Source organism: uncultured Cardiobacterium sp. (assembly GCF_938028825.1).
GTDB lineage: Bacteria > Pseudomonadota > Gammaproteobacteria > Cardiobacteriales > Cardiobacteriaceae > Cardiobacterium.
Genome location: NZ_CALIZP010000044.1, coordinates 1 through 47,028 on the forward strand (window position 1 = coordinate 1; position 47,028 = coordinate 47,028).

Genomic DNA, 47,028 nt, shown 5'->3' on the forward strand with positions numbered 1-47,028 from the left:
AATTGTCGCGCAGCGGGTCAATGCTGATGAACACGGGCTGGATGACGTCCGGCTCTTTCACTTTTTTCAGCATTTCGCCGAATTCGTACAAGGTCGTCGGGCAGACGTCCGGGCAGGAGGTGAAGCCGAAAGCGACTAGCAGGTATTTGTCGGCAAAAGGCGCGTCGGCATCGGTCACGGGTTTGTCTTCCGGACCGGTCAGGGCGAAGTGGTAGGTGTCGCCGATGACGGGCGGCGCAGTAGCGACGGCAGTACCGCTTGGCACGGCGTCGGTGCTATTCGCGGCGGCAGGGGCGGCGGTTGCCGTGGCAGCGGGCGCAGCGGTTTCTGTGGCGGCAGTCTCTTCCGCCAGTGCGGGCGGGGCGGCCAGGGCGGCGAGGAGGGCGGTGGCAAGCAGGGAACGAAGCGGGTGGGTCATGGCTGTCTCCGGTTGAAAAACTGCCTACATTATAGCCAGTAATCCCGCGTGGTTGCCCCATCCGGCGGCTGTTAACAGGCATAAATCCTAACCAAGCGTAAAGAATGCGCCGCCGCGAATCCGCTAAGATGCGCCGCCTCACCCCAAACCCCGCTAAGGAGACAGCCATGAGAAAGACCCTGCTCACCACCCTCGCCGCCGCGTTTGCCGCCGGTGCCTTCGCCGAAGTGCCGCTGAAAGCGCTGCAAGACCTGCCGCAAGACGCCTACATCCCCGCCGGTGTAACCTTCATCGAAGGCGCGGATGATGAAACCGGCGGCGTCGATTTCACCGTGCAAAGCAGCGGCAAACTCGCCGACATCGCCGCCGATATTCAGGCCAAAGCCCAGGAACGCGGCTGGACCGAAGCCGCCAGCGAAGTCGGCGAAGACAGCGCCAAGTTTGAATACAAGAAAATGAACGGCGACGAACTGGAATACAGCGTCAATTACGTCCTCCTGCCGGAAGGCGGCAAGACGCAGATTGAAGTCGTCTTTCTCGATGAGCGGAAATAACTGCTTGCGAAAGAAAACCCCGCCGCAGCGGGGTTTTCTTTTATGAACGGGCAGCCGCTTATTTGAACGGCAGTTTGCCCATCGGCAGTGCGCCTTTGCTGGCGCCGAGCATGCGCAGCATTTTGCTGCTGCGGAATTTTTTCATCTGGTTCTGCATTTCCTTGAACTGTTTGAGCAGGCGGTTCACTTCCGGCACATCCACCCCGGCACCGGCGGCGATGCGGCGTTTGCGCGAGCCTTTGATGATGTCCGGGTTGCGGCGTTCCTGCATGGTCATCGACTGGATGATGGCTTCCTGGCGGCGGATTTTTTTCGGCGAGAGGTGCTGGTCTTTCACCGCCTGCGGGATGTTGCCCATGCCGGGGATTTTTTCGAGGATTTTGTCCATGTCGATAAGCTGCATCTGGTGCAGTTGTTCGCGGAAATCGTCGAGGTCGAAGGTTTTGCCTTTTGCCATTTTCGTGGCGAGTTTGCGCGCTTTTTCTTCGTCCACCTGGTGTTCGAGGTCTTCGATGAGGCCGAGCACGTCGCCCATGCCGAGGATGCGCGAGGCGATGCGGTCGGGGTGGAAGGGTTCGAGCGCATCGGTTTTTTCGCCGGCGCCGAGGAACTTGATCGGTTTGCCGGTGATGTGGCGGATGGAGAGCGCCGCACCGCCGCGTGCGTCGCCGTCGATTTTCGCGAGGATGATGCCGGTCAGCGGCAGGATGTCGTTGAAGGCTTTGGCGGTGTTGGCGGCGTCCTGGCCGGTCATGCTGTCCACGACGAAGAGGGTTTCGACGGGGTCAAGGCGCTCGTGCAGGTCGCGGATTTCCGCCATCAGCGCGTCGTCGATGTGCAGGCGGCCGGCGGTATCGACGATGAGGACATCGAAGTGTTGCCGCCTGGCGGTATCGAGCGCGCGGGTGGCGATGTCGGCCGGTTTTTCGCTGGTTTCCGAGGGGATGAAGACGGCGCCGACCTGTCCGGCCAGGGTTTTCAACTGCTCGATGGCTGCCGGGCGGTACACGTCGGCGGAGACGACGGCGACTTTTTTCTTGTCGCCGATGAGCTTTTTCGCGAGTTTCGCGGTCGAGGTGGTCTTGCCGGAGCCCTGCAATCCCGCCATGAGGATGACGGCGGGCGGGCGGGCGGCGAGGTTGAGGGCGCTGTTTTCTTCGCCCATGATGCGCACCAGCTCGCTTTTCACGGTTTTGATGAAGGCCTGGTCGGGCGAGAGTCTCAGGCTGACTTCCTGCCCGATGGCGGCGTTTTTGATGGTTTCGATGACTTCCTTGACGACCGGCAGGGCAACGTCGGCCTCGATCAGCGCCATGCGCACGTCGCGCAGGGCCTGGCTGATGTTGTCTTCGGTGATGCGGGCCTGGCCGCGCAGTTTTTTGAGGGTGCCCTGCAAGCGTTCGCTGAGATTGTCAAACATGGTGGGTAGTTCCTTGTTGGTGAAGGTTAAATTTTGTTCGTGTATTATAACGACTTCCCTTTTTTGCAGGATTTTTTATGCAGCTTTGGCTGCCATTGTTCGCTATTGCCGCCTATCTTGCCGCCGCTGCCGGGTTCGTCCGCGTCTCTCGCCACCCGCCGCGCCGCGTCAACCCGCTCTGGGTGCTGGGTATTCTCGTTTGTGCCTGTCAGGGGCACGCCCTGTCGCTGATTGTCTCGATGCAGGGGCGTGATTCGCTCAATCTTTCCATCTTCAATATGGTGTCGGTGAACGCCTGGTTCGTCGCCTGCATCTCCGTGTTCTGGCTGTGGCGCGCTTCGATGGCGCTGGGCGGTGTCATCATCTGCTGCGTCAATGCCGTCGTGGTCGCGCTGCCCTTCCTTTTCGTCAGCGAAAAACCCTTTGCCCAACACCTCTCGCCCGGCATGTGGTGGCACATCCTCACCTCCATCGCCGCCTGGACGTTCATTTCCCTCGCCTTCCTCCATGCCCTGCTTTACGGCTGGCTGTTCCGCCGCCTGAAGCGCAAGCAGCTGAAAGACATCAGCATCACCTCGCTCGTCAGCCTGGAACGGGTGATGATGCTGCAAGCGGTAACGGGCTTCGTCCTCCTCACCTGCGCCCTTCTGACCGGCTGGATGTTCGTCGATGACCTCTTCGCGCAGCACCTCGTCCACAAGACCGTGCTGACAATCCTCGCCTGGATTGCCCTCGGCTGGATGCTCTTTTCTTACTACATCCGCGAACAGCGCGGCATGACGCTGGTCATCGAACTGTGCGCGGTGTTCGTTCTCCTGCTGATGGGCTACGTCCTCAGCAATATCGTTTTGCAATTCATCATTCAACACTAACCATACCAAGGAGCCACCGTGGAAAGCATTCCGCTAGGACTGTTAATCCTCCTGTTACTACTCTGCCTCGCCTTCTCTGCCTTCTTTTCTGCCTCGGAAACCGCGATGATGTCGCTCAACCGCTACAAGCTCAAACACCAGGCAGAAGAGGGCAACAAACGCGCCAAACGCGCCCATCATTTGCTAAAACGCCCTGACCGCCTCATCGGCACCATCCTGCTCGGCAACAACTTCGTCAACATCGCCGCCACCTCGCTCGGCACCGTCATCGGCATCCGCCTCTACGGCGATCTCGGCGTCCTCTACGCCACCGTCATCCTCACCGTCGTCATCCTCATCTTCTCCGAAGTCGCGCCGAAAACCTATGCTGCGCTGCATGCAGCGCGCATCGCCCTGCCGGTCGCGGGCATCCTCACCGGCCTGGTGCGCCTCTTCTCGCCACTGGTTGCCCTTTTGAACGCTGTCGTCCGCCTCATCCTGCGCCCGCTTGGCATCAAAACCGACAACGCCGTCGAAGAAGCACTGAGCAACGAAGAACTGAAAAGCATCGTCCAGTCCGGCGGGGATGATGCCGAAAACAGCGAACAGCAGGAAATGCTGCTCGGCGTGCTCGAACTCGAAGACGTTACCGTCAGCGAAGCGATGGTGCCGCGCAACGAACTCGAAGGCGTGGATCTCAACGACGACTGGGACGACCTCATGCGGCAAATCACCACCAGCCGCCACGGCCGCCTCGTCGCCTACCGCGACCACCTCGACCAGGTCGAAGGCATGCTGCACATCCGCGACATCGTCCTGCAACTACGCGACAACACCTTCGACCGCGCCGCCCTGCAAAAAGCCCTGCGCCCCTGCATCTTCGTACCGGAAAACACCCCGCTGCGCCAGCAACTCCTGCAATTCCGCCGTGCCAAAGCGCGCAGCGGCCTCGTTGTGGACGAATACGGCGACATTCAGGGCCTCATCACCCTGCAAGACATCCTCACCCACATCGTCGGCGACATCGGCGACGAAGACACCGGCGACGAACCGCCGGAAATCGTCGAAAAACAGGAAAACCTCTACACCGTCGAAGGCGGCATCCCGCTGCGCCAGCTGAACCGCGAACTCGGCCTGAAACTGCCGCTGGACGGGCCGAACACCCTGAGCGGCCTTATCATCGAAACCCTCGGCAACTTCCCCGAAGCGGGGACCGAACTCGACTTCCCCGGCTGCCGCGTGCGCGTGCTGGATTTTGCCGACGGCATCGTCGGCCGCGCCGAAATCACCCGCCTGCCGGAAGATGCGGAAGAAGACGGCGACTGACCCATCAACAACACAAGGAGTACCCATGAAAAAACTGCCATTACTGCTCGCCCTCGCCCTTGCCGGCAACATTCAGGCGCAAACCCTCGAAGACGCGGTTGCCGCCTACCGGCAAGGCGACCTTGAAACCGCCGCGCAACAATTCACCGCACTCGCCGAAGCGGGCGATGCCAAAGCGCAATTCAACCTCGCCGTGCTCTACGAAAAAGGTGAAGGCGTCGCGCAGGACAGCGACAAGGCACTGGCGTGGTATCAAAAAGCGGCCGAAGCGGGCAACGTCAACGCCCAGTACAACCTCGGCCTCGCCTACGAAACCGGCGAAGGCGTGCAGCAAGACTACGGCAAGGCACGCGCCTACTACGAAAAAGCCGCAGAACAGGGCGATGCCGACGCGCAGAACAACCTCGGCGGCCTCTATGCGCGCGGCGACGGCGTGAAAAAAGACCTGAAAAAAGCGCGGGCATGGCTGGAAAAAGCCGCCGCGCAGGGCAACGAAAACGCCCGCCTCAGCCTGCTTGATCTCGACGCGCAGTAGCCACCCCTCCGTACGCGGCACCAAAAACCATAAATTCAAGCGCCTGCGGCGCAGGCAAATGCACGGCCAAGCCCCCTCCCCCGCAAGCGGGGGGAGGGGCTTTTTCTTTGATGATTAAAGATTTTTCCGCCTGCCGGGATAGGCGGACAGCCATGTCCCGCTTGCGGGGGCCGCAGGGCGGAAGGAGGGATATAGTCGTTTCAAACAGGATTGAGACAAGGCGGCGAGGCGAGCCAACACCGTATCAGTCCTGTTTGAAACGACTATAAAACGCCGCCCGGTAACGTCTTTTCTTCTATCCGCAGCGGGCGGTCAATCCGCCAGCGCCGCTTCCTCAATCCCGCGTAAAGCCGGGTGGGCGCTTTTGTCGCGGCACCAGGCGGCGTCGCGGGCGGGGAAGGGGTCATCCAGGTGGATGTCGGCGAAGCATTGCGTCGGTTTGCCGCGCAGGCAGTAGATGTGGCGGGCGAGGCGCACCGCTTCCTGCGCGTCGTGGGTGACGAGGCAGACGGCGGTGCCTGCGTCAATGAGGCGGATGACGCGTTGTTGCAGTTCGTCGCGCAGGCGGGCGTCGAGCGCGCTGAACGGTTCATCCATCAGCAGCAGGTCGGGTTCGGTAATCAGCGCGCGGGCGAGTGCGACGCGCTGTTGCATGCCGCCGGAGAGTTCGTGCGGGTATTTGCGCATATCTTTGTCGTCCAGCCACAGTTCGCGGAAAAGCGTCTTGATGCGCGCTGTATCCGCTTTGGGAGCAACAAGGCGGACGTTTTCGTCGGCGCGCAGCCACGGCAGCAGGCGCGGTTCCTGGAAGAGATAGGCGAGACGGCGGGCGTGGCAACGGATGCTGCCATCTTCCAGCTCAACGAGTCCGGCGATGGCGCGCAGGATGGTGGTTTTGCCGCAGCCGGAGGCACCGGAAAGGGCGAGGCATTCGCCAGCGGCGAGGTGCAGGCTGAAGTTTTCGACGATGGTCTGTCCGCCGAGGTCGATTTGGATGTTATCTAGCGTCAGCATGTTCAGGAGCGGCGTTCGGTGATGAAGAGGCGGCGCAGCGGTTCGAGTGCGCCGTATTCGATGGCCATGATGATGGCGACGATGAGGATGATGTAGGCCATCACATCCACGGTGTCGAGCATGGCACGGGCGCCCGCGATGGCGCTGCCCATGCCGTCGTTGCTGCCGAGCAGCTCCGCCATGACGGTGATTTTCAGCCCGCTGCCGACGGCGACAATCAGCGCGGGCAGGAGTTGGCGCAACACGTGCGGCAGGTAGAGGGCGCGCAGGCGGCGCAACCACGGCACGCGGTAGCTTTCGAGCATTTCGGCGAGCGGCGCGGGGATGGTGATGATGCTCATCTGCGCGGCGGCGAACACCAGCGGCAGCACGGTAATCCACACGGTGAAGACGACGCTGGTACTGCCCATGTTGAACCAGAAAATGGCCAGCACCACCCAGATGATGGGCGGCGTGCCGAGCAGCACGGTATTGATGGGGCGCAGCAGCAGGACGAGGGTGCGGCTCAAGCCGGCGATGAAGCCCGCGCCGATGCCGCAGGCCAGCGCCAGGGCGATGCCGAAGCCGCCGCGTTCGAGGGTGAGCAGCACCTCGCCGCGCCCGGCGGTCGCGAGGATGTCGCGGGCGCGGGCGAGGACGGTCAGCGGCGCGGGAATCAGCATGTCGCCCAGGCGGTCATGCCCGAACTGCCACAGCGCGGTGAAGGCGAAAAGCGAGGCGAGCGCGGGGAAAATGCCCCAGCAATAATCGCTGATGCGCCAGGCCAGCGGGCGATCCAGCGGCTTGCCGTCTTCCAGAATCATGACGCTTCCCCGGCAGCGGCGACGGCGGCGCGGGCGAGCGCGTCGGTGGCATCCACCAGCGGACGGCCGTCCCGCCAGTACGGCAGAAAGAGCGGCAACTCGGTGCAGGCGAGAATCAGGCTGTCGGCGGCAATCGCGGCGGCGGTTTCCGCCAGCAGCGGCGCATAAGCGGCGGTATTGCCCGCCTTCGCCCCATCATAAATACAGCGCATCAGCGCGTCGGTCTGCGCGTCGTCGGGTTCGACCGCCTGATAACCCGCCTGTTGCAGGGCGTCGCGGTAAATCCCCGCCTGACGGATGCCGCGTGTGGACAAGACGGCGACGCGGCTGCCGCGCGGCGTCGTCCCGGCAAGCGCGGCTACCGCACATGCGGCAATATGCAAAAACGGCAGGGCGGTGCGCGCGCGCAGGGCGGGATAATAAAAATGCGCGGCATTGCAGGCCATCAGCAGCAGCTCCGCCCCCGCCGCTTCGAGGCGGCGCAGACTGCGTTCGAGATACGGCAGCGGATCCTCGCCCGCGCCGCAAATGTGCGCGGTGCGGTCGGGAATCTGCGGATAACTGTCAATCACGATGTGCAAATGCTCCTGGTCGCGGCCCGCCGCGCAGTGATTGGTGATTTTCTGATACAAATCGATCGTCGCTTGCGGACCCATGCCGCCGATGATGCCGAGGGTTTTCATGATGCGTGCCCCGTGGAAATAAGCGGCGATTGTAGCGCAGACGCGGCGGATTGGCCTTGACGCGGCGCGGGCATGACGGGAAACGACTATGACCTGCCGCAGAGCGGGCCCAAGCCCGCCGTACCTTCCTTCACGCCCGCAATGGCGGGCCAACATGCGCCCCGCCCGGCGGCCCCACGGGGTGGGGAATGTTCATGCCTCCGCCGGGGTTTGCAGAAAAGCGTCGTCAGTGAGGATACGCAGCGGGCGGATGTCGCTGGCGCCGGTGATGATGCGCGTCGGGTCGCTTCTCAGGCAGCAGCCGCCGTAGTGCCCGCCGACGGTGAAGGTGCAGATTTGCACATAGTCGCCGCCGACTTTGGGCAGGCACCACAGTTGCTGGTAGATGTGTTCTTGCGCGCCGAATTTGCCGGCGGTGGCCTCCGGTCCGTCCGTGCCAATCAGGGTAACGTTGTCGCCGCAGCGGCCGCCGATGGGTTTTTTTGCGTAGCCTTCGGCGGCAAGCGCCGGGGTGAGGCGGTAGTCGGCATCGAGCAGGTAGCGGTGGCCGGGGAAGAGTTCCCACAGCACGGGCAGGATGGCCTTGTTGCTGGGGATGACCGTCCACAGTGGTTCGTACACCAGCACTTCCGGGCGCAGCAGCACGTCGATGAGGCGCACGCTGTCGCCGGGGTAGCCGGTACGGATGGGCGGGGCGACTTCGCGCCCGTCCGCGTCTTCGCGCAGTTGTTCGAGCACGGTTTCCCAGGCCCAGGTTTTCCACACGGAGAGGATTTGCCGGCCGTCTTCGTCGAGCAGGCGGCCACGGTTGTCCCAGTGCAGGCCCTCGGTGCCATAGACAGTTTTGGTCGCGATGCCCGCGCTTGCAAGTGCCGACTGCATGAAGCGGGCGTGGTAGGTTTCTTCGCTGTCGTGGTCTTGCAGGATGTGCACCAGCGGCGCGTGGCGGCGGTGTTTCCAGCAGTCGGTAAGGGCGTTTTTGAGCCCCGCGCCGGGGTCTGTCCCCGCGCGCAGGCCGCCCGCTGCCGCCCAGCGCGCAAGGATGGCGCCGGTTTCGGCGTGGCAGGAGGCGGAATCGGCGTTGTATTCGTAGGATTTGAGGCCGCGCGCGTCGAGGCAGAAGTCCAGCCGTCCGGTGATGGTCTGGTGGCGGCGGTTCTGCCACGACAGGCGCAGGCGCGGCCAGAGCAGGCGCGGGATGTCGAAGTTTTGCAGCAGGCGGTCGTCTTTGAGGACGCGGTCGGTGGCGTGCAGGTACATCAGGTGCACTTCGTTGGTGGCGCGGATGAGTTCGTGTTTGGCGCTTTCCGAGAGGGTGTAGTAGCGGTAGGGGTCGCTGTCGGCAAGGCGCTGCCCGCCCATCGCCGCAATGAAGGCGCTTTCCAGCGGTTCGGCTTCGTTCAGCCACTGCCCCGCCAGACGGCCGGGGGCGGGCAGGTGCGCGCTGTGGATAGTGAGCAGTTCGGGCGGCGGCACGGGTTGCGCCAGGCTGTATGCGGGGTCGTCGGTCTGGATCATCCAGCCGAGGATGGTGGTGTCGGTGAAGGTGTCGTGCAGGGTGTGGCCGCCCGAGGCGTCCACGCTCATCGGCAGTTCGCGCGTCCACTGCTGCCCGCTGGGCAGGCGCGAGTGGATGACGTTCTGCTCGACGATGCGGATGCGGTCGGGCAGGACATCGGTGATGATGGCGACGTGCCCGGTGCGCTCGAATTCGCCGCCTTCGTCCCAGATGAGCAGCGCCCCCGCCTCAGGCCGTTTGCGGCTGCCGTTGGCGTAGGCTTGCAGCGGCAGCAGCGCGTCGTTGACGACCTGGCGCAGGAAGCGCAGCGAGAAGATTTCGTAGGCCATGCCGACATCGGTGAAGACCATGCCGTGATTGAGGTAGAGATAGCGGCGGGCGAACTCGACGCACTGCCATTTGTAGCCCATGTATTCGCCGCCGAGGTAACTGCGGTAGGCGGCGTCGTCGGGAAATTCGCGCTCGTCGGCGCTGTCGTAATCGGAAGAATAGATGGCGATGCCACCCGGCGCGTAACCGAGCAGGCTGCCGAAGGGGTCGTTGGTATGGATATTGGCGGATTTTTCGGGGGTGGTTTCGGACATGATGATGGGCCGTGGCTGGAAAAGCGCGCGATTGTACGCCTCTGCGCAAAGGGTGGCGCAGGAGCTGAGAACACCGTGCATGGCAGCGCTATACTGGCCGCCTCTCTTCCATCACGACAAGGAGCCAACATGAACAGATACCGCCACACCCTGTCTGCCCTGTTGATATTCGTCGGAATGACCGCTCACGCCAATCAGGATTGCTATGAAATGGATATGGTCTTGAAGGCGCAATTACAGGCGCTTGCAGAAGTCGCCTTCCCCTACGCTGGCGATGGTGTAAAAAATAACAGGCTGAATGCCGAGATAAAAAATTTCCTTAAAGCCAATGCCAACAGCGATACTTGGAAATGCACATTTCCGCTGGCTAGGCGTGAATTGAATATTGTTACCTCTAAGGATGAGAAACTCCGCGCGTATGCTTGGGATAATCAGCAAGGAGGTACCATGCGTTTCTCTTATGGCTTATGGCAATATCGCGATAAGGCAGGAAAGACTCATATCATGGATGCCCATCCCGAAGCCGAAGAGCCGGAACGCTGGGGCAATAGCGGCTTTGTGCGGGCGATCTATACGGCCCGTTTGGGGAAAAAAGGAACAGCCTATTGGCTGATAGAAGTACACCAAGGATCTACCCTGCTCACCGGGTACAATGCTACCTTGCTTCATGTCGTGAAGGACAAGTTGGCATACGCTGACTTAATTGCCCTGAATGGCGGCTATGGGCACGAATTAAGGTTTGAAATTGATGATTCCGGCATGAGGAAAGATTCCGCTTTCGACAATCGGATTCCAGAGTTTATCTATGATGATAAGCGTAAAGAAATGCGGATTTCCTTCATTGACTATGAAGATTCCAAATACCCTGATGGGAAAGTAGTTGAGGACGCAGCTATCTGGCGCTTTAATGGTCAATACTTCGTGCCACACAAAATGAAAAGCCCCACTAGGCGGGGCTTCTCGATTATTCCTGTTCCTGGTGCTGCGGCCAGCGGGTGGTGATGAGGTAGTAGGGCAGGGCGACGAGCAAACCGGTGGCGAGGCCGGCGGCGTGTACCCAGTCCGCCATGCCGCCGATGAGGTGGACGAAACCCGCCAGCATGAAGACCACGCTGGCGTAGAACAGGGGCGGTTTGACGACAGCGCGGTAGGCGGGAATCTGGTAGCCACGCAGCCAGACGTAGCCGATGAGCGCGAAGCAGACGCCGGAGAGGCCGCCGAAGTAGCTGCCGTAGAAGTAGCCGCCGGTGGTGTTGCCGATGACGGCGGCGAGGAGGAAGAGCAGGATGAGGCGCAGCGGGCCCTCGCGCGTTTCGATCAGGCCGCCGAGGGTCAGCCACCACAAGGCATTGAAAAGGAGGTGGGTGACGAGCGAATTGAAGGATTTGAAATGCAGGAAGGCGGGGGTGATGGTGCGCCACCATTGACCGGCGGCGATGTCGTGCGCCGACCAGCGCAACCAGCCGGTGAGGCTGTTGGTACCGACCCAGGTGGAGAGGGTCACGACGAGGCTCAGGATAAGCACCGTCCAGGTGACCCAGCCGGCCTGCATCAGCACCGGGGAATGTTCTTCGGGGTAGTGGCGTCTGTACACGTATATCGTCCTTACAGTTGCTTGGCACTATTTATAGGGGTTTTCCGCTATCGTAACAGATCCATTACCAAAACGACACAGAGAACGTATCAAAAAAGCGACAACCATGCGGTTTTGTTGTACGTTTGCCACTTCCCCGCCTCGCCTGCGGATCAACCCAACTTGCGGATGCCGACGGCGTCGCGGATTTCGTCCAGGAACGGACGCGCGTGTTTGCGGGCTTTCGCCGCGCCGGCCTGCAAGATGTCTTCGATGCGTGCCGGATGGGCGGTGAGTTCGCGGAAGCGTTCGCGCGGCTCGCTGAGTTCGGCGTTGATGCGCTCAAACAAGGCCTGTTTCGCTTCGCCCCAGCCGATACCGGCGGCATAGCGCGCGCGCATTTCTGCCTGTTCGGCTTCACCGGCAAAGGCGCGGTAGATTTCAAAGATGGTGGATTCGTCGGGGTTTTTCGGCTCGCCCGGCTCCTGCGAGTTGGTGACGATTTTCATGATTTGCTTGCGCAGTGCCTTTTCTTCTTCAAAAAGGGCGATGGTGTTGCCGTAGCTTTTGCTCATCTTGCGCCCGTCGAGGCCGGTGAGGAGCGCGACGTCGTCGTCCACCACCGCTTCCGGCAGGACGAACAGCTCGCGGTAGCGGTGGTTGAAGCGCCCGGCGATGTCGCGCGCCATTTCGACGTGCTGAATCTGGTCGCGCCCGACCGGGATATGGGTCGCGTTGAACATCAGGATATCCGCCGCCATCAGCACCGGGTAGGAAAACAGCCCCATCGAGATGCCGTGGTCGGGGTCGGTGTTGCCCTCGGCGACGTTGGCGTCCACCGCCGCTTTGTAGGCGTGGGCGCGGTTCATCAGGCCCTTGGCGCAGACGCAGTTGAAGATCCAGGTGAGTTCGGGGATTTCCGGGATGTCAGACTGGCGGTAGAAGGTGATGCGTTCCGGATCAAGACCGCAGGCGAGCCAGGTAGCAGCGACGGCGAGGGTGGAACGGTGGATTTGTTCGGGGTCGTGGCATTTGATGATGCCGTGGTAATCGGCGAGAAAGAGGAAGGATTCTTCGCCGCTTGCCTGACTGGCGGCGATGGCGGGACGGACGGCGCCGACGTAGTTGCCGAGGTGCGGGATACCGGTGGTGGTGATGCCGGTGAGAACGCGGGTGTGGCTCATGCGAGATTCCTTAAATGATCTGAAAAACGGGGCGGGATTATATCGCCGGACGGCAAAATAACGCCGCCTTTATCGCCATTTGGCACGTTTTTCGCTATGATTTTCACGATAAATAAATGTTCATTTTAGGGAACCACCATGTGGAAAAAATTGAAAAAATGGTTTCGCCGTGCGCCGCAGCCGGTAGTCGCGCAAGTGCCGGTGGCGGGGCTGGCCTACTACCGCGCCGAAGACCTGGCGACGCTGATGCACCGGGGCGACCTGCTTGATTTGCGCCACGAACCGGATAACGAACACGATGATCACGCCATCATGATCTTCTGGCATAACAACAAAATCGGCTACGTCCCCGGCGAATACGCGCGCGAACTAAACGACCTGCTTGGCGATTGTGACCGCCTCTGCGGCAAAATCGTCACCATCGATCCGGAAAGCGAAGAGCGCCGCTGGGTCAAATTCAACATCTACCCGCAACGCAAGCGGCGCTGGCGCTGATGCAGCAGCTTTTCCCCGCCCGTATCGCCGCTGACTGCGCCGCCTGGCTTGATCTCTTGCAACGCGAAGGCATCCGGGGCGAGGCTAATCTTGATGCCGTGTACGGCATTTATGACGACGGCGGCGCGCTGATCGCCACCGGCGCGCGCTACCGCAACATCCTAAAATGCATCGCCATCTGCCGCGCCCACCAGGGCGGCACCCTCTTCAACGAACTGATGAGCGGCCTGATGGCGGATGTCTTCACGCGCGGCTACGGTGCCTGCTACGTCTATACCAAAGCCGACGCCTGCGCCGCCTTCCGCCACCTCGGTTTCCGCGACATCGCCCATGTGGACGACACCCTCTACTTCCTCGAAAACGCCGTGCGCGGCCTGCCGCACTATTTGCAGGCGCTGCGTGCGCACTATGTGGCGGGCAGCCGCATCGCCGCCATCGTCATGAACGCCAATCCCTTCACCAACGGTCACCGCTACCTCGTGGAAAAAGCGGCGCGGGAAAACGACGTGGTGCACCTTTTCGTGCTGAGTGAAGACCTGTCGCAATTTCCCGGCGCGGTACGCCTCGCGCTGGTCAAGGCGGGTACGGCGGATCTCGCCAACGTCCACGTCCACCCGACCGGCGACTACATCATCTCGGCGGCGACCTTCCCCGCCTATTTCCTGCGCGAAGACGCGAACATCACGGAAATCCAGGCGCGGCTGGATGCCCGCATTTTCAAAGAGCACATCGCCCCCGCGCTTGGCATCACGAAACGCTACGTCGGCAGCGAGCCGCTCAGTCCCGCGACTGCCATCTACAACGCCGCGCTGCAACGTGAATTTGCCGGGCAGCCGGCGCTTGTCATCATCGAACGGCAGCAGGCGGACGGCGACGTCATCAGCGCCTCGCGTGTGCGTCGCCTGCTGGCCGCGGGCGACATGGAGGCTATCCGCCCGCTGGTACCGCCGACCACTTTTCGCTATCTGACAAGCGGCGAGCTGCCGTAACGCCCGCAGCAAACCGCCCCGGCGGTTTCTTCGTACGAGCGCCGCCCGTGATGTCTTGCCAACCCTTTCCGGAATCCGCTCATGACCCCTGCCGACTATCTCGCCCCCCACCTGCCGCCGCGCCTTGTTCCCGCCGGAACCGCCACCGCCTACGCCCCGGCCAACATCGCCCTCGCCAAATACTGGGGCAAGCGCGACCGCGTGCTGAACCTGCCGGTGAACGGCAGCCTCTCCATCTCGCTCGGCAGCCACGGCAGCCGCACCATCGTCGGCGCGGCAGAAGCCGACAGCATCACCCTGAACGGCGTGCGTGCCGCCGCCGACAGCGCCCTGCACCGCCGCACCTTCGCCTTCATCGAACACCTCCGCCGGGGCGCGCCGCAGCCGCTTGCCATCACAAGCGAAAACACCATCCCCACCGCCGCCGGTCTCGCATCCAGCGCCTCCGGTTTCGCCGCGCTCACCCTGGCGCTCAACGCCTACTGGCGGCTCAACCTGCCCGGCGCCGTCCTCTCCGCCCTCGCCCGTATCGGCAGCGGCAGCGCGGCGCGCTCGCTCTGGCACGGCTTCGTCAAATGGGACAAAGGCGAACAGCCCGACGGCAGCGACAGCATCGCCACGCCCATCGCCAGCGACTGGCAGGACCTGCGCGTCGCCCTCCTGCCCATTGACAGCGGCGCGAAGAAAACCGCAAGCGGCGACGGCATGAACCACACCACCGCCACCAGCCCGCTTTACACCGCCTGGCCGGCGACCGCCGCGCGCGACCTCGCCGCGATTGAGGCGGCGATTCATGCCCGCGATTTCACCGCGCTCGGCGCGACGGCGGAAGCCAACGCGCTCGCCATGCACGCCACCATGCTCGCCGCCCGCCCCGCCCTGAGTTATCTGCACGGCGCGAGCCTCGACGCCCTGCACCGCCTTTGGCGGCAACGCGCTGACGGCCTGGAAATCTACGCCACCATTGACGCCGGGCCGAACATCAAAATCCTCTATCACCGCCGCGACGGGGCAGCGGTGCGCGCCGCCTGGCCGCAGGCGGTGTACATCAACCCGTTTGCCGCAAGCGGCGCCTAACGCCCCCGCAGCCGCGCGACCAGCGCCGCGATGTGCGCATCCGCGTCTTCCACCCCGTGAAAGAGGCGGTCGAGAATATCGGGGTCCTGATATGCCAGCAGCGCGGCAAACGCCTGTTGCTCGGCAGGCGGTGCGTCCGCGTAGTCAGCCTGCAAATAGTCTTGCAGCACGATGTCCAGTTCCTTGATGCCGCGCCGCGACAGCCAGACCAGCCGTGGGTTCATGATGGTGTCCTCGTCAGGATAAAGAGAGTGTTTAAGTATATCGCCCGGGCTATAATACGGCTACATAAATCCACAAAAAACCACAGGAAAAACACCATGATTGACGATTCCCTCATCCTGAAAGTACACGGCCTCGCGGCGGGCAGCTTCCTGCAAGAACAACTCGAAGATGATTTGGGCGCGCTGGCACAAGGACACTGGACATTCGCCGCCTGCTGCGGCGAAGAAGGGAAAGTGCTGGCCTTTCTCTGGGTCTTTCCGTGGACGGACGGCATCCTGCTGCGCCTGCCGCGCTCCGCCGCCCCCGCCTTTCTTGCCCATATCGAAGCGCGTATCGGCGAGCGCGACGTGCAGTTCACCGCCACCGCCCTGCATTTCGGCGCCCTCGCCGACGACGGCAGCGACACCGAACCCGCCCTCTGCACCGACGCAAGCGGTATCACCCGAATCGGCGGCGTTCCCGGCGTTACCCCCTGCCTCAGCGAAGCCCCGCTGACGGAAGCACTGCCCACAGAAGCATGGTATGCCGCGCGCATCCGCGCCGGTATTCCCGAAATCTACGCCGACACCGCCAACCTTTTCCTGCCGTGCATGCTCAACGCCGGCCTCCCGCACCGGCACGATGCCCACCATTTCAGCAAATGCGCGCAGCACCGCCACCTTGCCTACGCCATCGTCTCCGTCTGCGCCAGCGGCTGCCGCGCCCTTTACCACAAACACACCCCGGCAGGCACCATTCTCGATTACGGCAGCGACGGCAACACCGGCATCATCCAGGCCGTCGTGGAAGACCGCTTCATCGGCAAAAAACTCGCCACGCGCGATGAAGAACAGCCCCTGATCTTTCAGCGGGTCGCCGCCAAATAAGCCTATAATCCCGCCTTTATCATCCCAGGAGCCCACATGACCCCATCCGTTCTCGTCGCCGCCGCCCTCGGTTTCTTCATCGGTGCCGTCCTCGTCTGGATAATCAAAAACACCAACCAGAGCGGCGAACAGCAGCTGCAAGAAGAAGCCGAAACCCTGCGCAAGGAGCGTGACGCGCTGAAACAGTCCTACGCCCGCTTCCGCAGCAGCGTGAACAGCCACTTCGCCCGCACCGCCGACGCCGTGGACCAGCTGACCGACAGCTATAAAAACGTCTTCAACCAGTTGAGCGAAGGGGCGCAGCACCTGATGGACAAAGAAGCGCTCAAAGAACAACTCGACAAACGCCGTGGCAAAACCGTCACCCTGTCCTACCTCGCAGCGGAAAAAGAAGCCGCTGCGGTGAAACCCGCCGAAGCCGCCAAACCTGCGCCGGCGGCAAAAACGGCGGAGGCGGCGCAACCTGCCGCCGCCGACCCCAGACCCGTCGAGGCGGCAGCGAGCGACAAAAATGAAACGCCGCAGGAAGCCGTCAAGCGGCACCTGCACAACAACCGGGAGCAACGTCTATGAAAACTGCGACACACACGGCGGCATGGTGCGCCGCCCTCCTCCTCGCCGCCTGCCAAAGCGGCCTGGGCGCACACGAAACGGGCAACGGCGGGACGGATGCCGCGCCGCAGCACGAATGGGTTCTGGAAAGCGGCCGGGCGAACGGCAAAGCGCTGGATACCGCCGCCGGCAAAGTTACCCTGAACACCGCAAGCAAAGACGCCTTCACCGGCGTCGCCGCCGTTAACCGCTACAACGCGCCGGTGAAAATACGCGGCAACAGCATCGAACACACCGAGACCATCACCACCACCCTGATGGCGGGCGACATGGCGGCGATGCGCCTCGAGAGCGCCTACCTCGAAGCCCTGGGAGCGACCAAAACCATCAGACGCGACGGCAATGCCCTCACCCTGAGCGGCGACGGCATCGAACTACACTACCGCCCCGGCCCCTGAAACCACCGCTTGCAGCCATCCCCTGCACGACACCCCGCCAAGCGGCGTAAACACGGGTTCCGCGTAGCCCACCAAGCAGGCGCAGCCTGCTTTTTGCGTTTTTGACAAGGACGACGCCAAGCGGCGTAAACACCGACTTTCCTGCCAAGCTCACACACCCCATGACCCTCAGCGAAAAATACCAGCGCAGCCTGCACGTCCACATCAGCCTCGGCACCACTTCGGACGACCGCTTCATGCCCGCCGGATACGTGCGCAGCTTCGCGCAAAAAACCGCCCTCGTCCTTACCGAAAAGCTCGACAGCCAGAACAACTGCTTCAACCGCCACGGCGTTTTCGCGCGCTCACACGCCGCCCCCAGCCAGCACCCGTGGGACAAACCCCTGCGCGAACGCTGGCAGCACATCCGCCACGACCTCGGCGGGATCGAACTCTTCGGCGAAAATCTCTACGGCATCCACTCCATCGCCTACCATGCCCTCGAATCCTACTACTACCTCTTCGCCGTGCGCGAAGGCGGGCGCTGGCTCGGCTGGGAAGAAGTGCAGTACTACGCCGCCCTCTTCGATTTCCCGACCGTCCCCGAAATCCCCATCACCACGCCGCTCGCCGCCCTCTACGACGAGCAGCGCGACGAAAACCGCGTCCTCGCCGACTGGCTCACCGCCAACCTCGGCATGCCGTGGACGGACGCCGTCGAAACCGCCGGCGCGCTCGGCGGCTACGACCCGGCGAGCGGCGCGCCCTGCTGCGAAGGCTTCGTCATCCGCAACCGCGACGGCTACCTCACCAACAACGGCGACCTGCCCGTTGCCGCCAACGAATTCGACAACCTCTGCAAACTCGTGCGCGCCAAACACGTCAAAACCGGCACCCACTGGACAAAAACCTGGCAACCCGCGTGCCTCATCGATTACCAAAAATACGGCTGGGACGCCTACGCTTATAGTCGTCCCAAACAGGACTGATACGGTGTTGGCGAGCCTCGCCGTATTACACACATACTGTCTTCGGCTCGCCGCCTGGTCTCAGCCCTGTTTGAAACGACTATTTTGACCATTTTGGAGAGACTGAAATGTGGACCTTCCCGCACTACCACCCCGGCCACGACCCCGACTGGCCGGCCCTCACCGCCGCCTACCCGTGGCTGGCCGACATGGCCGGCGTGCCACAAGACCTTGAATGGCACGGCGAAGGCGACGTCCTCACCCACACCAAAATGGTCGCCGCCGCGCTGCTCGAACAGGCGGACTACCAAGCGCTGGACGAAGAAGCCCGGCACATCCTCTTCGCCGCCGCCCTCATGCACGACATCGAAAAACGCAGCACGACGACCCGCGAAACCATCGGCGGCAAAACCCGCATCACCTCGCCGCGCCACGCCAAAAAAGGCGAATACAGCGCGCGCCGCCTCCTTTACACCGACATCCCCGCGCCCTTTGCCGTGCGCGAACAGATCGCCAAACTCGCGCGCTGGCACGGCCTGCCGCTGTGGGCCATCGACAAAACCCACCCCGCGCACCGCGTCATCAGCGCCGGGCTGCAAGTCAATACCCACTGGCTGACCCTGCTCGCCCGCGCCGATATCCGGGGCCGCATCTGCCCGGACGCCGACAGCCTGCTCACCCGTATCGACCTCTTCGCCGAACTCTGCCGCGAAAACGACGGCTACGGTCAGCCGCGCCCCTTCGCGACCAACCTCGCCCGCTACCACTACCTCAACCACCCGGACAGCTACCCCGACTACGAACCCTACGACGACCTGAAAAACGACGTGTATATCCTGAGCGCCCTGCCGGGCAGCGGCAAAGACACCCACATCCGCACGCATCACCGCGACCTGTCCGTCCTCTCGCTGGACGACATCCGCCGCAAAGCAGGCATTGACCCCACCGACAAAAAAGGCAACGGCCGCGTCATCCAGCAGGCCAAAGAACAGGCGCGCGCCTACCTGCGTGCCGGCGAACCCTTCGTGTTTAACGCCACCAACATCGGCCGCGACATCCGCGAGAAATGGACGGGCCTCTTCGCCGCCTACCATGCCCGCCTCCACCTGCACTACCTCGAAGTACCCTACACCCAACTGCTGCAACAAAACCGCAACCGTGCCCGCCCCGTACCGGAAGCCGTGATCAGCCGCCTGCTCGACAAACTGGACATCCCCGATTACAGCGAAGCGCACAACGTGCAATATCTCGTCGGCGGCAACTGATACCAAAATCCTTCGTGCGCGGCAAAAAGAAAGAACCCTTCCCCCCGCGTGACCGAAAGCCGAAAGGGGGTAAAAATCATGACGGCGTCATGGGAAAGGGCAATAACGAATCTTGGCGTAATGTTTGCGGGAGGCGGGGTTGCCCGTTGTTTTCTAACGGGGGTTATCCCGCCACGAGATGGGCGGATACCTATTCCCCGTGGGACAAAAATCGCGGGGCGGTAAATCCCGGCAACGGGCCGTTGCAGGCGGCATCCTCAGTGCCCGTCATCGCAGGGGCAGACGGGGATGATGGCGGTGTAGTGGTTGGGGGTGGTGACGATTTCCGCCTCGATTTCATAGACTTTGCGCAGGCTGGCCGCCGAGACGATTTCCGCGAACGCCCCCTGTCCGGCGACGTGCCCTTTGTGCAGGAGCAGGATGGTCTGGGTGTGGCGCGCGGCGAGGTTGAGGTCGTGGATGGCGATGACCACCAGCGCGCCGGTGCGCGCGACGTAGGCATTCAGGCGGTCGAACACCTGCATCTGGTGGCGGATGTCGAGCGCGCTGGTCGCCTCGTCGAGGAGCAGCAGTTTCGGTTCGCGCAGGAGGCGCTGCGCGAGGAGGACGAGTTGCTGCTGGCCGCCGGAAAGGCGCGTCATGCAGCGGTCGTGCAGGTGGCCGATGCGGAAATCTTCCAGGATGGCGGCGGCGGCGTCGATGTATGCGCTGCCCACGCGCAGGCCGAGGCGGTCGTGTTTGCCGAGCAGCACGGTTTCGAGCACGCTCAGTTCAGCTTCGACGCGGCTGTTCTGCGGCATGAAGCCGATGTCGCGCAGGTTGACCGGGGCGTTCTGCCAGCTGATGGTGCCGCTGTATGCCTGCACACCAGCGATGGACTTGATGAGGGTGGATTTGCCGGTGCCGTTCGGGCCGATGAGGCCGACAATCTGCCCGGGTTCGAGTTGGGCGTTGATGTCGGCGAGGATGTTGTTGCGTCCGTAATTGACGCGGACGTGTTCGAGGATAAGGCTCATGCGACGTTCCTCCTGCCGCTGCGGATGATGATGGCGAAGAGCATCGGCACGCCGGCGACGGCGGTGATGATGCCGACGGGGATGCTGCCGGACGGCGAGATGAGTTTGCCGAACACGGAGGCGCCGATGAGGATGACGGCACCGGTGATGGCGGCAAGCGGCAGGGCGAAGCGGTGGTCTTCGCCGACCAGCGAGCGCGCCATGTGCGGCGCGATGAGGCCGACGAAGCCGATGGTGCCGACGAAGGACACGGCGGCGGCGGTGAGTAGGGCGACGGTGATGAAGGTGCGCTTGCGCAGGCGGTCCACGTTGATGCCGAGGCTCAGGGCATTGGCGTCGCCGAGGCGCAGGGTGGTGAGCGCCCAGGTGTCGCGGATGATGAAGGGGGCGCAGGCGGCGATGACGACGATGATGACGCCGACCGCCGTCCAGGTGCCTTTGAGCAGGCTGCCGAAGAGCCAGTACACGATTTGCTGCAAGGCTTCCGGGCTGGCGATGAATTGCAGCAGCAACTGGATGGACTGGAAGAAGAAGAGCACGGCGATGCCGCCGAGGACGAGGATTTCCGGCGCGGCGCTGCGCAGGATGGCGATGAGGTAGATGAGGCCGCAGGCGGCCAGGGTCATGAGGAAGGCGCTCGCGGGGACGATGAGGAACTGGTAGTAGCCGTGCTGGGCGAGGCCGGGGACGAGGCCGCCGAACATGATGGCCAGTGCCGCGCCAAAGCTCGCCGCCGCCGAGAAGCCGAGGGTGTAGGGGCTGGCGAGCGGGTTGGCGAGGATGGTCTGCATCTGCAAACCGGCGAGGCCGAGGCCGGTGCCGACGAGGACGCCGGTCAGCGTCTGCGGCATGCGCAGCCCCCAGAGGATGGTCACGAGTTTGCGCAGGCGCACTTCTTCGCCGAGGCTGTCGCGCAAGCCCTGCCACAGCGCGTCGGGCAGGAAAGCCTGCTGCGGCAGCGCGTTCAGCAGCAGGCCGGCACGCACGCTGCGGCTGTTGTCGTAAAACGGCCCGGCGTGCAGCGCCCTGAAAATGTCGGTCAGCGGCATTCCGGACGGGCCGCTGGCGAGATCGGCAAGGGTGAGGACAAGCAGGAGGACGGCGGCGGCAGCGAGGAAGAAGAGGCGCTTGTCCGTGCCGAGGCGGTAATGACTGTGGACAGATGGCGGGGTCATGGGCGGTTCCTATGGGTTGGCGGGTACACAGGGGATGCCTTGCGGGAAGCGGGCGTGAACCGCATTCGTCCAGTGCTGCGCGTACCACCCGCCCCACATGAGGAAGAGGAAACAGGCGCAGACAAAGGCAAGGCGCAGGAGGGCGATGCGGCGCGCCGCGCGGCCGTAACGCAGGCGGGTGCGGCGCAGCGTCTTCCGGCCGGGTGACGGCGACTGCCCGCTGCGGAAAATACGCCGCGTCTCCGGCAGGGTGGCGAGGCTGGCGAGCAGCAGCAACAGCGGCAGGCCGGCAAACGGCGTGAAGATGATGACGTCGATGCCCGCGACGCCAAACACCGTATCGCAGGGGCGGATGGCGTGCAGCCACGGGAAAAAGGTGTGGTGCAGCACGACGCCGACGCCGGACAGACAGACGACGGTGATGGCGAAAATCCGCAAGCGCTCGCGGGCGGGATAACGCGGTGCATAACGGCGATAATCGGGCGGGGTGGTCAAGCGGGTTCCCTTCCTGGCAAAACGGGTGTTCATTATAAACAGGGTGATAAGAATAAATCACGTCATTGTGTAGCGTATGCCGCGCGCGGCAGGCAGACGCTTTTGCCGCCGCAGAATGCAAATCCGCCAAATAAAAATCCCTTTCACTTCATCAAAATCAAGTACAGTACGCCGCGCATCATTTAAGTTGCCCCAGGTGATAATCTGCGCAGACAAACAGTTGCGACATGCGACTGCCCGGCGCTTTATCCTTTCTGAAAAATTTATCTTGTTGAACCATAAGGAGAACCCATGCCTCGCGATCTCAGCAAAATGACCTGCATCGAAGACTTGCGCCGCGTTGCCCAGTGCAAAGTGCCGCGCATGTTTTATGACTACGTCCGTTCCGGTTCCTGGACGGAAAGCACCCTGCACCACAACAGTCGCGATTTCGACCCGATCAAGTTCCGCCAGCGCGTGCTGGTCGATATGACCGGCCGCACCCTGGAAACGACGATGATCGGCGAGAAGGTGCATATGCCCGTGGTCATCGCCCCGACCGGCTTCACCGGCATGATGCACGCCGACGGCGAGATCCTCGCCGCCAAAGCCGCCGAGAAGTTCGGCGTGCCGTTTACCCTGTCCACCATGTCCATCTGCTCGATTGAAGATGTGGCGGCGAACACCACCAAGCCGTTCTGGTTCCAGCTTTATGTGATGCGCGACCGCGATTTCATGGAAGACCTCATCAAGCGGGCGAAGGCGGCGAACTGCTCCGCGCTGATGCTCACCGCCGACCTGCAAGTGCTCGGCCAGCGCCACCGCGACATCAAAAACGGCCTGTCCGCGCCGCCGAAGCCGACCCTGATGAACATGCTCAACCTCGCCACCAAGCCGCAATGGTGCTGGGGCATGCTGCACACCAGGCGGCGCACTTTCGGCAACATCGTCGGCCATGCCAAAAACGTCTCCGACCTGTCCTCACTGTCGTCGTGGACCAGCGAACAGTTCGACCCGCGCCTCTCCTGGGACGATGTCGCCCGCATCAAGGACCTCTGGGGCGGCAAGCTCATCATCAAGGGCATCATGACCGCCGAAGACGCGGAAAAAGCCGCCGCTTCCGGTGCGGATGCGCTGGTGATTTCCAACCACGGCGGTCGCCAGCTCGACGGCGCGCTCTCGACCATCAAAGTACTGCCGGAAATCGTCGCCGCCGTCGGCAGCAAAATCGAGGTGTGGCTGGACAGCGGCATCATGAGCGGGCAGGACGTGCTCAAATGCATGGCGCTCGGCGCGAAAGGCACGATGATCGGCAAAGCCTTCCTCTACGGCCTCGGCGCTTACGGCGAAGACGGTGTGCGCCGCTGCCTGGAAATCCTCTACAACGAGATGGACACGACGATGGCCTTCTGCGGCCACACCGACATCAAAAACGTCGGCACCGACATTCTGGTGCCGGGAACGTACTAAGCCCGTAAGGCAGTCGGCGACGGCTGCCTTTGTTGATAAAACGCCCGCCAAGCGAGATAAAACCAGGGTTCCTGCCAAGCGGGATAAACACTGGATTTGCCGCCAGGCGGGACAACCACGCGCTTTCCACACCTAACCCATTCACCGGAACTGCCTATGGAAACCACAACTACCACCACCGGCTACCTGCCGCTCATCCTCAGCATCGCCCCCGTCATCCTCCTCATCTGGCTGATGGTGAAGAAAAACGCCGTGCCGTCCTACATCGCCCTGCCCGGCATCGCCTTCCTTATCTACCTCCTGCAACTCTTCTACTTCAAAAACGACTTCATGCTGCTCAACGCCAACGCGGCAGCGGGCATCGTCGCCACCCTCACCCCCATTACCGTCATCTTCGGCGCAATCTTCTTCAACCGCATGATGGAAGCGACTGGCTGCCTCGCAGTCATCCGCCAGTGGCTGGGCAACATCAACCCCAACCCCATTGCGCAGTTGATGATTATCGGCTGGGCCTTCGCCTTCATGATCGAAGGCGCGAGCGGCTTCGGCACACCCGCCGCCATCGCCGCGCCCATCCTCGTCGGCCTCGGCTTCAAACCGATGCAAGTTGCCGTCTTCGCCCTCATCATGAACTCCGTGCCCGTATCCTTCGGCGCGGTCGGCACGCCGACCTGGTTTGGCTTCGGGGAACTGAAAAACACGGGGATACTGAGCGACGCCGACATCCTGCAAATCGGCAAACAAACCGGCATCATCCACTTCATTGCCGGCCTCGTCATCCCGGTCATCGCCCTGCGCTTCATCACCAGCTGGGCGGAAATCCGCAAAAACCTCGGCTACATCTACCTCAGCATCCTCGCCTGCACCGTGCCGTATGCCCTGCTCGCGCAGGTGAACTACGAATTCCCGTCGCTGGTCGGCGGCGGTATCGGCCTGCTGCTCTCCGTCGTTCTCGCCAACAAGGGCATCGGCCTCGCCAAAATGACAAACAGCAGCGAACGCGCCACGCTCACCACCGGCCAGGTGCTGAAAGCATTGATGCCGCTCGGCATGCTGATGATTATCCTCATCGTCACCCGCGTGCAGGAACTCGGTCTGAAAGGACTGCTCAACGATGCCACCCCGCTCTTCACCCTGCACCTCGGCGTTTGCGATTTTGAAGTCAGCCGCGCCCTCATCCTCAGCTTCAAAAACATCTTCGGCGAAGCGGTAAACGAGAGCTACAAAACCCTCTACGTCCCCGCCTTCATCCCGTTCGTCATCACCGTCTGGCTGTCGCTGGCCATCTACCGCGTCAGCTTCCGCGACAGCTTCGTCGTCTGGCACACCACCCTCGCGCAAACCATCAAACCGCTGCTCGCCCTCTTCGGTGCGCTGGTCATGGTCAAATTCATGATGGTCGGCGCGGACGGCTCGATGGTAAAAATCATCGGCAACAGCTTCGCGCAGATTGCCGGCGACAACTGGGTGTACTTTGCCTCCTACCTCGGCGCGATAGGGGCCTTCTTCTCCGGCTCGAATACCGTGTCCAACCTCACCTTCGGCAGCATCCAGCACAGCATCGCGCAGAGCGTCGGCCTGCCGGGCAACAGCGTGCTCGCCCTGCAATCGGTGGGCGGGGCAATGGGCAACATGGTGTGCATCAACAACATCATCGCCGTCTGCTCGGTGCTGGATGTGCAAAACCAGGAAGGCGCGATTATCAAGAAGACCGTCATCCCGATGACCCTCTACGGCATCATCGCCGCTCTCATGGCCGTGCTGCTGATCTACGTGTTCTGAGCAACCGCCTGCACAAGCAAACGCCCCGCAAGGGGCGTTTTTTCATGCCGGGCGGCATAATCCTGACAAACCGTAATAAAACGGCCCGCTCCGTCATCGCGCTTCACCGGATAACATCATGGAGAACAATGAAATAAAAAATAACTGGTATTTAATCTGATGGTTTTGTAACATTTCTCCGACGCGGGGCTTCCCGTACACCGCAGTTCAGGAGGAAATCATGGCCATCAAACTCACCGTCAAAGAAGGCGGTCGCGAACGCAACTGGGACGTCGTGGACGGTCAGCAGATTGACGTCCACATGACACAAGATGCGCAGTTCAGCCTGATTGACACCCGGACAGGACAGACGCCGGACGGCTTGCGTATCGCCCGGCACGACGGGCAGATCGACATCTACGGCAGCGACAGCTACCCGTGGGTCACGCTGCACCACGGCGATGCAGCAGCACCGCCGCAAGCGGTGGAAGCCGGCGAAGCCGCCGCAGCACCGCCCGCCCAAGAATTTCCTGCCCCGCTGCCGCAGGAAGTCGTCCCGCAGGAAACTCTGCCGGTCGAACACCTGCGCGCCGAAGAAGTCGCCGCCGAACCGGCGGCTGCATACAGCGGTGGGGACGTCGAAACACCGTCCATGGGCTCCATGCTGCTCGCGGGCGGCGGTGCCCTGGTTATCGGCGGCGTGGCGGCACTCATCAGCGGCAACAGCAACAACGATTACGACGGCCTGCCCCACGGCAGCCCCGCCGACAATCCGCGCCAGCACGGCGGCGGACAGGGCTACACCCTGCAACTGAACAACGAAACACTGGATGTGGCGCGCGTCGCGCAGGACGGCAAACTCGATTTGGACAACGGGCACAACGACCTGCTCAAACTGAGCGCCCGCGACCTGCTGGGCGACCCCGCCGCCACCCTGACCATCGACGGCAATCGCGGCGACACCGTGCAGCTTGCCGGCAACCACTGGACACAGCTGGCAGACGAAGGGAACTATCACGTCTATCGGCACAACAACCTGATCACGCGCATCGAGGACGACATCGGCGTCGCGATGGTGTGAATTACCGTTTGCTCCTTGGGGGGAGGGCGTCGCAAGGCGTCTTCCCCTTTTTATTTGTCCGGAATTGCCGTCCTCAAGCGGTCTTGACCGCGTCCCCGGCGGCGCTGCCATCCATGCCGGAGGCATCGTCCATTTCCCCCACAGCTCGCCGGAGCGCGCCGGTGCCGACGCGCAAATGGCTGAAACGCGGCAGGCGACGTCTCTGCACGACCCGGCATTGATGCTGCTCGGCGACATCTTGCCGTGTCCACAGAACGCACGCCAAGACCCGCCCCGGCGCACCGCCTGCCCCGCGTGCTTGCCGGGATTGGTATTACAATACCCCCTCATTTTTGACCACCGGAAACCCACATGGCCGAAGCACTCAATTTCCAGAACATGATCCTCACCCTGCAACGCTTCTGGGCGGAGCAGGGCTGCGTCCTCCTCCAACCCTACGACATGGAAGTCGGCGCGGGTACCTTCCACACCGCCACCTTCCTGCGTGCCGTCGGCCCGGAACCGTGGCACGCCGCCTACGTCCAGCCTTCGCGCCGCCCCACCGACGGCCGCTACGGCGACAACCCCAACCGCCTGCAACGCTACTACCAGTTCCAGGTCGTGATGAAACCCTCGCCGCCGCGCTTCCAGGACCTCTACCTCGCCTCCATGCGCGCCATCGGCATCGACCCTGCCATCCACGACATGCGTTTCGTCGAAGACAACTGGGAATCGCCGACCCTCGGCGCCTGGGGACTTGGCTGGGAAGTGTGGGTGAACGGCATGGAAATCTCGCAATTCACCTACTTCCAGCAGGCGGGCGGCCTCGAATGCAAACCGGTGATGGGCGAACTCACCTACGGCCTCGAACGCATCGCCATGTACCTGCAAGACGTGGACAGCGTCTATGACCTCGTCTGGACGGAAACCCCGCAAGGCATCGTGCGCTACGGCGACGTGTACCAGCAAAACGAACGCGAACAGTCCGCCTACAACTTCGAACACGCCGACGTGGCCGATCTGCTCGCCCAATTCGACGCCGCCGAAAAAATGGCACACAAACTCGCCGAACTGGGTCTGCCGCTGCCCGCCTACGAACAGGCGCTGAAAGCCTCGCACACCTTCAACCTGCTTGACGCGCGCCGCGCCATCTCCGTCACCGAACGCCAACGCTACATCCTGCGAGTGCGCGCGCTATCCAAAGCCGCCGCCGAAGCCTACTACAAAGAACGCGAAGCCCTCGGCTTCCCGCTCTGCCGCAACCAAGGAGCCGCCGCATGACCACCACCCTGCTGATTGAAATCGGCGTCGAAGAACTGCCGACCAAAGCCGTCACCGCCCTCGCTGCTGCCGGGCGCGACCTGTGGGCTCAAGCCCTCAGCGACGCCGCCCTCGCCCACGGCAGCATCGACACCTTCGCCACCCCGCGCCGCCTCGCCTGGCGCATCCACGAGCTCGCGGAAAAACAGCCCGACCAGAAAATCGAGCGCAAAGGCCCGTCGCTGGCTGCCGCCAAAGACAAAGACGGCAACTGGACAAAAGCCGCGCTTGGCTTCGCGGCAAGCTGCGGCGTCGAAGCAAGCGACCTCGGCGTCGAAGAAACCCCCAAAGGCGCCTGGCTGACCTACCACGGCGAACAGGCGGGACAAACGCTGGAAACCCTGCTACCCGAACTCTTCCGCCACGTCTGCGACAACCTGCCCATCGCCAAAAGAATGCGCTGGGGCGATAACGAACAAAGCTTCGTCCGCCCCGTGCTGACCCTCGTGGCACTCGCTGACGAACGCATCCTGCCGCTCGACTACTTCGGCATCCGCGCCGGCCGCGACACCCTCGGGCACCGCGTCCACCACCCCGAACCCGTCAGCATCCAGAGCGCCGCGAGCTACGAAGCCGACCTGCGCGCCGCGCACGTCATCGCCAGCCACAGCGAACGCATGGAACGCATCCGCGAGCAGGTCGAAAAAGAAGCCGCTGCCCTCGGCGGAAGCGCCATCCTGCCCGAAGCTCTGCTGATAGAGAACGCCAGCCTCACCGAATGGCCGGTCGCCATCAGCGGCAGCTTCGACGAACGCTACCTCGCCGTCCCGCAAGAAGTCCTCATCACCACCATGCAGGACAACCAGAAAACCTGCGCCGTCGTCGGCGCCTGCGGCAAAATCCAGCCGCACTTCATCGCCATCGCCAACCTCGAAAGCCAAGACCCCGCCACCGTGCGCAAAGGCAACGAAAAAGTCATCCGCCCGCGCTTCGCCGACGCCGAATTCTTCTGGCAACAAGACCTCAAACACCGCCTGGCCGACTACCTGCCGCGTCTCGAAGCCGTCACCTACCAGGACAAACTCGGCTCACTCGCCGACAAAACCCGCCGCCTCGAAACGCTGGCGCGCGAACTCGCCGCTGTAACCGGAGCGGACGCCGAACACGCGGCGACCGCTGCCCGCCTCTCGAAAAGCGACCTTCTCAGCGAAATGGTGATGGAATTTCCCGAACTGCAAGGCATCATGGGGCGCTACTACGCCGCTGCCGAAGGCCTGCCCGCCGACATCGCTGCCGCCATCGACGAACAATACTACCCGCGCGGCGCAGGCGGCGAACTGCCACAAAGCCCGACAGGACTGACACTGGCACTCGCCGAAAAACTCGACACCCTCGTCGGCGGCTTCGCCATCGGCGCCAAACCGACCGGCAGCAAAGACCCCTACGCCCTGCGCCGCATGGCCATCAGCCTCATCCGCCTCATCAACGAAAACAACCTGAACCTGCCGCTGGACCGCGCCCTCGCCGCCAGCGCCGCCACCTACCCAGCCGCCCTCGCCGCAGACAAACACACCGCCGCCGTACGCGACTACATCCGCGAACGCCTCGACAGCTACTACCGCGAACAGGGCATCCGCAGCGAAACCGTGCAAGCCGTGCTGGCGCTTAACAGCGACGACCTTGTTGATAACGACCGCCGCATCCGCGCCCTCGACACCTTCGCTGCGGGCGACAACGTGAAAAACCTGCTGGCGAGTGCCAAACGCATCCGCAACATCCTGAAAAAGAACGGCGAACGCGACGGCGCGGTGCAAACCGCCCTGCTGCAAGAGCCCGCCGAACAGGCGCTGTGGCAAGCATGGCAGGACAAACAGCCCACCTTCGAACAAGCCCTCACCGCCGGCGACTACCGCGCCGCCCTCGAACCACTCGCGACCCTCGGCGCACCGCTGGATGCCTTCTTTACCGACGTGATGGTGATGAGCGACGACCCGGCCCTGCAACAAAACCGCCTGACGCTGCTCACCACCCTGCAACGTGGCTTCGACCAAATCGCCGACCTGTCGCTGCTTTCCGAATAACATGCAGTCATAGGGCGGCACACCCATGCCTTAACAGCAGGAGAAAACCGGTGGAACCCAAAACCTACACCAACAGCTACGGCCTCGTCTTCGACAGTCAGGAAGAACTCGAAGCCTGGGATGCTTATGTTGAAGAACGCCTCGCCAAAGCGCGGCAGACGCCCGTTATCAGTCACGAAGAAGCCAAAGAAGAAATCCGTTTGCTGCGCGAGGGCCTGCGTCATGTACCGTATACGGTGGAATAGAGCGGCTATCCGCGCCTTGCAAACTATCGCGGCATACCTGAAAGAAGAACGTGGTGTACCGTGGGTTGCGGATAGGGTTATCGCCGATATAGAAAGAATCATCGACGACTACATCGCCTTCATGCCGCGCATGTTCACCCAATCGCCCGGCGGCACGGCGCACGCCTGCTGCCTGCCCTATCCCTACATCATCTACTACGACATTGACGAAGCCCCCACACCGTGACCATCCTTGACATCATCCACGGCGCACAGGGCGAACGGCGCCGCTGACCCCCGCCCGCATCCGGCGGGCGCGGCGGGTTGACGTTCACCCATCCGGAGAATATCCATGAAAAAAATCCTGACCCTGATCCTTTTGGGCATCGTTATTATCGCCACCGCGCTTGGCACCTATCTCTATGCACACAAAGAAAGCGAAATTCCCAATGAAACCGTCATCACCGCCATCAAGGCCCGCTTCCCGATAGAACTATCCCTATGGACGAGTGGGGAGACCAAACTCTCGCATCCCGACGTCCATATTGAGAACAGCGAAATCATCATCGAAACCGACTACGCCTTTACCGGTGCTGCGCAATCCGGGACGGTACAGGCACAAGCGGTCTTTACCGCCCGGCTCGATTATCGCAAGGGCAATCTGTACCTTCTCTGGTTTGAGCTGAAGAAATTGAGCAAAGACGGGCAAGAGATCAAGGCGGATCCATATGCGGTTAACCTCATCAACGCCATATCCCATGAACTGCAATATAAAAAACCGCTGCTCTATTTGGGTGATATTGTCGGAAACCCTGCATCCATAGACGACGTTAAAATCAAAAACGGCAAAGTCATCATCGAAAAGAAAAGAATGAGATTGTGGTGAACTCGCGCCGATACCCATAACCCTTTCAAGATCACGCACACCCATGCCCCGCATCCGGCAACTGCCCAACAGCCTCATCAACCAGATCGCCGCCGGCGAAGTTATCGAACGCCCGGCCTCCGTGGTCAAAGAAATCATCGAGAACGCCATCGACGCCGGCGCGACCGACATTGATATCGACATCGAAGACGGCGGCGGCAAACTCATCCGCGTCCGCGACAACGGCTGCGGCATCCACCCCGACGATCTCGTCCTCGCCTTCGCCACCCACGCCACCAGCAAAATCCAGAACATTGACGACCTCGAACATATCACTACCCTCGGCTTTCGCGGCGAGGCCCTGCCCAGCATCGCCTCCGTCTCCAAAACCACCCTGACCAGCCGCGCCGAAGGACAAGAACAAGCCTGGCGCATCAGCCCGCATCTCGGTAACGGCATCAGTCCCGCCGCACACCCGCCCGGCACCACCATCGAAATCCGCGACCTTTTCTACAACACCCCGGCGCGGAAAAAATTCCTCAAAAGCGAGCGCACCGAGCGTGCCCACATCCAGCAACTCGTGCAAAGCCTCGCCCTCAGCCATACGGGCATCCGCATCCACCTGAAAAACCACGGCAAAACCCTCGGCGACTACGGCGGCGACGACCTCACCGCGCGCATCCAGAGCGTACTTGGCGACGAACTGCTCGAACAGGCCGTCGCAATCGATGCCCGCGCCGCCGACATGCGCCTCTATGGCCGCGTTGGCCTGCCCACCTGCACCCACACCCAGCCTGACCAACAATACTTCTACATTAACGGCCGCATCATCCGCGACAAAATCATCGCCCACGCCATCCGCCAGGCCTACCAGGACATGACTTACCACGGCCGCCACCCCATCTACGTCCTCTACCTTGATATCAACCCCGAACTCATTGACGTCAACGCCCACCCTGCCAAACACGAAGTCCGCTTCCGCGAAAGCCGCCTCACCCACGACTTCATTTACAGCAGCCTCAACCACGCCCTGCGCGGCAACATCCCTGCCAATACGCCCACGCTGCCACCTGCCGCTCCGCCCGCCCGCAGCAGCGCGGACGACAGCGCGCCGCGCCCACGGCAAACCCCGCTCTACCTCGCAGGCGGCGAGCGCCGCCCCAGCCGCAGCGCCGTCGCCGAAAGCACCGCTTACTACCAATGGGCGCAACATATCCCCGCCCCGCCACCGCCCGCCTCCGCCTATCCACTGCCGTCAGCGGACAGCGTCGCGCCCAGCCCCGTGCTTCCCGCCGCTGCAGAACAGACGCAAGAACATCCGCTCGGCTACGCCCTCGGCCAGATCCACAACATCTTTATCCTCGCGCAGAACGCCCACGGCCTTGTCATCGTCGATATGCACGCCGCGCACGAACGCATCCTCTACGAACGCCTGAAACAACAACTGCGCGCACAAAACCCGCAAACCCAGCACCTGCTCATCCCGCAAAGCCTCACCGCTACCCCAGCAACCCTCGATACCCTCGCGCGGCACCATGACTGGCTCGCCCGCCTCGGCTATACCCTGACGGCAAGCGCGGACGAAAGCCGCATCGATATCACCACCGTTCCCGCCCTGCTCAAACACGCGCCCGCGCCGGAAATCGTCGGCGAACTGCTGCACGAACTGGGCGAGTACCCAGCAAGCACCGCCATCGCCCGTCTCGAAGACCAAATCCTCTCGCGCCTCTCCTGCCACAAAGCCGTGCGCGCCCACGACGCCCTCAATCTCGACGAAATGAACCAGCTGCTGCGCGATATCGAAAACACCCCGGCCAGCGGGCAATGCAACCATGGCCGCCCGACCTGGATCCAGCTCTCGACTGACGAGATCGGCAAATACTTCATGCGTGGCGAATGAACCGCTGCGGCGTCAATACAGCCGCCAGGCGGCAAAAACCGCGTAGCTGCCCCGCTTGGTGGCACCGCTTGCCCGGAATACAAAAAGCAGGCTGCGCCTGCTCGATGGGTTGAAGCCCATCCAGCGCCTGCCAAGCGGCAGGTACCGTTGGCGGTGGCGCGGCGCAGGCCGGCATGAGGAAGTTTTGTCGCGCGCGGCGAGAATTGGTATAACCGTCCGCGCCATGCCGCCGCCCGGCGGCATGGCCTGTTTTTCAACCCTTACAAGGAATCGCCATGAATCATGCCGTCGAACGCTTTTTGCACGTATTACAGGAACACGATGCGGCGGGCTACGCCTATCCGCCCGCCGACGCCGCCGCGCTGGCGGCGTTTGAAGCGGCGCACGGCATCACTCTGCCCGCCGCCCTGCGCGAACTGTATCTGCATATGGACGGGCAGGAGAGCGAGGTACTCAACGCCGTGCCCTACCGCCTGCTGCCGTTGGCGGAAATCCCGCAGGTGCAGGCACGCCTGCTGGCGCATATCGGGCAGACCTTCGGCGCGGACTGGGCGACATACCGCCTGCCCGATTTTGAAGATGGCGACGCGGTGCGCGAGGTGCTGTTTGATGCGGCGCGCCTGCCGGTCTTCCAGAATGTGAACAACGATTTTTATTGTCTGGATTTTGCCCCGGCCGCCGGCGGCGTTTCCGGACAGGTGGTTGCGGTGATGGGTGAACCGGCACCGGACGATGGGGCACCGCTGCTGCTGATGTTCGACTCTTTCGAGGAGTGTCTGGAAGATGTTGCCGCCGATATGGGCGATGACACCACGCCGGATATCGAGACTTTTCTGGCGCAGGCGGGCGAGGAGCTGGAAGCTTTCGGCGATTTGCTCGATATCGCGCAGCAGGATTTCGGCGCTTATGACGCGGCGGTCGAGGCGCATATCGTCCGCACGCTGGGCGGGACGGCGGGCGTGCTGCGCGATGTGGCGGCAGATGATGCGGCGGGCGGCAGGCGGGTACATATCTACCACCTCGCGGCGGATGAGGCGCGGCCGTTTCAGGTGCTGGTGACGAGCGGCATGGGCGAGGCGGCGCAAACGGGGCAGGAGCAGCGGACGGAACTGGTGCTGCTGCTGCCGCCGCAGTGGCCTGTGCAGGCGGATGACCCCGCTGCCGCCTGGCCGTTGCAGGCGCTGCACCTGATGGCGCGGCAACTGGCAGGGGTGCAGGGCGGTAATGTGATCAGGCTGGATGACGGCGCGACCCTGCCCGGCACGCCGTTCGCAGGTTTCCTCTTTTATCCGCCGCAAATCAGCCTGCCGCCGGATTTCCTGCACCTGTCCCTGCCTGATGGCAGGGAGGTGTCGTTCCTGGCGCTGGTGCCGCTTTACCCCGCCGAAATCGCCCTGCTCGCGGAAGAGGACGGCATGACGCGCCTCTTTGCGGGGTTTTCGCGCCACCACGTGACGGAATGCGTGGATGTCGCCCGCCCCGATTGTGCGCGTTCAGAGTAAGCCGCAGCGTTGGAAATAGGCGCGGTAGGCGGCGATTTTCTGCGCGAGTTTGAGCGGGTAGGCGCGCGAGGTGGAGGGCAGGCGGGTCAGTTCCAGCGCCCGTCCGTCCATTTGAAAGGCCAGACTCGCGCCGGTTTTCAGCGCGGTCTTGTCGCCCGGGACGAAACCGAGCAGGACATCGGTCGCCTTGCCGCCGGTGGTGAAGATGTGGCGCAACTGCGGCAGTTGCCGCACGACGGCGGGCAGGTCGAGGGTCTCGACGATGTGCAGATGGGCGTCGGCGGCATTGCCCTGCATGCGGATGGCGCGGCGCACACTGGGACAGATGGCGATGCCGCGCGCGGCAAGGAAGGCGCGGATGCGGTCGGCATCGAAGCGCTTTTCCCCCGGCACGGCGAAATAGGCGGGGTCGTCGAAGAAGATGCTGCCGTAAACGCGCCACATGTCGTTCTGGTAGTTGGGATAGTGGAACTGCATGCTGCGTTTTTCCGCAGGCGGCGGAAAGCTGCCGCTCATCATCACGGTGGCATGCGGCGGCAGAAACGGCGGGAAGGGGTGGGTTTCGATTTCCATGCGGTTTTCGGGCGGCAAAAAGCCAAACCCGCAGGTTTGGCTTTTTTGCCGTGTGTTTCCGTGTTCAGGTGTCCAGGTTTTCCAGCGCGGCGGCGCAGAAGGTTTCCTGCCGGTCGGCCGGAATGGCGGCAACCTGATCCTTGATGAGCTTCATCGTTTGCTCGCCGGCATTGCCGTCTTTTTTCAGTTCTTCTTCCGCTTTTTTGTAGTAATCGTCGCAGGAACCGGCGAGGGCGGCGGCCGGGAGTGCCGCAGCGATGAGGGCGGCGAGCAGTGTTTTTTTCATAAATATTCCTTGTGGTTACGGGGGGAGAGCCGGATGGCGCCATGATAGTATCATGACGACAGGCGGCTGTATCTTCTCATTTCATGTGCCGCGCATCACGGTTGCAGGGCGAGGTAGAGATTCTGCCCGTTGCGGTAGATGAGCAGCGGCACGGGGCGTTTGCTGTCGGCTTTTTCCAGCAGGCGGCGCGCCGTTTTCACGTCTTCGACGCGTTTGCCGCCGACGGCAACGAGGATGTCGTTTTCGCGCAGGCCGGAGCGTTCTGCCGCCGAGTCGCTTTTCACGCCGCTGATGCGCACACCTTTGCCTTTGTATTTGAGGGCTTCGCGGTCGTCCCGGTCAAGCGCGCTCAGGCTGAGGCCGCGTACCGCCTGTGTCGCCGTCTTGCCCGTTGCGGCGATGTCGTCGCCCGCGTCGTTGAGGTTGCCGATTTCGACCCGGACGCTTTGTTCTTTGCCGTCGCGCAGCAGTTTGATGTCGGCCTTGTTGCCAATCGGCGTGGTGGCGACCAGTGCGGGCAGGTCGGCGGATTTGTTGACGGGCTTGCCGTTGAATTCGGTGATGACATCGCCGTTTTCGATGCCCGCCTTCGCCGCCGGTGAGTTTTCCATGACTTCGGCGACCAGCGCGCCGTGCGGGTTGTCCATGCCGAAGGATTCGGCGAGGGTCTGGTCCAGCCCCTGGATGCGCACGCCGAGCCAGCCACGCACCACTTCACCCTTGTCTTTCAGCTGGTCGGCGATGTTTTTCGCCATGTTGATGGGGATGGAGAAGGCGAGGCCGTTGAAGGCACCGCTGCGGCTGTATATCTGCGAGTTGATGGCGATGACTTCGCCCTTACTGTTGAAGAGCGGGCCGCCGGAGTTGCCGGGGTTGACCGCCGCATCGGTCTGGATGAAGGGGACGTAGTCGCCGCTCGGCAGGTTGCGGGCGACGGCGCTGACGATGCCCTGCGTCGCGGTGTGGGTGAAGCCGAAGGGCGAGCCGATGGCCAGCACCCAATCGCCGACTTGCACTTGATCGGAATCGCCGAGTTTGGCGACGGGCAGTTGCCCACCCTGGATTTTCACGAGGGCGACATCGGTGCGTTTGTCCAGGCCGATGACTTCGGCGCTGTATTCTTTGTTGTTGTTGAGCTGCACGCGCACTTTTTCCGCGCCATCAACGACATGGGCATTGGTGAGGATGTAGCCGTCGCTGTCAATGATGAAGCCGGAACCCTGTCCTTCCAGCACGCGCTCGCGCGGCGCGTCCTGCTCGAAGGGGAAATCGCCGAAGGGATTGCCGGGCAGGCCGCCGAAGAAGTCTTCAAAGACTTCCGGCGGCAGGCCGTTGATGGTCGCGGGCGTCTTGACGCGGCTTTCCACTTCGATGCTGACCACTGCATCCTTGGTCTTGGCGACGAGGGCGGTGAAGTCGGGGGCGGGGTCGGCAAAGCCCGTCGGGACGGCGAGCGCGAAGGCCAACATAACCAATGTTTTATTCATCAATACCTCTGATTGCATTAAGATAGACCGCACATTTTGGCTACCCCCACCTTACCTTAGCCGAAACAACCGATTACAGAAAAATAAGGAGCAACTCATGCACGTTCTGATTATAGAAGACGACAAAGACGTCGCCGCCTACATCACCAAGGGACTCAGCGAAAGCGGCTATGTCGTCGATGCCGCGCATACCGGTACCGAAGGGCTTTCCATGGCGCAAAGCGGGCAGTACGACATCCTTATCGTGGACCGCATGCTGCCCGAACTGGACGGACTCTCCGTCATCGAGCAACTGCGCAGCGAAGGCATGAGCACCCCCGTCCTTATCCTCTCGGCGCTGGGCGAAGTGGATGACCGTGTCGAAGGGCTCGCCGCCGGTGGCGACGACTACCTCGTCAAACCCTACGCCTTCTCCGAACTGCTCGCCCGCGTGCGGGCGCTGACCCGCCGCCGGGGTGGCGAAATCCAGGACCAGATGATGCTGGAAGTGGCCGACCTGCAACTCGACCGTCTGAAACGCAAAGTCACCCGTGGCGGCAAAAAAATCAACCTGCAACCGCGCGAATTCCGCCTGCTCGAATACCTGATGAGCAATGCCGGGCAAGTCGTCACCCGCACCATGCTGCTCGAAAAAGTCTGGGAATACCACTTCGACCCGCAAACCAACGTCATCGACGTGCACATCTCGCGCCTGCGCAGCAAAATCGACAAAGACTTCGACCCACCCCTGATTCACACCGAACGCGGCGCAGGATACAGCCTCTATGACCCAAGCGGCTATAACTAAGCGCTTGCGCGACTGGGGGAAGGCGGTGCGCACCACCGCCTTCAAATTTTCCCTGCTCTTCACCCTGGCATCGAGCTTCGTTACCGCCGTTTCGATGTACACCCTCTACCGCAGCGCCGAAAAAGAAATCCGCGAACAAATCGACTCGCGCCTCCTCGCCGAAACCACCAGCCTGCGCCGCCGCTTTGAAGAACGCACCAGCATCGGCCTCTACACCCCCGTACTCGGCATCATCGAACGCGTCCCCGGCGACCCGAACATCACCTTCTGCGTTACCGCACGCAGCGGCAGCACGGGCAACAGCGGCAACAACAACCCCTTTACTAACGGCTTCGCCGCCAACAGCCCCATCGCCGCAGCGGACAGCCAGCCGGCGAGCATGGACAGCGCGGGCGCCGACCTCATCATCCTCGACAGCAGCGTCGCCGACCTCTGCCGCATCAATACTGCCGATGCGGGCAGCAGCGTCGGCAACCTGCGCATCAACCTCGTCATGCGTGTCGTCATCGTTAACACCGCCGACAACCGCTACACCCTCATCACCGCCTACGACACCACCAACGAGCAAAAAATGCTGCGGCGGATGCTGGACAACACCATCTACGTTACCGCCTTCCTCATCCTCATCGCCTTCATCGGTTCCTTCCTCATCGGCTACAACATTATCCACAGCATCTCGCGCATCTCGCGCACCGCGCGGCGCATCGTGGACGGCGACTTCGGTGAACGCGTCCCCACCCGCGCCAACGATGCCGACGAAATGAACCAGCTCGCCGACGATCTCAACCACATGCTGGACCGCATCGAAACCCTCATCACCAGCCAGCGGCAAGTGACAAACAACATCGCGCACGACCTCAGAAGCCCGCTGAACCGCCTGCGCAACCGCATGGAAGTGGCACTGCTCGACCGCAACAGCGACACCAAAACCCTGCGCGACGTCATCGCCGACTCCGTCGAAGACGCCGAAAACCTGCTCAAAACCTTCAACGCCCTCCTCAGCATCGCGCAAGTCGAAAGCCGCGCCAAAGACGACTTCACCCACACCAGCCTGAGCGCCATCTGCGAAGACCTCGCCGAACTCTACGACGTCTTGAGCGAAGACGGCGAACACACCTTCGCCGCCGAAATAGAGCCCGACCTCGACATCATGGGCAACCGCCAGCTCATGGCCCAGGCCATCACCAACCTGCTCGATAACGCCGTCAAATACACGCCGAGCGGCGGCAACATCCGCCTCAGCGCCGAAAAACGCGGCGAAAACATCTTGGTCAGCGTTGCCGATAACGGCAAAGGCATCCCGCCGGACAAACGCGACGACGTATTAAAACGCTTCGTCCGCCTCGACAGCGCGCGCAGTACCCCCGGCAACGGCCTCGGCCTCTCGCTGGTCAGTGCCATCGTCGCCCTGCACAACGGCAGCCTGACCCTGCACGACAACAAACCCGGCCTGCGCATCCAGATTACCCTGCCGACCGAAACCGCCTACCTGCGCCGCCAGCACGAAAGCCAATACTGAAAAACCGCGATATGCCCCGCCAACCCACCCCAAACCCCGAAGGAAAACCATCCCATGAACCAAACCCTCTGGCGCTGGATACGCATCATCCACTGGATCCTCGGTGCCTACATCCTCACCGCCCTGACCTTCTTCGCCGCCACCGGCTTCATGCTTAACCACGGAGCCTGGTTCGAGCGCGACCCCATCGAAACCCAATGGCAGGCCAACCTGCCGGACGACCTCCCCCTGCCCGCACTCAGCGACGACGAAAACGCGCCCACCCCCGCCCTCAGCCCCAAACTCACCGCCTGGCTGGCCGAACGCAGCCCCTACCCCATGCACGCCTACACCCTGAAAGCCGAACCGCCGCAGCTCATCCTCGAAACCAGCGCACCCGGCAGCGAAGCCAGCATCACCATTGACAGCGAAACCCGCAGCGTCGGATACAGCGGGCGCAAAAACGGCATCATCAGCCTGCTCAACAACCTGCACAAAGGCCGCCACGCCCCGCGCATCTGGCACCTCTTCATGGACAGCTTCGCCATCCTCACCATCCTTGTCGCCATCAGCGGCCTGGCGCTGCTCGTTTACTACCGCAAACAGCGCAGCAGCACCTGGCTGTGGACCACCACCGGCATCAGCATCCCGCTCATCATCATCTTCCTCAGCATCCACTACTGACCCATCCCCGGAAAACCATCTGGGTATGCCGGCGCGCCGCTTCCCGGAACAGGCCGGCCTCACCCGCCCGCCAAAAAACAAACCACGCCCCAACCGAGACGCCCGCATGAACCCAACCCTCGCCTACCTCCTCCTCGCCGCGCAAAGCCTTGCCTGGCTCATCTGGCTGTGGAGCCGCCGCCCACAGCGCGTTGGCGACGACAACAGCCCGCTGCTCCTGCTCTACGCCAGCCAGGGCGGTCAGGCCGAAACCCTCGCCCGCACCCTGGCGCCGCAACTCGGTGTGACCGCGCAGAGCCTCGACGCCTGGCACGCGCACCACCCCGTGAAAGCCCTCAACCACAAAACCCTCATCCTCATCGCCAGCACCACCGGCGAAGGCGATGCGCCCGACAACGCCGTGCGCTTCACCCGCTCCCTGCGCAAACACAGCGCGCCGCTTGCCGACACCCGCTACCACCTCCTCGCACTTGGCGACAAACGCTACCCGCACTACTGCGCCTACGGCCACACCCTCGACCGCGAACTCAAACGCCTCGGTGCCGCCGCCGCGAGCCCCATCGCCACCGTGGACAACCTCGACCCGCAAACCATCACCTACTGGCAACAACAACTCGCCGCCGCGCACGACCTCACCATCACCGCTCCCGTCCAGGCACCCGCGCACCACGCCACCCTCGGCGCGCGCACCCTGCTCAACCCCGACAGTGCCCAACCCATCTACCACCTGCGCCTCGACTGCCCGACCATCCCCGCCGACACCGCCCTTATCGAAATCACCATCCCGCAGGAAAACGGGCAGGACATCCGCCGCCAGTACAGCGTCGCCGCCATCGCGCCGGACGGCAGTCGCGGCCTCGACCTCATCGTCCGCCTGCAAACCCACCGCGACGGCACCCCCGGCCCCGGTTCCGCCTACCTCACGCAAACCCTCGCTATTGGCGACACCCTGCACATCCGCCCGCTCACCCACCACCCCGCCGATCTGCCCGCAGAGCCTCGCCCGCTCATCCTCATCGCCAGCGGCAGCGGCCTCGCGGGCATCCTCGGTATCCTCACCCGCATGGAAGCCCGCTACCCCGCGCGCGCCAACAGCCTCAAACACTGGCTCATCTACGGCGAACGCCACCCCGAACACGACCGCATCTACGCTTCCTGCCTCGAAAAACAGCGCGAAGACGGCATCCTCACCTGGCTGGACCGCACTTACAGCCAGGGCAATCCGCCGCAATACGCGCAGCACATCCTGGAAAGCCAGCAAGAACGCCTGCTCAGCCAACTGGACGCCGGTGCCGTCCTCTACATCTGCGGCAGCGCGGACAAAATCGGCGCGGGGACGATGGACACCCTGCACCAACTGCTCGGCGAAAAAGCCTGCGACCGCCTGACGAAGGAAAACCGCCTGCACCTCGACACCTTCTAGGCGACCTGCCATTGCCGCGACCACCTCACCGCCTGCCTCCCGGCGGCAGCGCAAGAACGGCGGTGCGTGGCGAGACTGCGCGTTATGCCGGATACAGCGCGCCGAGGATGCGTGTCTGCCCGCCGGTGGTGGTACCGAGCGGCAAGGGGTGGCGGGCGGTAAATTGCGCGGCGAGCCAGGCGAAGCCCGCCGCTTCCAGCGCCTGGGTCGGGATGGGGCAGGGCGTGGTGCGCTGATGGCGCGCGGCGAGCAGGGCATTGATGCGTTCAACCAGAAAGGCGTTTTTGGCACCGCCGCCGGCAAGGATGATGTCGCCCGCGTCTGCGGGGATGGCGGCGCAGATACTCTGCGCGGTGAGTTCGAGCAGGGTGCGCTGCACATCTGCCGCCGCTTCGCCGCCGTGCAGGTGGCGGTTGAGCCAGTCGAGATGGAAATAATCGCGGCCGCTGCTTTTCGGCGGCGCGCGGTGGAAGTACGGATCGGCGAGGCAGCGGGCGAGCAGGCCGGGCAGGAGGGTGCCGCTGCGCGCCCAGTCGCCGCCGGTGTCGAAGGGCAGGCCGCGCGTTTGCCGGATCCAGCTGTCCATGAGGCCGTTGCCGGGGCCGGTGTCGTAGCCGCTGCTGCGCGCCGGGGTGAGCAGGCTGATGTTGGCGATGCCGCCGATGTTGATGACGGCGGCGCGCTCAAGCCCCAGCAGACCGCGCTGGAAGAGGGGCGCAAGCGGGGCGCCCTGGCCGCCGGCGGCGATGTCGCGGCTGCGGAAATCGGCGATGGTGTCGATGCCGGTAAGCTCGGCGAGGCGGGCGGGATTTTGCAGCTGGATGGTGTAGGGCGGATCGTGGTCGGGGGCGTGGCGCAGGGTCTGGCCGTGGGTGCCGATGGCGGTGATGGCGGCCGCAGTCATGCCGGTTTCGCGGAGCAGGGCGGCGACGGCGGCGGCGCTTGCGGCGGCGTGTTCCCAGGCAGCGACGGCGGCGCGGTGCAGTTCGTTGCCGCCAGGGCGGTAGAGAGCGTAGAGGGCGGCGCGCAGGGCGGGCGGCATGGATTGCCCGCTGTGGGCGAGATAGGTACAGCGCGCGCCATCCGTGCGGATGAGGGCGGCGTCAATGCCGTCCAGACTGGTGCCGGTCATGAGGCCGATGTAGTGGCGGGGCATGGTCATGGTCGTGAAAAAGCCCGCCGAGGCGGGCTTTTTTGTGTGGACGCGGGCTTATTTGCCGCTTTCTGCCGGAGCGGCGTCGGCAGGTTTTTCTGCTTCGGCGGCAGGGGCGGTGGCTTCGGCCACGCTGCTGGCAGCTTCGTGGACGTGTGCCTTGGCGGCGTCCATCGCGTCGCCTGCGGCTTCTTTGGCGCCATTTACCGCTTCGCCCACGGCGGCTTTGGCGTCGCCCACGGCTTTGTCGGCAGCTTCTTTGGCTTCACCGGCGACTTCTTTCGCCTTGTCGGCAGTCGCGGCGGCGGTTTCTTTCACGTCTTTGGCAGCGGAAGCGGCGGCTTCTTTGCTTTTGTCTTTGGTTTCGTCAGAGCAGGCAGTCAATACGCTTGCGGCAGCCAGGGCGGCTAACATGAGGGTGCGGATGTGCATGGTAAGTACCTCGTTTGAGTTAAAGGGGTTCGCGGCGCAGTATAGCCGTATGTTGTAGTGGCGCAACATACGTTCGGTTAAGGTTCAGGTAATGTTGGCGACATCTCCCGCGCCCTGCCGCAGGACGGCGGGCGGCATCACGGTAAGGTCGAGCACAGTGGTCGGGTTGAGCGGCAGGTCGCCCGCGTCCACGATGAGGTCGATGAGGCCGGTGGCGGCGGCGGGCAGGTCGTGGATGTCGCCGCCGAAATCGTCGCCGTCAAAAAGCGACACGCCCATCAGCGCCTCGCCGTGCGCGGCGAGCAGCGCCTGCATGACGGGATGAGCGGGGACGCGGATGCCGATGGTTTTGCGCTTGTCGTTCTGCACGCGGCGCGGCACTTCGCGGCTGGCGGGCAGGATGCAGGTGTAGGCGCCGGGGAAGAGGGTCTTCAGCAGGCGGTATTGCACGTTATCGACGCGCGCGTAGCGGGCGAGGTCGCCGAGGTCGGCGCAGAGGATGGTGAAGGGGTGGTCGCGGTCAAGCGCGCGGATGTGGCGGATTTTCTCCGCCGCCGCCTTGTCGTCCAGGCGGCAAAGCAGGGCATAGCCGGAATCGCTCGGCACGACGGCGACGGCACCGCTTCTGATGATGTCGGCAACGCGGTCGATGTCGCGCGGCTTGATGCGTTCGGGGTGAATTTCGAGTATATCGCTCATGGCAGGTTCCTGTGTTTATAGTCGTTTCAGATAGGACTGGGACTCGTCAACACCAAGTTCTATTTGGGACGACTATGGCGTCCGCCGCGCGGCGGCGGGCGAGTGTGCGAGAATATAACACGTCCCGCCCCTACCGGAGTCCACCCCCATGCCCACCCTGCATGAACTGCGCGCGCAAATCGACGCGCTTGATGCCGACATTCTCGCCCGCCTCTCCGAACGCGCCCGCTGCGCGCAGGCCGTCGGTGCCATCAAAAAAGCCGAAGGCAGCAAAGACATCGCCTATTACCGCCCGGAGCGCGAGCGGCAGGTGCTGGAACGCATCGCTGCGCTGAACGGCGGCCCGCTGCCGGATCAGGAAATCATGCGCCTTTTCCGCGAAATCATGTCCGCCTGCCTCGCCCTCGAACTGCCGCTGGAAATCGCCTACCTCGGCCCGGAAGGCACTTTCACCCAGGCCGCCGCGTTGAAACAGTTCGGCCATTCCGTCACCACCCGCCCGCTGCGCTCCATCCCCGACATCTTCAAGGCGGTGGAAAGCGGCGTGTGTAATTACGGCGTGGTGCCGGTCGAGAACTCGACCGAAGGCATGGTCACGCATACCCTGGACAGCTTCGTCACCTCCAGCCTCAACATCTGCGGCGAAGTGCTGCTGCGCATCGGGCAGAACCTCATGACCCACGCCACCATGCTGGCGGACATCCGCCGCGTTTATTCGCACAGCCAGTCGCTGGCGCAATGCCGCAGCTGGCTGGCGGAAAACCTGCCGCATGCGGACATCATCATGGTCGGCAGCAACGGCGAAGCGGCCCGCCTCGCCTCCGAAGAACCGGACGCGGCGGCGATTGCCGGAAAAATGGCAGCAGAACTCTACGGCGTGCCGGTGCGCTACCCGCATATCGAAGACGACGGCAACAACACCACGCGCTTTCTCGTCATCGGTCAACAGGCAAGCGGCATCAGCGGCTGCGACAAAACCACCATTCTCGTCTCCTCACAGAACCGCCCCGGCCTGCTCTACCAGCTGCTCGAACCCATCGGCCGCCACGGCATCAACATGACCCGCATCGAATCGCGCCCCAGCCGCCGGGGCATGTGGGAATACGTGTTCTTCATCGACCTCGAAGGCCACCGCGACGAACCGCCCATGCGCGTCCTCCTCGACGAAATCCGCGACCGCGCCAGCCTCTTCCGCATCCTCGGCAGCTATCCGCAGGCGGTATTACAATAATTCACCAACCCCAACACAGGCCCCCACATGGCACAAACCCACTACGACACCCTCGGCGTCGCCAAAGACGCCAGCGCTGCCGACATCAAAAAGGCGTATCACCGCCTGGTGCGGCAGTATCACCCCGACATCAGCAAAGACCCCGATGCCGACAAGAAAACCAGCGAAATCAACCAGGCCTACAATGTCCTCAAAGATCCGGAAAAGCGCGCCGCCTATGATGCCGAACTCGCCAACCCCTTCGCCGGACAGGCGGGTGGCGCGGGCTTTGGTGGCGGCTTTGGCGGCTTCGACCCGCGTCAGGCGGGCGGCTACCGCGAATACCGCTTCGACGACAGCCGCTTCGGTGAAGGACAGCCCTTCGGCGGCGGCGATTTCCGCTTCGACGACATCTTCTCCGCCTTCGGCCACGCGCAAGAACAGCGCGCGCGGCAAAGCGGCCCGATCAAGGGCGAGGATCAGCACGCCGAACTCGCCATCGACATCGCCGCCGCCTATCAGGGCAGCGAGCGCAGCCTCAGCCTTGATATGCCGACGCTCACCGCGCAGGGCGAAATGACCTACGCCCGCAAAACCCTGCACGTCAAAATCCCCAAAGGCATCATCGAAGGCCAGCAAATCCGCCTGCGCGGTCAGGGTCTGCCGGGCTGGAACGGCGGCGACAACGGCGATCTCTACCTGAAAATCCGCTTCCATGAAAACCCCGGCCTCTACGTCAAAGACCGCAAGGACGTGTACCAGCAAATCCGCGTCATGCCGTGGACGGCGGCGCTCGGCGGCAGTCTGGAAGTGGCGACACCGGCGGGCAGGCTGCACGTCAGCATCCCGGCGAACAGCAAAAACGGGCAGAACCTGCGCCTCAAAGGCAAAGGCATCCCCGCCAAAGAAGCGGGCGACCTGTTCCTCACCATCAACATCGACCTGCCGCAAGCCGACAGCGACGCCGACCGCGCCGCCTGGCAACAACTGGCGGCACACTACGGCGCAAGAGGCTGAACCATGCACGACGAACACGACATCCAACTGAGCTACCGCGAAATCATCCGCGCCTGCGACAGCGACGACACCTGGTTTACCGGCATCATCGAAGCGGACATCATCCACGTCAACGGCGACCCGCAACAGGCGACATACAGCGGCTACCAACTGGCGCGTCTGCGCCGCGCGCGGCGCATCAGCCGCGACTTCGAGGCAAGCGCGCCCGCGACCGCGCTCATCCTGCAACTGCTGGACGAACTCGACACCCTGCGCAAGGGGCGGTGATGCCCGTCGCGCAGCGTACTGCCGTTTTATCGTTCCGCCCAACCCCAAGGATTTCATGACCCGCCCCCTGCTTGGCGCCTTCATCGCCCTCTTTCTCGGCAGCGCCCACGCCGCGCCTGCCACCCTGCCGCACACGGAGGAACGCATCCTGCACAGTGTCCATACCGGCCGTGATTACCGTATCCAGATTGCAACCGGCGGTGAGGCGCCGGCAGACGGCTACCCCGTGCTTTATATCCTTGACGGCGATACGCTTTTCCCCGCGCTTGCGGTGATGACGCAGTCCTGGCAATACCGCGCCGCAGAAACCGGCGCGCGTCCGCTGGCGCTTGTCGGCATCGGCTACGCGAACGGCGAACTGCTCGACCTCGCCTCCCGCAGTGCGGATTACACCCCGCCTGCGCCTCACTACCCCGATGACCGCTACACCTACGGCGGTGCCGAACTTTTCAGCCGCTTCATCGAAGAAGAACTCAAACCTGAAATCGCCAACACCCTGCCCGTCAACGACCGGCAACAAGCCATCCTCGGCCATTCCTACGGCGGGCTCTTCGCCCTCTACACCCTTTACAACCACCCGCAGCACTACCGTCATTACCTCATTTCCAGCCCGTCCATCTGGTGGAACGGACGCCGTGTCCTCGCCGACGCGCACCGCCTCGACACCGCACCGCAGCCGCCGGTGCACATCCGCATCACCGCCGGGGCCTACGAAGAAGAGAGCGATCCGCGCCTGCCGCCCGACCCCGAACGCGCCGCCCGCCAGAAAGCGCGCGGCATGGTCAGCGCGGCGCGCGACGCCGCCGCTCGGCTGCAAGCGGCGGGCATTGACGCCGAATTTCAGCTCTACCCGCAGGAAACGCACGGCACGGTAATGTTCACCGCATTGCCCGATTACCTGCGTTTCCTCTACCGCCAACTCGCCGCCGCGCAAAAGAGCGATTGAGCGGCGTGGCGTGCTTTACTGCCGATACCGTCAAATCGCTGAAAAAAGATAACGGTGCAGGGCAGGCATTTTCTCGTTGTTACGGCTTTTGGGCGGTTTAACTATTCAAGCCCCCCGTTTGCCACCATCTCCGCCCCGCTACAATCCACCATTAGAAGCCGCTCATGCCGCACTTCACTCCCGATCTCGCCAATCCGCACAGCCGTGGCTGGAGCGGCGGCTGTCATTCCCCCTGGCGGAACAGTCGGGGCTGGCTCGCCATCGGCGTCATCCTCCTCGGCATTCTCTATGACCCCAAGGCGTCCGCCTTTTTTGGCCTGACCCGCTACGGCGGGCTGTGCCTGCTCGGTGGGCCGAGGCCCACCCTACACGGGTTCAGTATTTGCGCCGCTTATATATTCCGCATCGCGAGGAGTCAGCATAGTATGTTGATTTAAATC

General features: G+C 62.9%; 52 protein-coding genes. 32 read left to right on the plus strand and 20 right to left on the minus strand.

The window, feature by feature from the left end:
* The coding region (locus Q0562_RS06560; protein ID WP_298642761.1) for an SCO family protein at positions 1 to 418 on the minus strand (418 nt) is incomplete at its 3' end.
* 167 nt (positions 419 to 585) lie between these two features.
* Between Q0562_RS06560 and Q0562_RS06565 the strand changes: the two genes are divergently transcribed.
* Positions 586 to 972: a hypothetical protein gene (locus Q0562_RS06565; RefSeq protein WP_298642765.1), complete on the plus strand. Its 387-nt coding sequence runs from the start codon at positions 586 to 588 to the stop codon at positions 970 to 972.
* A gap of 58 nt (positions 973 to 1,030) precedes the next feature.
* On the opposite strand, the gene ffh is transcribed toward Q0562_RS06565, so the two are convergent.
* Positions 1,031 to 2,392, minus strand: coding sequence for a signal recognition particle protein (ffh, locus tag Q0562_RS06570; RefSeq protein ID WP_298642767.1), 1,362 nt, complete (start codon positions 2,390 to 2,392; stop codon positions 1,031 to 1,033).
* Between the two features lie 77 nt (positions 2,393 to 2,469).
* Between ffh and ccsA the strand changes: the two genes are divergently transcribed.
* The 3 genes from ccsA to Q0562_RS06585 are packed head-to-tail and all read left to right on the plus strand — an operon-like array spanning position 2,470 to position 5,104.
* Positions 2,470 to 3,264 carry a cytochrome c biogenesis protein CcsA gene (gene ccsA / locus Q0562_RS06575; protein WP_298642769.1) on the plus strand — a complete coding sequence of 265 codons (795 nt, stop codon included), beginning with the start codon at positions 2,470 to 2,472 and terminating at the stop codon, positions 3,262 to 3,264.
* 18 nt (positions 3,265 to 3,282) lie between these two features.
* The gene (locus tag Q0562_RS06580) at positions 3,283 to 4,569 is read left to right on the plus strand and encodes an HlyC/CorC family transporter (RefSeq protein ID WP_298642772.1); all 1,287 of its coding nucleotides are present in this window, start codon (positions 3,283 to 3,285) and stop codon (positions 4,567 to 4,569) included.
* Between the two features lie 25 nt (positions 4,570 to 4,594).
* Positions 4,595 to 5,104: a tetratricopeptide repeat protein gene (locus tag Q0562_RS06585; protein WP_298642775.1), complete on the plus strand. Its 510-nt coding sequence runs from the start codon at positions 4,595 to 4,597 to the stop codon at positions 5,102 to 5,104.
* 312 nt (positions 5,105 to 5,416) lie between these two features.
* Here Q0562_RS06585 and Q0562_RS06590 read toward each other — a convergent pair whose 3' ends face one another.
* The 4 genes from Q0562_RS06590 to gss form a co-directional block, all read right to left on the minus strand.
* Entirely contained in the window at positions 5,417 to 6,118 is a 702-nt protein-coding gene (locus Q0562_RS06590; RefSeq protein ID WP_298642778.1) for an ABC transporter ATP-binding protein, read from the minus strand.
* A 2-nt stretch (positions 6,119 to 6,120) separates the two neighbouring features.
* A complete protein-coding gene (locus Q0562_RS06595) occupies positions 6,121 to 6,921 on the minus strand; it encodes an ABC transporter permease subunit (RefSeq protein WP_298642780.1) in 801 nt (266 codons plus the stop codon).
* Positions 6,918 to 7,604: an amino acid racemase gene (locus Q0562_RS06600; protein WP_298642783.1), complete on the minus strand. Its 687-nt coding sequence runs from the start codon at positions 7,602 to 7,604 to the stop codon at positions 6,918 to 6,920. The genes Q0562_RS06595 and Q0562_RS06600 overlap by 4 nt, the downstream gene beginning before the upstream one ends.
* Positions 7,605 to 7,796: 192 nt before the next feature.
* Entirely contained in the window at positions 7,797 to 9,707 is a 1,911-nt protein-coding gene (gss, locus tag Q0562_RS06605; RefSeq protein WP_298642786.1) for a bifunctional glutathionylspermidine amidase/synthase, read from the minus strand.
* 129 nt (positions 9,708 to 9,836) lie between these two features.
* Between gss and Q0562_RS06610 the strand changes: the two genes are divergently transcribed.
* Entirely contained in the window at positions 9,837 to 10,709 is an 873-nt protein-coding gene (locus Q0562_RS06610; RefSeq protein WP_298642788.1) for a hypothetical protein, read from the plus strand.
* Here Q0562_RS06610 and Q0562_RS06615 read toward each other — a convergent pair.
* Entirely contained in the window at positions 10,672 to 11,301 is a 630-nt protein-coding gene (locus Q0562_RS06615) for a rhomboid family intramembrane serine protease (RefSeq protein WP_298642791.1), read from the minus strand. The two genes, Q0562_RS06610 and Q0562_RS06615, sit on opposite strands and share 38 nt — an antisense overlap.
* Before the next feature lie 152 nt (positions 11,302 to 11,453).
* Positions 11,454 to 12,464 carry a tryptophan--tRNA ligase gene (gene trpS, locus Q0562_RS06620; protein ID WP_298642792.1) on the minus strand — a complete coding sequence of 337 codons (1,011 nt, stop codon included), beginning with the start codon at positions 12,462 to 12,464 and terminating at the stop codon, positions 11,454 to 11,456.
* 138 nt (positions 12,465 to 12,602) lie between these two features.
* Between trpS and Q0562_RS06625 the strand changes: the two genes are divergently transcribed.
* The 3 genes from Q0562_RS06625 (at position 12,603) to mvaD (ending at position 15,025) form a co-directional block, all read left to right on the plus strand.
* Entirely contained in the window at positions 12,603 to 12,959 is a 357-nt protein-coding gene (locus Q0562_RS06625) for an HIRAN domain-containing protein (RefSeq protein WP_298642796.1), read from the plus strand.
* On the plus strand, positions 12,959 to 13,948 hold the full coding sequence (gene citC / locus Q0562_RS06630) for a [citrate (pro-3S)-lyase] ligase (protein ID WP_298642799.1): 990 nt from the start codon (positions 12,959 to 12,961) through the stop codon (positions 13,946 to 13,948). Before Q0562_RS06625 ends, citC begins: the two co-directional genes overlap by 1 nt.
* Before the next feature lie 81 nt (positions 13,949 to 14,029).
* On the plus strand, positions 14,030 to 15,025 hold the full coding sequence (gene mvaD / locus Q0562_RS06635; protein ID WP_298642802.1) for a diphosphomevalonate decarboxylase: 996 nt from the start codon (positions 14,030 to 14,032) through the stop codon (positions 15,023 to 15,025).
* Here mvaD and Q0562_RS06640 read toward each other — a convergent pair.
* Positions 15,022 to 15,249, minus strand: coding sequence for a succinate dehydrogenase assembly factor 2 (locus Q0562_RS06640; RefSeq protein WP_298642805.1), 228 nt, complete (start codon positions 15,247 to 15,249; stop codon positions 15,022 to 15,024). The genes mvaD and Q0562_RS06640 overlap by 4 nt on opposite strands.
* 96 nt (positions 15,250 to 15,345) lie before the next feature.
* On the opposite strand from Q0562_RS06640, the gene Q0562_RS06645 reads away from it, so the two are divergent.
* The 5 genes from Q0562_RS06645 to Q0562_RS06665 all read left to right on the plus strand — a co-directional run bounded on the left by Q0562_RS06645 (position 15,346) and on the right by Q0562_RS06665 (position 19,338).
* The gene (locus Q0562_RS06645) at positions 15,346 to 16,116 is read left to right on the plus strand and encodes a hypothetical protein (protein ID WP_298642808.1); all 771 of its coding nucleotides are present in this window, start codon (positions 15,346 to 15,348) and stop codon (positions 16,114 to 16,116) included.
* A gap of 36 nt (positions 16,117 to 16,152) precedes the next feature.
* On the plus strand, positions 16,153 to 16,689 hold the full coding sequence (locus Q0562_RS06650) for a DUF1043 family protein (RefSeq protein WP_298642811.1): 537 nt from the start codon (positions 16,153 to 16,155) through the stop codon (positions 16,687 to 16,689).
* Positions 16,686 to 17,126 (plus strand): META domain-containing protein, encoded by a 441-nt coding sequence (locus tag Q0562_RS06655; protein ID WP_298642813.1) that lies wholly within the window; start codon positions 16,686 to 16,688, stop codon positions 17,124 to 17,126. The genes Q0562_RS06650 and Q0562_RS06655 overlap by 4 nt, the downstream gene beginning before the upstream one ends.
* 161 nt (positions 17,127 to 17,287) lie before the next feature.
* The gene (locus tag Q0562_RS06660) at positions 17,288 to 18,094 is read left to right on the plus strand and encodes an RNA ligase family protein (protein ID WP_298642815.1); all 807 of its coding nucleotides are present in this window, start codon (positions 17,288 to 17,290) and stop codon (positions 18,092 to 18,094) included.
* Positions 18,095 to 18,201: 107 nt separating this feature from the next.
* The gene (locus Q0562_RS06665) at positions 18,202 to 19,338 is read left to right on the plus strand and encodes an AAA family ATPase (protein ID WP_298642818.1); all 1,137 of its coding nucleotides are present in this window, start codon (positions 18,202 to 18,204) and stop codon (positions 19,336 to 19,338) included.
* A 257-nt stretch (positions 19,339 to 19,595) separates the two neighbouring features.
* On the opposite strand, the gene Q0562_RS06670 is transcribed toward Q0562_RS06665, so the two are convergent.
* Genes Q0562_RS06670 through Q0562_RS06685 form a run of 4 tightly spaced genes read right to left on the minus strand, consistent with a single transcriptional unit; the run spans position 19,596 to position 22,240 of the window.
* Entirely contained in the window at positions 19,596 to 20,354 is a 759-nt protein-coding gene (locus Q0562_RS06670) for an ABC transporter ATP-binding protein (RefSeq protein ID WP_298642820.1), read from the minus strand.
* A complete protein-coding gene (locus tag Q0562_RS06675) occupies positions 20,351 to 21,529 on the minus strand; it encodes an iron ABC transporter permease (protein ID WP_298642822.1) in 1,179 nt (392 codons plus the stop codon). Before Q0562_RS06675 ends, Q0562_RS06670 begins: the two co-directional genes overlap by 4 nt.
* 9 nt (positions 21,530 to 21,538) lie before the next feature.
* Positions 21,539 to 22,024, minus strand: a complete 486-nt coding sequence (locus Q0562_RS06680) for a hypothetical protein (RefSeq protein ID WP_298642825.1) — start codon at positions 22,022 to 22,024, stop codon at positions 21,539 to 21,541.
* Between the two features lie 57 nt (positions 22,025 to 22,081).
* Positions 22,082 to 22,240 (minus strand): hypothetical protein, encoded by a 159-nt coding sequence (locus tag Q0562_RS06685; protein ID WP_298642827.1) that lies wholly within the window; start codon positions 22,238 to 22,240, stop codon positions 22,082 to 22,084.
* A gap of 75 nt (positions 22,241 to 22,315) precedes the next feature.
* On the opposite strand from Q0562_RS06685, the gene Q0562_RS06690 reads away from it, so the two are divergent.
* From Q0562_RS06690 to Q0562_RS06700, 3 genes are all read left to right on the plus strand, one after another.
* Positions 22,316 to 23,473, plus strand: a complete 1,158-nt coding sequence (locus tag Q0562_RS06690) for an alpha-hydroxy acid oxidase (protein WP_298642830.1) — start codon at positions 22,316 to 22,318, stop codon at positions 23,471 to 23,473.
* Between the two features lie 186 nt (positions 23,474 to 23,659).
* On the plus strand, positions 23,660 to 25,255 hold the full coding sequence (locus tag Q0562_RS06695; protein ID WP_366144723.1) for an L-lactate permease: 1,596 nt from the start codon (positions 23,660 to 23,662) through the stop codon (positions 25,253 to 25,255).
* A gap of 220 nt (positions 25,256 to 25,475) precedes the next feature.
* A complete protein-coding gene (locus tag Q0562_RS06700) occupies positions 25,476 to 26,315 on the plus strand; it encodes a hypothetical protein (RefSeq protein WP_298642834.1) in 840 nt (279 codons plus the stop codon).
* 73 nt (positions 26,316 to 26,388) lie between these two features.
* Here the strand turns inward: Q0562_RS06700 and Q0562_RS06705 are convergent, their stop codons facing one another.
* Positions 26,389 to 26,523: a hypothetical protein gene (locus Q0562_RS06705; RefSeq protein ID WP_298642837.1), complete on the minus strand. Its 135-nt coding sequence runs from the start codon at positions 26,521 to 26,523 to the stop codon at positions 26,389 to 26,391.
* 143 nt (positions 26,524 to 26,666) lie between these two features.
* Between Q0562_RS06705 and glyQ the strand changes: the two genes are divergently transcribed.
* The 7 genes from glyQ (at position 26,667) to Q0562_RS06740 (ending at position 34,126) form a co-directional block, all read left to right on the plus strand.
* Entirely contained in the window at positions 26,667 to 27,575 is a 909-nt protein-coding gene (glyQ, locus tag Q0562_RS06710; protein WP_298642839.1) for a glycine--tRNA ligase subunit alpha, read from the plus strand.
* Positions 27,572 to 29,635: a glycine--tRNA ligase subunit beta gene (glyS, locus tag Q0562_RS06715; protein WP_298642841.1), complete on the plus strand. Its 2,064-nt coding sequence runs from the start codon at positions 27,572 to 27,574 to the stop codon at positions 29,633 to 29,635. Before glyQ ends, glyS begins: the two co-directional genes overlap by 4 nt.
* Before the next feature lie 50 nt (positions 29,636 to 29,685).
* Positions 29,686 to 29,880 (plus strand): hypothetical protein, encoded by a 195-nt coding sequence (locus Q0562_RS06720; protein WP_298642843.1) that lies wholly within the window; start codon positions 29,686 to 29,688, stop codon positions 29,878 to 29,880.
* Between the two features lie 16 nt (positions 29,881 to 29,896).
* Positions 29,897 to 30,106 (plus strand): hypothetical protein, encoded by a 210-nt coding sequence (locus tag Q0562_RS06725; RefSeq protein WP_298642845.1) that lies wholly within the window; start codon positions 29,897 to 29,899, stop codon positions 30,104 to 30,106.
* Positions 30,107 to 30,211: 105 nt separating this feature from the next.
* The gene (locus Q0562_RS06730; RefSeq protein WP_298642848.1) at positions 30,212 to 30,745 is read left to right on the plus strand and encodes a hypothetical protein; all 534 of its coding nucleotides are present in this window, start codon (positions 30,212 to 30,214) and stop codon (positions 30,743 to 30,745) included.
* Between the two features lie 43 nt (positions 30,746 to 30,788).
* Positions 30,789 to 32,624 (plus strand): DNA mismatch repair endonuclease MutL, encoded by a 1,836-nt coding sequence (gene mutL / locus Q0562_RS06735; RefSeq protein WP_298642851.1) that lies wholly within the window; start codon positions 30,789 to 30,791, stop codon positions 32,622 to 32,624.
* A 275-nt stretch (positions 32,625 to 32,899) separates the two neighbouring features.
* The gene (locus Q0562_RS06740) at positions 32,900 to 34,126 is read left to right on the plus strand and encodes a suppressor of fused domain protein (protein ID WP_298642854.1); all 1,227 of its coding nucleotides are present in this window, start codon (positions 32,900 to 32,902) and stop codon (positions 34,124 to 34,126) included.
* Here Q0562_RS06740 and Q0562_RS06745 read toward each other — a convergent pair.
* The 3 genes from Q0562_RS06745 to Q0562_RS06755 form a co-directional block, all read right to left on the minus strand.
* Positions 34,118 to 34,699, minus strand: a complete 582-nt coding sequence (locus Q0562_RS06745) for a DNA glycosylase (RefSeq protein WP_298642856.1) — start codon at positions 34,697 to 34,699, stop codon at positions 34,118 to 34,120. The genes Q0562_RS06740 and Q0562_RS06745 overlap by 9 nt on opposite strands.
* 64 nt (positions 34,700 to 34,763) lie before the next feature.
* Positions 34,764 to 34,985 (minus strand): cell surface protein, encoded by a 222-nt coding sequence (locus Q0562_RS06750; protein WP_298642858.1) that lies wholly within the window; start codon positions 34,983 to 34,985, stop codon positions 34,764 to 34,766.
* A 95-nt stretch (positions 34,986 to 35,080) separates the two neighbouring features.
* A complete protein-coding gene (locus Q0562_RS06755; protein WP_298642860.1) occupies positions 35,081 to 36,454 on the minus strand; it encodes a DegQ family serine endoprotease in 1,374 nt (457 codons plus the stop codon).
* A 115-nt stretch (positions 36,455 to 36,569) separates the two neighbouring features.
* On the opposite strand from Q0562_RS06755, the gene Q0562_RS06760 reads away from it, so the two are divergent.
* The 4 genes from Q0562_RS06760 (at position 36,570) to Q0562_RS06775 (ending at position 40,864) form a co-directional block, all read left to right on the plus strand.
* Positions 36,570 to 37,259: a response regulator transcription factor gene (locus Q0562_RS06760; protein ID WP_298642863.1), complete on the plus strand. Its 690-nt coding sequence runs from the start codon at positions 36,570 to 36,572 to the stop codon at positions 37,257 to 37,259.
* The gene (locus tag Q0562_RS06765; protein WP_298642866.1) at positions 37,237 to 38,778 is read left to right on the plus strand and encodes an ATP-binding protein; all 1,542 of its coding nucleotides are present in this window, start codon (positions 37,237 to 37,239) and stop codon (positions 38,776 to 38,778) included. Before Q0562_RS06760 ends, Q0562_RS06765 begins: the two co-directional genes overlap by 23 nt.
* Positions 38,779 to 38,832: 54 nt before the next feature.
* Positions 38,833 to 39,441, plus strand: a complete 609-nt coding sequence (locus Q0562_RS06770) for a PepSY-associated TM helix domain-containing protein (protein ID WP_298642868.1) — start codon at positions 38,833 to 38,835, stop codon at positions 39,439 to 39,441.
* A gap of 106 nt (positions 39,442 to 39,547) precedes the next feature.
* Positions 39,548 to 40,864, plus strand: a complete 1,317-nt coding sequence (locus Q0562_RS06775) for an NADPH cytochrome P450 oxidoreductase family protein (protein WP_298642870.1) — start codon at positions 39,548 to 39,550, stop codon at positions 40,862 to 40,864.
* Positions 40,865 to 40,946: 82 nt separating this feature from the next.
* Here Q0562_RS06775 and Q0562_RS06780 read toward each other — a convergent pair whose 3' ends face one another.
* From Q0562_RS06780 to Q0562_RS06790, 3 genes are all read right to left on the minus strand, one after another.
* A complete protein-coding gene (locus Q0562_RS06780) occupies positions 40,947 to 42,026 on the minus strand; it encodes an anhydro-N-acetylmuramic acid kinase (protein WP_298642873.1) in 1,080 nt (359 codons plus the stop codon).
* 48 nt (positions 42,027 to 42,074) lie between these two features.
* Positions 42,075 to 42,449 carry a hypothetical protein gene (locus tag Q0562_RS06785; RefSeq protein WP_298642875.1) on the minus strand — a complete coding sequence of 125 codons (375 nt, stop codon included), beginning with the start codon at positions 42,447 to 42,449 and terminating at the stop codon, positions 42,075 to 42,077.
* 84 nt (positions 42,450 to 42,533) lie between these two features.
* Positions 42,534 to 43,148, minus strand: a complete 615-nt coding sequence (locus Q0562_RS06790) for an L-threonylcarbamoyladenylate synthase (RefSeq protein WP_298642878.1) — start codon at positions 43,146 to 43,148, stop codon at positions 42,534 to 42,536.
* A 148-nt stretch (positions 43,149 to 43,296) separates the two neighbouring features.
* On the opposite strand from Q0562_RS06790, the gene pheA reads away from it, so the two are divergent.
* The 5 genes from pheA (at position 43,297) to Q0562_RS06815 (ending at position 47,025) form a co-directional block, all read left to right on the plus strand.
* Positions 43,297 to 44,379 (plus strand): prephenate dehydratase, encoded by a 1,083-nt coding sequence (gene pheA, locus Q0562_RS06795; protein ID WP_298642880.1) that lies wholly within the window; start codon positions 43,297 to 43,299, stop codon positions 44,377 to 44,379.
* A 27-nt stretch (positions 44,380 to 44,406) separates the two neighbouring features.
* Entirely contained in the window at positions 44,407 to 45,375 is a 969-nt protein-coding gene (locus Q0562_RS06800; protein ID WP_298642883.1) for a J domain-containing protein, read from the plus strand.
* 3 nt (positions 45,376 to 45,378) lie between these two features.
* A complete protein-coding gene (locus tag Q0562_RS06805) occupies positions 45,379 to 45,642 on the plus strand; it encodes a chaperone modulator CbpM (RefSeq protein WP_298642884.1) in 264 nt (87 codons plus the stop codon).
* Positions 45,643 to 45,697: 55 nt separating this feature from the next.
* Positions 45,698 to 46,588, plus strand: a complete 891-nt coding sequence (locus tag Q0562_RS06810) for an alpha/beta hydrolase-fold protein (protein WP_298642887.1) — start codon at positions 45,698 to 45,700, stop codon at positions 46,586 to 46,588.
* Between the two features lie 164 nt (positions 46,589 to 46,752).
* Positions 46,753 to 47,025: a hypothetical protein gene (locus Q0562_RS06815; RefSeq protein WP_298642889.1), complete on the plus strand. Its 273-nt coding sequence runs from the start codon at positions 46,753 to 46,755 to the stop codon at positions 47,023 to 47,025.
* The last annotated feature ends 3 nt before the right edge of the window (positions 47,026 to 47,028 follow it).

Excerpts from the sequence above, each read along its gene's own strand:
- pheA (WP_298642880.1), top strand. The coding sequence starts at position 43,297 with ATGCCCACCCTGCATGAACTGCGCGCGCAAATCGACGCGCTTGATGCC.
- Q0562_RS06585 (WP_298642775.1), top strand. The coding sequence starts at position 4,595 with ATGAAAAAACTGCCATTACTGCTCGCCCTCGCCCTTGCCGGCAACATT.
- Q0562_RS06805 (WP_298642884.1), top strand. The coding sequence starts at position 45,379 with ATGCACGACGAACACGACATCCAACTGAGCTACCGCGAAATCATCCGC.
- Q0562_RS06670 (WP_298642820.1), bottom strand. The coding sequence starts at position 20,354 with ATGAGCCTTATCCTCGAACACGTCCGCGTCAATTACGGACGCAACAAC.
- Q0562_RS06775 (WP_298642870.1), top strand. The coding sequence starts at position 39,548 with ATGAACCCAACCCTCGCCTACCTCCTCCTCGCCGCGCAAAGCCTTGCC.
- Q0562_RS06745 (WP_298642856.1), bottom strand. The coding sequence starts at position 34,699 with ATGGAAATCGAAACCCACCCCTTCCCGCCGTTTCTGCCGCCGCATGCC.
- Q0562_RS06800 (WP_298642883.1), top strand. The coding sequence starts at position 44,407 with ATGGCACAAACCCACTACGACACCCTCGGCGTCGCCAAAGACGCCAGC.
- Q0562_RS06755 (WP_298642860.1), bottom strand. The coding sequence starts at position 36,454 with ATGTTGGCCTTCGCGCTCGCCGTCCCGACGGGCTTTGCCGACCCCGCC.
- Q0562_RS06565 (WP_298642765.1), top strand. The coding sequence starts at position 586 with ATGAGAAAGACCCTGCTCACCACCCTCGCCGCCGCGTTTGCCGCCGGT.
- citC (WP_298642799.1), top strand. The coding sequence starts at position 12,959 with ATGCAGCAGCTTTTCCCCGCCCGTATCGCCGCTGACTGCGCCGCCTGG.
- trpS (WP_298642792.1), bottom strand. The coding sequence starts at position 12,464 with ATGAGCCACACCCGCGTTCTCACCGGCATCACCACCACCGGTATCCCG.
- Q0562_RS06610 (WP_298642788.1), top strand. The coding sequence starts at position 9,837 with ATGAACAGATACCGCCACACCCTGTCTGCCCTGTTGATATTCGTCGGA.
- gss (WP_298642786.1), bottom strand. The coding sequence starts at position 9,707 with ATGTCCGAAACCACCCCCGAAAAATCCGCCAATATCCATACCAACGAC.
- Q0562_RS06780 (WP_298642873.1), bottom strand. The coding sequence starts at position 42,026 with ATGACCATGCCCCGCCACTACATCGGCCTCATGACCGGCACCAGTCTG.
- Q0562_RS06700 (WP_298642834.1), top strand. The coding sequence starts at position 25,476 with ATGGCCATCAAACTCACCGTCAAAGAAGGCGGTCGCGAACGCAACTGG.
- Q0562_RS06810 (WP_298642887.1), top strand. The coding sequence starts at position 45,698 with ATGACCCGCCCCCTGCTTGGCGCCTTCATCGCCCTCTTTCTCGGCAGC.
- Q0562_RS06625 (WP_298642796.1), top strand. The coding sequence starts at position 12,603 with ATGTGGAAAAAATTGAAAAAATGGTTTCGCCGTGCGCCGCAGCCGGTA.
- Q0562_RS06645 (WP_298642808.1), top strand. The coding sequence starts at position 15,346 with ATGATTGACGATTCCCTCATCCTGAAAGTACACGGCCTCGCGGCGGGC.
- mutL (WP_298642851.1), top strand. The coding sequence starts at position 30,789 with ATGCCCCGCATCCGGCAACTGCCCAACAGCCTCATCAACCAGATCGCC.
- Q0562_RS06595 (WP_298642780.1), bottom strand. The coding sequence starts at position 6,921 with ATGATTCTGGAAGACGGCAAGCCGCTGGATCGCCCGCTGGCCTGGCGC.
- Q0562_RS06815 (WP_298642889.1), top strand. The coding sequence starts at position 46,753 with ATGCCGCACTTCACTCCCGATCTCGCCAATCCGCACAGCCGTGGCTGG.
- Q0562_RS06675 (WP_298642822.1), bottom strand. The coding sequence starts at position 21,529 with ATGACCCCGCCATCTGTCCACAGTCATTACCGCCTCGGCACGGACAAG.
- Q0562_RS06760 (WP_298642863.1), top strand. The coding sequence starts at position 36,570 with ATGCACGTTCTGATTATAGAAGACGACAAAGACGTCGCCGCCTACATC.
- ccsA (WP_298642769.1), top strand. The coding sequence starts at position 2,470 with ATGCAGCTTTGGCTGCCATTGTTCGCTATTGCCGCCTATCTTGCCGCC.
- mvaD (WP_298642802.1), top strand. The coding sequence starts at position 14,030 with ATGACCCCTGCCGACTATCTCGCCCCCCACCTGCCGCCGCGCCTTGTT.
- glyS (WP_298642841.1), top strand. The coding sequence starts at position 27,572 with ATGACCACCACCCTGCTGATTGAAATCGGCGTCGAAGAACTGCCGACC.
- Q0562_RS06590 (WP_298642778.1), bottom strand. The coding sequence starts at position 6,118 with ATGCTGACGCTAGATAACATCCAAATCGACCTCGGCGGACAGACCATC.
- Q0562_RS06655 (WP_298642813.1), top strand. The coding sequence starts at position 16,686 with ATGAAAACTGCGACACACACGGCGGCATGGTGCGCCGCCCTCCTCCTC.
- Q0562_RS06750 (WP_298642858.1), bottom strand. The coding sequence starts at position 34,985 with ATGAAAAAAACACTGCTCGCCGCCCTCATCGCTGCGGCACTCCCGGCC.
- Q0562_RS06665 (WP_298642818.1), top strand. The coding sequence starts at position 18,202 with ATGTGGACCTTCCCGCACTACCACCCCGGCCACGACCCCGACTGGCCG.
- Q0562_RS06790 (WP_298642878.1), bottom strand. The coding sequence starts at position 43,148 with ATGAGCGATATACTCGAAATTCACCCCGAACGCATCAAGCCGCGCGAC.
- Q0562_RS06730 (WP_298642848.1), top strand. The coding sequence starts at position 30,212 with ATGAAAAAAATCCTGACCCTGATCCTTTTGGGCATCGTTATTATCGCC.
- Q0562_RS06740 (WP_298642854.1), top strand. The coding sequence starts at position 32,900 with ATGAATCATGCCGTCGAACGCTTTTTGCACGTATTACAGGAACACGAT.
- Q0562_RS06770 (WP_298642868.1), top strand. The coding sequence starts at position 38,833 with ATGAACCAAACCCTCTGGCGCTGGATACGCATCATCCACTGGATCCTC.
- Q0562_RS06785 (WP_298642875.1), bottom strand. The coding sequence starts at position 42,449 with ATGCACATCCGCACCCTCATGTTAGCCGCCCTGGCTGCCGCAAGCGTA.
- Q0562_RS06650 (WP_298642811.1), top strand. The coding sequence starts at position 16,153 with ATGACCCCATCCGTTCTCGTCGCCGCCGCCCTCGGTTTCTTCATCGGT.
- Q0562_RS06765 (WP_298642866.1), top strand. The coding sequence starts at position 37,237 with ATGACCCAAGCGGCTATAACTAAGCGCTTGCGCGACTGGGGGAAGGCG.
- glyQ (WP_298642839.1), top strand. The coding sequence starts at position 26,667 with ATGGCCGAAGCACTCAATTTCCAGAACATGATCCTCACCCTGCAACGC.
- Q0562_RS06660 (WP_298642815.1), top strand. The coding sequence starts at position 17,288 with ATGACCCTCAGCGAAAAATACCAGCGCAGCCTGCACGTCCACATCAGC.
- Q0562_RS06690 (WP_298642830.1), top strand. The coding sequence starts at position 22,316 with ATGCCTCGCGATCTCAGCAAAATGACCTGCATCGAAGACTTGCGCCGC.
- Q0562_RS06640 (WP_298642805.1), bottom strand. The coding sequence starts at position 15,249 with ATGAACCCACGGCTGGTCTGGCTGTCGCGGCGCGGCATCAAGGAACTG.
- ffh (WP_298642767.1), bottom strand. The coding sequence starts at position 2,392 with ATGTTTGACAATCTCAGCGAACGCTTGCAGGGCACCCTCAAAAAACTG.
- Q0562_RS06600 (WP_298642783.1), bottom strand. The coding sequence starts at position 7,604 with ATGAAAACCCTCGGCATCATCGGCGGCATGGGTCCGCAAGCGACGATC.